Annotated in this window: 48 protein-coding genes (1 of these 48 running past the window's edge); 16 read left to right on the forward strand and 32 right to left on the reverse strand. The window is 44.2% G+C overall.

Annotated elements, in window-relative coordinates:
* Nucleotides 1-214: 214 nt before the first annotated feature.
* Complete coding sequence (locus EKQ44_RS19505) at nt 215-979, reverse strand: arylamine N-acetyltransferase (protein WP_237665226.1); 765 nt, start codon at nt 977-979, stop codon at nt 215-217.
* Between the two features lie 102 nt (nt 980-1,081).
* Between EKQ44_RS19505 and EKQ44_RS19510 the strand changes: the two genes are divergently transcribed.
* Entirely contained in the window at nt 1,082-1,486 is a 405-nt protein-coding gene (locus EKQ44_RS19510) for a C40 family peptidase (protein ID WP_237665227.1), read from the forward strand.
* 371 nt (nt 1,487-1,857) lie between these two features.
* The gene (locus EKQ44_RS19515; protein ID WP_237665228.1) at nt 1,858-2,052 is read left to right on the forward strand and encodes a DUF4017 family protein; all 195 of its coding nucleotides are present in this window, start codon (nt 1,858-1,860) and stop codon (nt 2,050-2,052) included.
* A gap of 62 nt (nt 2,053-2,114) precedes the next feature.
* Here EKQ44_RS19515 and EKQ44_RS19520 read toward each other — a convergent pair whose 3' ends face one another.
* On the reverse strand, nt 2,115-3,245 hold the full coding sequence (locus EKQ44_RS19520; RefSeq protein ID WP_237665229.1) for a S1C family serine protease: 1,131 nt from the start codon (nt 3,243-3,245) through the stop codon (nt 2,115-2,117).
* Nucleotides 3,246-3,283: 38 nt separating this feature from the next.
* Nucleotides 3,284-4,471 (reverse strand): zinc-ribbon domain-containing protein, encoded by a 1,188-nt coding sequence (locus EKQ44_RS19525; protein WP_237665230.1) that lies wholly within the window; start codon nt 4,469-4,471, stop codon nt 3,284-3,286.
* 212 nt (nt 4,472-4,683) lie between these two features.
* Here EKQ44_RS19525 and EKQ44_RS19530 point away from each other — a divergent pair, with 212 nt between their 5' ends.
* Nucleotides 4,684-5,895, forward strand: coding sequence for a cytochrome P450 (locus EKQ44_RS19530; RefSeq protein ID WP_237665231.1), 1,212 nt, complete (start codon nt 4,684-4,686; stop codon nt 5,893-5,895).
* A gap of 127 nt (nt 5,896-6,022) precedes the next feature.
* Here the strand turns inward: EKQ44_RS19530 and EKQ44_RS19535 are convergent, their stop codons facing one another.
* Nucleotides 6,023-7,330 (reverse strand): DEAD/DEAH box helicase, encoded by a 1,308-nt coding sequence (locus EKQ44_RS19535; RefSeq protein ID WP_331254677.1) that lies wholly within the window; start codon nt 7,328-7,330, stop codon nt 6,023-6,025.
* A 169-nt stretch (nt 7,331-7,499) separates the two neighbouring features.
* Between EKQ44_RS19535 and EKQ44_RS19540 the strand changes: the two genes are divergently transcribed.
* The gene (locus tag EKQ44_RS19540; protein WP_237665232.1) at nt 7,500-9,026 is read left to right on the forward strand and encodes an FAD-dependent oxidoreductase; all 1,527 of its coding nucleotides are present in this window, start codon (nt 7,500-7,502) and stop codon (nt 9,024-9,026) included.
* Nucleotides 9,027-9,083: 57 nt separating this feature from the next.
* On the opposite strand, the gene EKQ44_RS19545 is transcribed toward EKQ44_RS19540, so the two are convergent.
* Nucleotides 9,084-10,376, reverse strand: coding sequence for an ATP-binding protein (locus EKQ44_RS19545; RefSeq protein WP_237665233.1), 1,293 nt, complete (start codon nt 10,374-10,376; stop codon nt 9,084-9,086).
* Nucleotides 10,377-10,590: 214 nt separating this feature from the next.
* Between EKQ44_RS19545 and EKQ44_RS19550 the strand changes: the two genes are divergently transcribed.
* Nucleotides 10,591-11,553, forward strand: coding sequence for an EAL domain-containing protein (locus EKQ44_RS19550; protein ID WP_237665234.1), 963 nt, complete (start codon nt 10,591-10,593; stop codon nt 11,551-11,553).
* 157 nt (nt 11,554-11,710) lie between these two features.
* Here EKQ44_RS19550 and EKQ44_RS19555 read toward each other — a convergent pair whose 3' ends face one another.
* The 3 genes from EKQ44_RS19555 to EKQ44_RS19565 all read right to left on the reverse strand — a co-directional run bounded on the left by EKQ44_RS19555 (nt 11,711) and on the right by EKQ44_RS19565 (nt 16,962).
* A complete protein-coding gene (locus EKQ44_RS19555) occupies nt 11,711-13,126 on the reverse strand; it encodes an alanine/glycine:cation symporter family protein (protein WP_237665280.1) in 1,416 nt (471 codons plus the stop codon).
* Nucleotides 13,127-13,430: 304 nt separating this feature from the next.
* A complete protein-coding gene (locus EKQ44_RS19560; protein WP_237665235.1) occupies nt 13,431-15,239 on the reverse strand; it encodes an ABC transporter ATP-binding protein in 1,809 nt (602 codons plus the stop codon).
* Nucleotides 15,220-16,962, reverse strand: a complete 1,743-nt coding sequence (locus EKQ44_RS19565; RefSeq protein WP_237665236.1) for an ABC transporter ATP-binding protein — start codon at nt 16,960-16,962, stop codon at nt 15,220-15,222. Before EKQ44_RS19565 ends, EKQ44_RS19560 begins: the two co-directional genes overlap by 20 nt.
* A 270-nt stretch (nt 16,963-17,232) precedes the next feature.
* Between EKQ44_RS19565 and EKQ44_RS19570 the strand changes: the two genes are divergently transcribed.
* The gene (locus EKQ44_RS19570) at nt 17,233-18,723 is read left to right on the forward strand and encodes an amidase family protein (RefSeq protein ID WP_237665237.1); all 1,491 of its coding nucleotides are present in this window, start codon (nt 17,233-17,235) and stop codon (nt 18,721-18,723) included.
* Complete coding sequence (locus EKQ44_RS19575; RefSeq protein WP_237665238.1) at nt 18,720-20,105, forward strand: dipeptidase; 1,386 nt, start codon at nt 18,720-18,722, stop codon at nt 20,103-20,105. The genes EKQ44_RS19570 and EKQ44_RS19575 overlap by 4 nt, the downstream gene beginning before the upstream one ends.
* A 354-nt stretch (nt 20,106-20,459) precedes the next feature.
* Here EKQ44_RS19575 and EKQ44_RS19580 read toward each other — a convergent pair whose 3' ends face one another.
* Nucleotides 20,460-21,569, reverse strand: coding sequence for an alanine racemase (locus EKQ44_RS19580; RefSeq protein ID WP_237665239.1), 1,110 nt, complete (start codon nt 21,567-21,569; stop codon nt 20,460-20,462).
* Between the two features lie 141 nt (nt 21,570-21,710).
* Here EKQ44_RS19580 and hpaB point away from each other — a divergent pair, with 141 nt between their 5' ends.
* The 3 genes from hpaB (at nt 21,711) to EKQ44_RS19595 (ending at nt 24,469) form a co-directional block, all read left to right on the forward strand.
* Nucleotides 21,711-23,159, forward strand: coding sequence for a 4-hydroxyphenylacetate 3-monooxygenase, oxygenase component (gene hpaB / locus EKQ44_RS19585; protein ID WP_237665240.1), 1,449 nt, complete (start codon nt 21,711-21,713; stop codon nt 23,157-23,159).
* A gap of 100 nt (nt 23,160-23,259) precedes the next feature.
* Nucleotides 23,260-24,225 (forward strand): glycerophosphodiester phosphodiesterase, encoded by a 966-nt coding sequence (locus EKQ44_RS19590; RefSeq protein WP_237665241.1) that lies wholly within the window; start codon nt 23,260-23,262, stop codon nt 24,223-24,225.
* 49 nt (nt 24,226-24,274) lie between these two features.
* Nucleotides 24,275-24,469 carry a YwbE family protein gene (locus EKQ44_RS19595; RefSeq protein ID WP_237665242.1) on the forward strand — a complete coding sequence of 65 codons (195 nt, stop codon included), beginning with the start codon at nt 24,275-24,277 and terminating at the stop codon, nt 24,467-24,469.
* 166 nt (nt 24,470-24,635) lie between these two features.
* On the opposite strand, the gene EKQ44_RS19600 is transcribed toward EKQ44_RS19595, so the two are convergent.
* The 3 genes from EKQ44_RS19600 to EKQ44_RS19610 form a co-directional block, all read right to left on the reverse strand.
* Complete coding sequence (locus EKQ44_RS19600; RefSeq protein ID WP_237665243.1) at nt 24,636-25,844, reverse strand: MFS transporter; 1,209 nt, start codon at nt 25,842-25,844, stop codon at nt 24,636-24,638.
* Nucleotides 25,845-26,045: 201 nt separating this feature from the next.
* A complete protein-coding gene (locus tag EKQ44_RS19605) occupies nt 26,046-27,422 on the reverse strand; it encodes an aldehyde dehydrogenase (protein WP_237665281.1) in 1,377 nt (458 codons plus the stop codon).
* Nucleotides 27,423-28,419: 997 nt separating this feature from the next.
* Nucleotides 28,420-28,650: an excisionase family DNA-binding protein gene (locus EKQ44_RS19610; protein ID WP_237665244.1), complete on the reverse strand. Its 231-nt coding sequence runs from the start codon at nt 28,648-28,650 to the stop codon at nt 28,420-28,422.
* A gap of 198 nt (nt 28,651-28,848) precedes the next feature.
* Between EKQ44_RS19610 and EKQ44_RS19615 the strand changes: the two genes are divergently transcribed.
* Nucleotides 28,849-30,285, forward strand: a complete 1,437-nt coding sequence (locus tag EKQ44_RS19615) for a carbon starvation CstA family protein (RefSeq protein WP_237665245.1) — start codon at nt 28,849-28,851, stop codon at nt 30,283-30,285.
* A gap of 303 nt (nt 30,286-30,588) precedes the next feature.
* Here the strand turns inward: EKQ44_RS19615 and EKQ44_RS19620 are convergent, their stop codons facing one another.
* From EKQ44_RS19620 to pssA, 4 genes are all read right to left on the reverse strand, one after another.
* On the reverse strand, nt 30,589-32,295 hold the full coding sequence (locus tag EKQ44_RS19620; RefSeq protein ID WP_237665246.1) for an acyl-CoA dehydrogenase family protein: 1,707 nt from the start codon (nt 32,293-32,295) through the stop codon (nt 30,589-30,591).
* On the reverse strand, nt 32,285-32,665 hold the full coding sequence (locus EKQ44_RS19625) for a MerR family transcriptional regulator (RefSeq protein WP_237665247.1): 381 nt from the start codon (nt 32,663-32,665) through the stop codon (nt 32,285-32,287). The genes EKQ44_RS19620 and EKQ44_RS19625 overlap by 11 nt, the downstream gene beginning before the upstream one ends.
* A 93-nt stretch (nt 32,666-32,758) precedes the next feature.
* Entirely contained in the window at nt 32,759-33,271 is a 513-nt protein-coding gene (locus tag EKQ44_RS19630; RefSeq protein ID WP_237665248.1) for a GNAT family N-acetyltransferase, read from the reverse strand.
* Between the two features lie 153 nt (nt 33,272-33,424).
* A complete protein-coding gene (pssA, locus tag EKQ44_RS19635) occupies nt 33,425-34,138 on the reverse strand; it encodes a CDP-diacylglycerol--serine O-phosphatidyltransferase (protein WP_237665249.1) in 714 nt (237 codons plus the stop codon).
* A 364-nt stretch (nt 34,139-34,502) separates the two neighbouring features.
* Here pssA and rpsN point away from each other — a divergent pair, with 364 nt between their 5' ends.
* From rpsN to EKQ44_RS19650, 3 genes are all read left to right on the forward strand, one after another.
* Entirely contained in the window at nt 34,503-34,772 is a 270-nt protein-coding gene (rpsN, locus tag EKQ44_RS19640) for a 30S ribosomal protein S14 (protein ID WP_010199153.1), read from the forward strand.
* Between the two features lie 69 nt (nt 34,773-34,841).
* A complete protein-coding gene (locus EKQ44_RS19645) occupies nt 34,842-35,189 on the forward strand; it encodes a hypothetical protein (protein WP_237665250.1) in 348 nt (115 codons plus the stop codon).
* 385 nt (nt 35,190-35,574) lie between these two features.
* On the forward strand, nt 35,575-35,970 hold the full coding sequence (locus EKQ44_RS19650) for an SET domain-containing protein (protein WP_237665251.1): 396 nt from the start codon (nt 35,575-35,577) through the stop codon (nt 35,968-35,970).
* Nucleotides 35,971-36,023: 53 nt separating this feature from the next.
* Here EKQ44_RS19650 and EKQ44_RS19655 read toward each other — a convergent pair whose 3' ends face one another.
* From EKQ44_RS19655 to EKQ44_RS19725, 15 genes are all read right to left on the reverse strand, one after another.
* Nucleotides 36,024-36,410, reverse strand: coding sequence for a GNAT family N-acetyltransferase (locus EKQ44_RS19655; protein WP_414491347.1), 387 nt, complete (start codon nt 36,408-36,410; stop codon nt 36,024-36,026).
* A gap of 122 nt (nt 36,411-36,532) precedes the next feature.
* Nucleotides 36,533-37,528, reverse strand: a complete 996-nt coding sequence (locus tag EKQ44_RS19660; protein ID WP_237665253.1) for a Gfo/Idh/MocA family protein — start codon at nt 37,526-37,528, stop codon at nt 36,533-36,535.
* 133 nt (nt 37,529-37,661) lie between these two features.
* On the reverse strand, nt 37,662-38,297 hold the full coding sequence (locus EKQ44_RS19665; protein ID WP_237665254.1) for a hypothetical protein: 636 nt from the start codon (nt 38,295-38,297) through the stop codon (nt 37,662-37,664).
* A 173-nt stretch (nt 38,298-38,470) separates the two neighbouring features.
* Entirely contained in the window at nt 38,471-39,754 is a 1,284-nt protein-coding gene (odhB, locus tag EKQ44_RS19670; RefSeq protein WP_237665255.1) for a 2-oxoglutarate dehydrogenase complex dihydrolipoyllysine-residue succinyltransferase, read from the reverse strand.
* The gene (locus EKQ44_RS19675) at nt 39,751-42,627 is read right to left on the reverse strand and encodes a 2-oxoglutarate dehydrogenase E1 component (RefSeq protein ID WP_237665256.1); all 2,877 of its coding nucleotides are present in this window, start codon (nt 42,625-42,627) and stop codon (nt 39,751-39,753) included. The genes odhB and EKQ44_RS19675 overlap by 4 nt, the downstream gene beginning before the upstream one ends.
* Before the next feature lie 423 nt (nt 42,628-43,050).
* On the reverse strand, nt 43,051-44,556 hold the full coding sequence (locus EKQ44_RS19680; RefSeq protein WP_237665257.1) for a glycine betaine uptake BCCT transporter: 1,506 nt from the start codon (nt 44,554-44,556) through the stop codon (nt 43,051-43,053).
* Between the two features lie 319 nt (nt 44,557-44,875).
* On the reverse strand, nt 44,876-45,487 hold the full coding sequence (locus EKQ44_RS19685; RefSeq protein ID WP_237665258.1) for a sterol desaturase family protein: 612 nt from the start codon (nt 45,485-45,487) through the stop codon (nt 44,876-44,878).
* A 22-nt stretch (nt 45,488-45,509) separates the two neighbouring features.
* Nucleotides 45,510-46,187: a GntR family transcriptional regulator gene (locus tag EKQ44_RS19690; protein WP_237665259.1), complete on the reverse strand. Its 678-nt coding sequence runs from the start codon at nt 46,185-46,187 to the stop codon at nt 45,510-45,512.
* A 106-nt stretch (nt 46,188-46,293) separates the two neighbouring features.
* Nucleotides 46,294-47,373, reverse strand: a complete 1,080-nt coding sequence (locus tag EKQ44_RS19695; protein WP_237665260.1) for a PLL family lectin — start codon at nt 47,371-47,373, stop codon at nt 46,294-46,296.
* A 436-nt stretch (nt 47,374-47,809) separates the two neighbouring features.
* Entirely contained in the window at nt 47,810-48,952 is a 1,143-nt protein-coding gene (locus EKQ44_RS19700) for a mannitol-1-phosphate 5-dehydrogenase (RefSeq protein WP_237665261.1), read from the reverse strand.
* 1 nt (nt 48,953) lies between these two features.
* Complete coding sequence (locus EKQ44_RS19705; RefSeq protein WP_237665262.1) at nt 48,954-49,391, reverse strand: PTS sugar transporter subunit IIA; 438 nt, start codon at nt 49,389-49,391, stop codon at nt 48,954-48,956.
* 3 nt (nt 49,392-49,394) lie between these two features.
* Nucleotides 49,395-51,527 carry a BglG family transcription antiterminator gene (locus EKQ44_RS19710; protein WP_237665263.1) on the reverse strand — a complete coding sequence of 711 codons (2,133 nt, stop codon included), beginning with the start codon at nt 51,525-51,527 and terminating at the stop codon, nt 49,395-49,397.
* Between the two features lie 210 nt (nt 51,528-51,737).
* Nucleotides 51,738-53,156 (reverse strand): PTS mannitol transporter subunit IICB, encoded by a 1,419-nt coding sequence (locus EKQ44_RS19715; RefSeq protein ID WP_237665264.1) that lies wholly within the window; start codon nt 53,154-53,156, stop codon nt 51,738-51,740.
* A gap of 232 nt (nt 53,157-53,388) precedes the next feature.
* Nucleotides 53,389-54,546: an ABC transporter permease gene (locus EKQ44_RS19720; protein ID WP_237665265.1), complete on the reverse strand. Its 1,158-nt coding sequence runs from the start codon at nt 54,544-54,546 to the stop codon at nt 53,389-53,391.
* Entirely contained in the window at nt 54,536-55,288 is a 753-nt protein-coding gene (locus tag EKQ44_RS19725) for an ABC transporter ATP-binding protein (RefSeq protein WP_237665266.1), read from the reverse strand. Before EKQ44_RS19725 ends, EKQ44_RS19720 begins: the two co-directional genes overlap by 11 nt.
* Nucleotides 55,289-55,476: 188 nt before the next feature.
* On the opposite strand from EKQ44_RS19725, the gene EKQ44_RS19730 reads away from it, so the two are divergent.
* Together EKQ44_RS19730 and EKQ44_RS19735 are read left to right on the forward strand one after the other, a co-directional pair.
* Nucleotides 55,477-56,175: a LytR/AlgR family response regulator transcription factor gene (locus EKQ44_RS19730; protein WP_237665267.1), complete on the forward strand. Its 699-nt coding sequence runs from the start codon at nt 55,477-55,479 to the stop codon at nt 56,173-56,175.
* Nucleotides 56,176-56,190: 15 nt separating this feature from the next.
* Nucleotides 56,191-57,165, forward strand: coding sequence for a sensor histidine kinase (locus EKQ44_RS19735; protein ID WP_237665268.1), 975 nt, complete (start codon nt 56,191-56,193; stop codon nt 57,163-57,165).
* 211 nt (nt 57,166-57,376) lie between these two features.
* On the opposite strand, the gene EKQ44_RS19740 is transcribed toward EKQ44_RS19735, so the two are convergent.
* Nucleotides 57,377-57,671, reverse strand: the 3' portion of a protein-coding gene (locus EKQ44_RS19740) for a hypothetical protein (protein ID WP_237665269.1). It continues 2 nt past the right edge of the window; 295 of the gene's 297 nt are visible here — the last part of the coding sequence; only part of the start codon is in view: it crosses the right edge, with 1 base visible at nt 57,671; its stop codon occupies nt 57,377-57,379.

Consider the following 57,671-nt stretch of genomic DNA (forward strand, 5'->3'; position numbering starts at 1 on the left):
GGCGTCATACAGCCCCTATGAGGACAATCTTTCCGCTTTTTCATTGCATCCGGGCGTCATACAGCCCCTATGAGGACAATCTTTCCGCTTTTTCGTTGCCCCCGGGCGTCATACAGCCCCTATGAGGACAATCTTTCCGCTTTTTCATGACATCCGGGCGTCATACAGCCCGCATTAGGACACTGCTACCTTTAATTGAAAGGTTCTCAGCAAACTAACCCTTCCTCAACTGATAAATCTGCTTCGCCCTTTCATACACTCCGTAATCAGCCCCGAATTTCTCCTCAATCCAATAGCGCATCTGCTCATCGGTCAGTTCTTCTTCCACGTATGCTTGATCCTTGAACCTTCTGATTGCGTTCTCCCTCAACTGGTACGGAACACCATCAATATAACCAAACATCCTCAAGCTATGAAAAGAGAATCCCTTCTCCCAATCATGGGAATCCAGCAAAGCCCCCTTTACATCTTCAAACGAGACAGGCTTCAAGCCCAAGGATTTTGTCGGACCCGGATGACGCTCTACCAGTGCCTCGTCTCCATTAACCTGATAGCTGAAAGTTTCCATGTCTGTACTCACGACAAAAGAAGTATGAAGAGGGAACGCTTGGAAAAACGGGGCACAATACCCCACATCCACGTAATATGGCTGATCCAGTTCCACCATTAAGCACAGATGGCCAGGTGTCATATACAGATAATTCACCTCAAAACCAAGCTCTTTCAATAAATAGTGAAAGCCAATCGCCAAGGTCCAGCAAGTACCCCCTGTTCCAGTTTGAATGATTCTGTCCACATACTCCTCGATACTCGGTAGATAAAGATCCTTTTCCTCCCTCTCTTCAAAATCCAGAAACTTCGTCCAAGTCTCCCATCTCACTTTTTTCTGATGGGCAGCGATCAATTCATTCAAGTAGGTTAAATCCGGCTCTTTCTTTTCCATTCCAAGATATTGCAGGAATTTATCTTTTGCGCTCATTTTCATGCCCCCATTTTAAGAAATCCATTAAATTTGTCCAAGCAATTTCTATCATTTTACATCTACTAATATAGCAGGAAATAGAAAGGAGTGTCCCTTTAGATGACTTTACGGAAAGCTAAACAAATTATTGAGACCGGCAAAGAGTATATTGGTACGCCTTATTTATTCGATGCAGCAGCCGGCAGAACGGACAGGTTCGATTGCAGTTCATTTGTTCAATATGTATATGCAGCACACGGCATTTCCCTGCCAAGAACCTCCCGCCAGCAATTCCAAGCCGGAAACCCAGTTCCACTCTCCAGTGTCAGGCGGGGAGACCTCCTTTTCTTCACAACACCAAAGCGCACAAATTTATCTGGCATCCAAAGAATTGGTCATGTTGCCATTTTCATAGGTAATAATTCCATCCTACACACTTCAAGGGTAGAAAAGAAAGTCGCTATCGCCTCCCTTTCCCCTTATTGGAACACCAAAATCATCGGCGCACGACGCGTGATTGGTTAAAGAACCTTTTATTGAAGGCTCTGTTAACGCATACTGTGGACTTTAGCAGCAACCTAGCTGTTGATTGGAGCAATAGGCGGAGACTCCTCGAAAATGCTGCCGCATTTTCTTCGTGCGATGTATTGCTGTCGAAGCCTTCCTTGTCCTGAGGGAGATAGCGTTTAGGGGAGACCCCGTAGGCAAAGCCGAGGAGGCTCCCCAAACGCCCCTAGGAAAGCGAAGCCTAGCGCAGAAATCAACAGCGGTGTTTAACAGAGCCTTATTGAAAAAAAGTAAAGACCACATATGGTTATATATGTTAAAATTTCCTTGTCATCCTTCAACTGGAAGACAGTCTCCTACCACACAAAAACGGATTGTGAGGAACAAAGATGAAGAAATGGTTGATACCTATTGGGGCGTATTTGGTTGTTTGTATCATTGTTGTATTCCTGCCTGCATCTGAAGGGCATGATGTTTTGGGCTGGAAACTTTTCGTGGGACAGTTTTATGCGATTCCCATCATGATCATCACGGCATTAGTAACCTATTTTTTCAGTAAAAGTGATACTACTGCTAAATTCTAATATTTATAAGTTAAAAGATAAGGGTCCTGGCATACCATTTGCCAGGACCCTTTCCTTTCATTCTATTCCATACTCTCACGCTTTTCCGATAAAATCTTCATCTGGTCATTTTCAAGCCCCAACTCAAAGGTTACCTTGAATTTTTTATAGGACACACCCTTTTCCGAGCGTTCCTGGGCAGTAATGACAGTGATGACCTCCACGTTGTTACCGTTTTGCTTAGTCAAGAGATCGTCCACTTCGATGGTAAGGAAGTCCAGATAACCCGACCGGAAATCTTCATAGGACGTCTTGGACTGCCAACTGCTGCCTAGCAAAGAGTAGGCCGTCACATAGTCTCTGTAATTGATGCTTTCGTAAAAATAATTCACGAGATATTCGGCAATGTCCACGTTGGTGGAGGTTTCCCCCGCACTGTTTCCTGATGTATTAGCTCCGATTCTTGGTAAAGATTCCATCGGGGATTCAGACCAACTCTTAATCAACGGCATCACATTCACCAAAGGAATGCTGAACCCGATGACGCCCTGATCCATGGTCGCGGAATTGATCCCGACTACTTCCCCTGTCTTGGTATCAATGAGGGGTCCACCACTGTTACCCGGTGCGATCGGCGCAGATATTTGAAAGACATCTTCATATTTGAAAGAGTCGATTTCAAATTCCCTGCCGGTACCGCTGATGATTCCGGTAGTGACCGTATTTTGTAAGCCCAATGGACTTCCAAGTGCGATGACATCGTCCCCGAGCTCCGCTTTCCTAGTTTCTGCTATTCTGAATGGCTTGGTGCCTTCTAGTTCCGGAACGCGAATAACCGCCACATCTGTATCAATGCTGATGCCAATTACTTCTCCAGTCAATTCCTTCGAATCGGCAGAGGTAATTTTGACTTCTTTCGCGTTAGCAACGACATGGGCATTCGTTACCACATCGCCTTTATCGTTGTATAAAAAACCAGAGCCGAACGAGCCATCCGGCAATTCAATTTTGACGACCAGCTTTTGAGATTCAAAGATGATCTCCTTCAGCGCTTGCGGGACATTTTCCTTTTCTTTCACTTCCGACTCCAAGTAAAGTTTGGAGGGTGCCGTCAGTTGGGCTGGGACGGTATTTTTTATATGAAAATACCCGATGATCCCTCCGCTTATCAAGATTATGGTCATGATGATACTTAAAAACCATCTAACATTCATTCCTACACCTTCTTTATTTCCGTTTCCTTGCGAACTGCTTACTCCTCTACCACCCATGTGATGTTCTCTATCTCAACCGTTACATCTTCAAAGACACCATAATAGTAATCTTCAAACTTTCCATTTTTTCCTGGTTCCAGCTTAAACGGGTAGACGGTTGTAAAGCCGGTATCGAGTACATTCTTGTCCTTGCTCAGTATATTATAGTAAACGGTAATGGAAGAAACGCTTGCGGACACAATATTTTTCACTTCCCCAGCGATGGTGAGTCCTCCCACTTCATCCTCTTCCACTTTTAATTTCTCTATTTCAAGGGCAGCATTCTTGTTCTTCAAATCTTCCTTGGCCGCTGCTTCCATGGCCTTCTCGATTCGATCAAACTCAGCCTGTTCAAACTCCTGTCTCGATTGATCAACCTTCTCTTTCAGAGACAGCAAACGCTTATCGTTCACCGCATATTGCAAGCCTCTATCCGCAAGTGTCATTGCATTGGTAAATTGCTTCTGCTCGATTTTATCTTCCGCTTCCTCCACCGTCAGCTGCACAATGCGGTTCAGGATTTGCTCTTTCACCGCTTTTCCTTCTTCTGAAGGGATAGAGGAGATGATGGCGAGTTTTCTTGAAAGTTCCTCCACTGTTTTCAACTGATCCAGTTCATTGTTGATCTTTCCAACCTTGATCATGACATCCTTTTCGGAAACATCTTCCTTCAATGGTTGAATTAACGGACCATCCAGCCTAGTAATCTTTTCGCGGAGCCTTGTTAGATTTTTCTCAGCCTCCTCAAATTTCTTTGACTTTATCTGTTCTTTCACATCTTCCAGTTCTGCATTGACCTCTTCCGCGATCTTTACCACTTCAAGGTTATTCCTTAATACATGATACTCAGGCCGCATTTCCATGGCGTTTGCCAGTTCATTCTTGGCCTGATCGTACTCTCCCTCTAAAGCAAGCTCCTCTGCTTCCTTCTTAATGGTGAGTACTTCTGCATTCACCTTATGCTCATGGTTATAAAACCATCCTACAGTACCAGCCACCAGAAACATGCTGATGATTGGTGGCAAGATGGGCATGTATGTAGATCGTTTCTTCTTGTTTCTCGAACTCCCTCGGCCTTCCAACCACTCTTCTTCCGTTTCGGATACATCTTCCTTCAAATTCGCTCCACAATTGAAGCAAAAATTGGCATCGGATGTTACTTTCCTTCCACATTTATGACAAAACATTCTATATTTGACCTCCATCAGTCTTGTAAGTAAAAGAAACATGCTTTTGTTCTTACACCATTTTACAATAGATTGCTAGATAAGTGTCAAATGAGGTCGGTAAATCTGGTGAAAAAAGGTAGAAAGTTTTTCCTTTTTTGTAGAATCTTCAAGGATTCTCGCTTTTTTTAGCGAATGGTAAGGGAAAGTAGTTTTTTTAGGGGGACATATCCGTGAATGTTAAAACAGACCTTGCAAAAGCGTTTATTGAAAATCCTTATTCCTTTTTCAAACAGGCGCATGAAGTCAACCCTGTACAATGGATTAACTTTTTCAATGTAGAGGGATGGCTTGTGACAGGCTATGAGGAAGTGGAAGCTGTGTTAAAGGATAAAAGATTCATTAAAGAGATTAGAAACCTCTTACCTCAGGAGGGAATGCCTCCTGTCCCGCAGACATTGATGCCTGTTGTCCAATTGACTCGCAACATGATGCTTTTCCGTGACGCCCCGAACCATACCAGACTGCGGGGGCTCGTGAATAAAGCTTTCACTCCAAGAATGACCGAACGATTGCGACCTACCATAGTGGAAATGGCAAACTACCTCTTGGATGCCAGAAAAGGGATGAAGGATCATGAGCTTATCCGGGACTTTGCTTATTCCCTGCCAGTCATGGTCATAACAGAGCTTATCGGGGTGCCAAAAGAAGACAGGGAACGCTTCCGCATCTGGTCCGATTCATTTGTAAAATTCATTGATTTTAATACCACTCAAGCAGACCTGGAGGAGGTGGCTCCTTATCTCGAGGAAGCCGACCAATACATGCGAAAGCTGATTGAGGTGAAGCGTGTGAAACCTGGAGAAGATTTGTTAAGTGGACTGATTACCGTATCCGATGCTGGTGATAAATTGAATGAGGACGAATTGGTCGCCACTTGTTTGTTACTTTTGATAGCAGGCCATGAAACGACAGTCAACCTCATTACGAACGGCTATCATTTGTTATTGAGGCATCCAGAAGAAATGCAGAAGCTAATGGCTGACCCTTCCTTGATTGAAAATGCAGTGGAAGAAATCCTTCGTTACGATCCGCCAGTCCTGCTCACCACAAGATGGGTTGGTGAGGACATGGAGCTTGGTGGGAAGCAGCTGAAAAAAGCCCAGGTGGCAATGGTTGCATTAGGTGCAGCGAACCGTGACCCTGCCATGAATGAAGATCCTGATACATTCAATGTGGCCAGGGACCATGTGAAGCATCTTTCTTTTGCTTCAGGACCGCATTTTTGCCTTGGGGCTCCCCTTGCGAGGCTTGAAGCTATGATCGCATTAGACCTATTGCTGAAACGTGTGCATAAGGTGGAGTTGCTAGGAGAACCATTGCGCCGGAATAATATTGTGTTCCGGGGATTTGAGGCGTTGAGGTTTAGCGGGGAAGTACGGTAGAGGATTTGGATAGGTGAGTGGAAAAGGGAGAGGTCATCATGAAGACCTCCCCTTCTTAATTTTCACGGTAAAGAGGGCTTCATAATACACTTATGCAACCCTCCATACCTCATTCTTCAAAAAGGCTTCATCGCTTTGCTTTCCCCTTTGATTTCACCGAACCTTTTGATTTAGATTTTGTTCTAGCAGTTGCGGTTCCGGGCTTTTTCCCGAAATCACTCTTCGGACTACGCTCCTGGCCAGTCTTCTTCCCAGCAGATTTTCCACGTCCACCGCCGGACTTCCCAGGCTTTCCGCCCTTCAAGTCCTCTTCCTTTACAAGCTTTCCGCCGAATACGACACGCTTTTCCAGTGTCAGTCCAAGCTCTCTTGCGAACTGCTTCAGCTTGCGCTCCTCCCGTTCGCTGACAATGGAGATGACCGTCCCTTCCGCCCCTTGGCGGCCAGTTCTACCGGAACGGTGCACATAGTTTTCCACTTCTTCCGGCAAGTCATAGTGGATCACGTGGCTTAACTCTTTGATATCCAGGCCACGTGCTGCCACATCTGTTGCTAGTAATACCGGGTACTCGTCTTTGCGGAAGTTCTTCATCGCATTTTCCCGTTCCTGCTTGGAGGATTCGGAATGCAAAATTCCCACGTTCAACTGCTTATAGTGTAGCTTTTCCGTCAATACGTTAAGGTTACCGATATCACGAACAAATGCAAGTGCCTTTATTCCCTTCACACGAAGTAAATTGGCCAGAACATTGGCTTTATCACGTTGATCAACAACTGTATATAAATGCTCCACACGAACCGGTGGGAGATCTTCCTTCGTCACCCTGATTACCACTGGTTCCTTCAATAAACCGATCGCCTGTTTTTCGGTCTCCTCCCTTAACGTCGCCGTGAACAATAACAGTTGTCTTTCCTGCATCGAGGACTTAATGATGTTCTCGATTGTTTTTTTATGTTCCGGGACAAATAACTGGTCAGCCTCGTCCATGACAATGGTCGTGACTTCATGCATTTTAATTTTCTTCGCTTGAATTAGCTCTTGTAGTCTTCCAGGAGTTCCTACAAGAATCTGAGGTCTTTTTTTCAACTTTTCAACCTGGCGTTTGACATTCGCTCCGCCGATGAACGATGCCCCTGTGATTTCGCTGCCTTCTGTCCATTTCTGGATCTGCTCGAATATTTGCATGGCAAGTTCCTTGGACGGTGCCACAATCAATGCTTGTGGGTGCTGTTTGGTTAGATCGATTCGCTCGATGATCGGAAGCAGATATGCCAACGTTTTTCCTGTACCTGTCGGTGATTCAACGAGGACATCTTTTCCTTCCAGGATGACTGGAATCGCCTGCTCCTGGACCGGGGTAGCAGCTTCAAACTCACTATTTTCCCAAAGATTTTGTATGAAAGGCTGTAATGTATTAATTAATGTAGTAGACATCATTTTCTCCTTTATGACCCTCAATCGGGGTTTTACGCTATTCTCCATTCTACCCTTTTTCATAGGAGGTTCCAATAGAAATATCCTTGTCATTTCCGATAAAAAGATACATGATTTCATGGTATTTGGAAAAATTATGTATAGCTATCCAGAAAGAGGAGGAAATAGTATGAATGAAGCGCAATTTAATAAACTGCCAAAGTCCCCAGAGCCTTATTGGAGGGAATCTGCAAAACTAAGCTCTTTTCCTACATTGAATACCAACAAAAAAACAGGTGTATGTATAGTGGGAGGGGGAATTACTGGAATTACAACTGCCTATCAACTTGTACAGGAAGGGCTGAAAGTCATCTTAATCGATGCAGATCAAATCCTGAATGGTACAACCGGCCATACCACCGCAAAAATAACAGCACAGCATGGCCTCATTTACGATGAGTTCATTCAGCATCTCGGCCAGGAAAAGGCGAAGCTTTATTACCAGGCAAACCATGACGCTCTTCACTTTATTAAAGATATGGTAGAGAGGAAGCGGATCGAGTGTGATTTTAGTGAACAGGATGCGTATATTTATTCCCAGTCGGAACAAGATGACCAAAAGGTAGTAAAAGAGTTTGAGGCATACCAGAAGCTCGGGATCGATGGAGACTTACAATATGAAATTCCCTATGACATCAAGACAAAATCGGTCGTGGTGATGAAAAACCAAGCCCAGTTCCACCCATTGCAATACTTACAGGTACTAGTGGACGGTATCGTGGAAAAAGGCGGAGAAATCTATGAACATACGGTGGCAACCGATGTGGAAGAAAAGCGCGGTTTGGCTGTTGTCACCAAAAACGGGGCAAAAATTGAGTGTGACTACATTGTTGCAGGCTCTCATTTTCCTTTTTACGATGGCAAAGGGTTCTTTTTCACCAGAATGTATGCTGAAAGATCCTATATCCTTGCTGCTAAAACAGAAAAAGATCTTGCGGAAGGTATGTATTATAGTGCTGGACAGCCTACAAGATCTATACGTTATGTAACGATCAATGGTGAAAAGGTTGCCTTGATTGGCGGGGACGGACATAAAACCGGACAAGGACAGGATACGTTGAAGCATTATGAAGCCTTGAGGACTTTCGGAGAGGAAGTTCTTGGGATTAAAGAAATCCTTTATCGTTGGTCGGCGCAGGATCTATATACTCTAGATAAGGTCCCGTATATCGGACGCATTACGTCAGGCCATCCTAACATTCTGATTGCCACAGGTTACCGTAAGTGGGGCATGACTAATGGAACGGCAGCAGCACTGTTAATTCAGGACTTAATACTTGGAAGAAAAAATAAGTATGAAAACCTGTTCACCCCATCCCGCTTTGTAGCTGATCCTAGTTTGAAGAAATTCATCAGCACCAATATGGATGTCGCCGGCCACTTAATTGAAGGAAAACTTGATCGTCCAACCAAAACCCCTGAGGAGCTTAGTCTTGACGAAGGTGGAGTTGTCACCATTAACGGACGTCGCGCTGGAGCGTATAAGGATGAAAAAGGCGAAGTGTTCTGTGTGGATACGACATGCACACATCTTGGTTGCGAAGTGGAATGGAATCATGGCGATAGAAGTTGGGACTGCCCATGCCATGGATCAAGATTCTCGATACACGGCGATGTCCTTGAAGGACCGGCAGATAAGCCACTGGAAAAACTATAAAGAATAGTGTGCATGAAGCAAGAGAGAAAGCGTTCGGTCGCCTTTCTCTCTTTTGCTTTACCCTACCACAGAAGCTTCCCTCTTCTGCTCCTCCTGTTTGACCGGCGGAAAGGAGATTTTCACTTCCGTCCCTTTCCCAAGCTCACTCGAATACGTCACCTTCCCATTCATCGTGTCAATGATTCGCATTGATACCGTGGTCCCAAGTCCCGTCCCCTTATCTTTGGTTGTATAGAACAACGTACCGATTCGGGAGACCTGTTCCTTTGTCATCCCTTTTCCGGTATCCTTTATGACAATTTGAATGCCCGCTTGCTGATTGGAGAGTAGTTTGATATACACCCGACCGTCCTGAGGGGTCGCCTCGATCGCGTTCTTTAAAATATTCACAAGTGCCTGCTTGAACTGATTTTTATCCGTCTCCATAAAGACATTTTTCTCGAGATAACTTTCCAGATGGATGCCATCCTTTATGGCAAGCGGATTCAAGAGCATCTTTACATCTTGCAGTAATTCACCCAAATCCACTTTTTCTATCTTCTTGAATTCGGGTTTAGCAAAGTTAAGGTAATCATTGATGATGGATTCTGCCCTGGCCAGCTCGCTAAGTATAAGTCCTGTGTACTGAAAATTTTTCCCCTTGTCTTCCTTGTGCATGAGCTGCAGGAACCCTTTCACCACCGTCAGTGGGTTCCGAACCTCATGTGCGATAGAAGCGGCAAGCTCCCCTAATGTATTCAGCTTTTCAGCTCGCCGGATCTCTTGCTTCATCAATTCACGCTCCAGCACTGCTTCGTGCAGCATAGAAGCAAAGCCAACACCAACCACTTGAATAAGTCCAAACAGGAGTATGTAGAGGGTAAGATTAGGCCCTTCACTTGCATTAGCAGGTTGAGTCAACAAATAGGCAATCAGAATCGACAACATGACAAAGTTAGGCCATAGCCCCACCAATACTGCAAAGCCTATTCTCTTCTTCTTCGTTTCTACTCTATTGAATCGTCTTAGACATAGAAATGGAACAGAAGCAGCTACAATTCCACTGATATAACCAAAAATCAGTGCATCTCCTCCAAGATACGTCCTCGTCCCAAGGAAGGCAACCAGAACGATAATCCCCGCTTTTGGTCCACCATAAAGGACCGCCAATACAAGCGGTATATAGCGGAGGTCCCAATACAGACCATAGTCGTAAAATGCAAACAATAAACAAAGGCTCGCGGAAACTCCTTGTAGGATCCCGATAAAATAGGGGGATTGTCCAAACCTTCTATTTTCTGACACGACATAGTAAATTAGCACCGGTGCCAATATGATCAGTACATGTAAAAGTAGCTTTTCCGCCAACATTTCAGCCCGCTCCCAACTTCAGCAATAAGTGTATGTTAATAGTGTTTCGACACCTATAAAGAAAACCCTTGTTCGTTCGACCGAAAAGTGTATATATTTTACTAGTTATTCACCATTCGAACCTTTTTTTCAACATTTCACACTTGATTTCCCACTATCTCCGAACTTAGTAGTAAAATTATCCTATCATTCTATTGGAAAGAGGTGGAGATACATGTATTGTACAGATTGCGGGGTACCTGACATCATTGAGCAATCAGGAACGCTATTGATTCAAGATGGGGAAAAGCAAGTAGTAGCTATCTACCAGACCATTGCAGAGTTGGAACAGGAGATTCATAAACTCATACATAAAAGTACTTCTTCCGAGCTTTTCGTAAGAACTTCATCTATGCGTGGCAAGTATTCACCAGAACACTTTTTGAAATTAGTACAGAATCATGAACTGTTGGAACTGATTGCGAACCAATCCTTCACCACCCATTTTCAGCCGATCATCGATTTACAGAACAAGGATGAACTGTTTGCCTATGAGTGCCTGCTGCGACCTCAATGGCAAGGGAAATCCGTTCCACCTTTTAAGCTGTTCGAATTTGCGCGCGAAACGAATCTTCACAATTACCTGGACCAAAAAGCGCGGGAAAGCTCCATCGTTTCCGCTAGCAGTAAGCATGTACCAAAAGAGGTGAAATTGTTCATTAACTTTCTCCCTTCATCCATTTACAACCCGGAATTCTGCCTGCAGCACACCTTTACAATAGTAAGGGAGAACAGTATCCTCCCAAGCCAGCTTGTCTTTGAAGTAGTGGAGTCGGAACAAATCCATGACATCGACCACCTGGAATCCATTTTCAAAACGTATAAAAAATCAGGGATGCAGGTTGCGCTAGACGATGTTGGAGCTGGATATGCCACTTTGGAAGTGCTGGAAAAGCTTCAACCTGACTTTGTGAAAATAGACAGAGAGTATGTATCACATTGTGATTCCACCCTCGAGAAGCAACTTTTCCTTAAAAGCGTTGTAAGTGTCGCTGCCAAACTCAACATCAAAGTGTTGGCCGAAGGAATCGAAAGAAAAGAAGAATTGGAATTTTGCCGTACTATTGGCATCCATTACGGGCAAGGGTATTTGATTGGAAAGCCTGGACCAGATATATTGACGCCTGTTTTGGCATAGTCAGCACAAAGAAATCCCTCACCACTTAGTGAGGGATTTCTTTTTCATGTAGCTCTTTTCTCAAAGATTATTGTATTCATTAGTAAAAGTCGGCATTTGGACTTTTTACTGCTTAGATACAAGAAATTTGTATTGTAGGGAAAAGAACCTTCATGTATTAAGAAGCTCTTTCATCGTCTTTCTTGTATTCTTCCGTCCAGAAATCCGCATTCTTGATTCCCAACTTCTCAGGATTAAATGTCGGATCCAGCCCCTGCTTTCTTTGCTCATCATAATCCTTCAATACAGCAAGTGCAGGTTTAGCCAACAAGAGCAACGCAATGAGGTTGAGCCAGACCATGATACCAAGTCCAACATCCCCAAGGTCCCAAGCAACCTGAGTCGTTCTTACCACACCAAAGTATGTTGCAAGTAAAAGAACAACCTTCAGAATGAACATCGGGATTTTATTGCTCCGCCCTCGCATCAAGTAAGCTACATTCGTTTCTGCAATGTAGTAGTATGCCATAATGGTAGTGAAGGCAAAGAATAGCAATGCGATACCGACAAATCCGGCACCGAACCCTGGGATGACAGATTCAACGGCAGCCTGTGTATAAGCTGGTCCGGCTTCTACCGCATCTCCAAGATTGTTACGAAGGAACTGTCCTTCGTTTTCAGGGTCGACAACATTGTAAGATCCTGTGAAAAGAATCATAAATGCCGTAGCGGAACAAACTAAAATTGTATCGATATAAACAGAGAATGCCTGAACCAGGCCTTGTTTCGCTGGATGCGATACCTCAGCAGCTGCTGCAGCATGCGGTCCAGTTCCTTGTCCTGCTTCGTTCGAGAAGATCCCACGCTTTACACCCCATGCAATGGCTGCCCCAATGATTCCACCGAACGCGGAATCAACCGCAAAGGCACTGCGGAAAATCAATCCGAATACTGCAGGAAGTTCAGTGATATTTAAGATGATGATAAATAAAGATACTAAAACATACGCCACTGCCATGAATGGTACAACAAATTGTGCAACAGAAGCGATACGCTTTACCCCACCAAAGATGATCAGTCCGATGATGACTACCAGCGAGATGGCGATGATTTGCTTATTGATTCCAAAAGCATTGTTCAAACCAGAGCCGATGGCATTCGCCTGCAGACCAGGCATCAATAAACTCATGGCTAAAAGAGCCGCAAAAGCGAAGATGATTCCATACCATCTCCAGCCGATACCTTTCTCGATATAATAGGCTGGCCCCCCGCGGTACTCCCCTTCCTGCTTCGATTTGTAAACCTGAGCAAGAGTGGATTCAACAAAGGCACTTGATGCTCCAATGAATGCGATCATCCACATCCAAAAAACCGCACCAGGTCCCCCCATTGCGATAGCTGTTGCTGTACCAGCGATATTACCGGTTCCTACACGTCCCGATAAAGAAATAGATAAGGCCTGAAACGAGGAAACCCCTGCGCTGGAAGCTTTACCGGAGAATAATTGCTTGATCATGTCTCCGAACAGTCTTACTTGCACAAATTTTGTCAAAATGGTAAATAACAATCCGACCCCAAGACAGAAAACTATCATTGGTGTACTCCATAGAAGATTTACTAAGCCGCCAATCGGATTTTCAAAGAACGCTTCCAAATTGTAATCCCCCTTTAACACATTTGCAATATTTAGAATTTTCATTCTGTACTGCATTATAAATCATATTCAGAAAATAGACAATACATGTCTCCTTCATCAAGTGAGCTAATATGACAGAAACCTTTATATAACGACGTATTTCCCGGGAAAACTTCGTCTGATTTTTTATTTTTATAACAACCAAAAACTCCGGCAGGTTCACGAAAGTTCCATGAACGCACCGGAGTGATAACCGTATCTTTTATCCTACTTCCTTCTTCAACTGACTTGTGAATAATTCGTAGTAAAATCCTTGTTCTTTTAGCAAGTCATCATGCGAACCTTTTTCAATGATTTCACCTTCCTTTAAAACTAGAATCTGGTCGGCACTTTGGATGGTATTCAGGCGGTGGGCGATGACAAAGCTTGTTCGCCCTTCCATCAAGCGTTGTAGCGCTTCTTGGATTTTCATTTCCGTTATTGTATCAATACTGCTTGTTGCTTCATCCAACACAAGGATCGTTGGATTTGCCAGGACCGCCCTGGCAATGGAAAGCAATTGTTTTTGCCCTTGACTGATCCCACTTCCATCTTGCTTCAACCTAAAATCATACCCACCTGGCAACTTCCTGATAAAGGAATGGGCATTCGCCATTTTTGCCGCTTCCTCCACTTCCTCATTCGTCGCATCCAGACGTCCGTATCGGATGTTTTCCCGGACAGTCCCTTCAAATAGGAAGGAATCCTGCAAAACAAAGGCCATGTGCCTACGTAAATTCGAACGTTTTATCCTGTTGATTGGATGGCCATCTAATAGGATGGTGCCGCTGTCCAGGTCATAGAAACGGGAGATCAGGTTGATGACAGTAGTCTTCCCTGCACCAGTTGGCCCTACAAATGCTACGGTCTCCCCTACATCTACATGGAAGCTGATGTTACGTATAGTCGTGTCATCTTCGTCATAAGAGAACGTCGCATCACGGAATTCCACTTCTCCTTTAACAGAATCCAACTCGATTGCTTCTGTTTCATCACTTTCTTCCTCTTTCTCATCCAATACATCAAACACGCGCTCCGCACCTGCGACAGCGGACAGCAAGGTGTTGAACTGATTGGCAAGGTCATTCAGCGGGCGAGTGAACTGTCTTGAATACTCTGCAAAAATAACGATGACACCTATGGTGATACCTGACTGTGTATTTAATGCCAAGAGACCGCCGACACCGGCAATGATCGCAAAGCTTAAGTTATTCAACATGTTCATCAACTTGGGGATAAACCCGGAATAAGTCTGGGCCCAGTAAGCGGATTTTTTGAGTTTTAAACTTTTCTCCGTAAACTCTTCCATTACCTTGTCTTCCTGTGAAAATGTTTTGACAATCCGCTGACCAGAGATGGTTTCTTCAATGTACCCATTTAACTCACCGAGATTTTTTTGGGTTTGTTTGAAGAGCGGACCTGTCCGATTTGTTATCCATTTTAATCCTAGAAACATGACTGGGACGATAATCAAGGTGATCGCAGTCAGTAATGGACTGAGATATAACATGACAGACACCGTTCCGACAAGTGTCAGGATACTCGAGAATATTTGAATGACCGAGCTGTTCAGGGTGGAACTGACATTTTCCATATCATTTGTCACCCGGCTCATCAATTCCCCATGTTGCCTTTTATCAAAATAAGGGATCGGAAGCTTATGCAAGTGCTCGAATAATTGCGTCCGCATTTTCAACACGGTATTCTGTGCAATGCCAACCATCCAGTAGTTTTGCAACCACATGGACAGAGAGTAGAAAAGATAGATGAAAACAAGGCCAATCAAGACATTTAAAAGACCGGCAGAGTTCCGTTCCACCACATAATTATCAATGGCCATCCCTACGATAAAAGGTCCTAAAAGTCCAAGTGCAGAGCTTATGAGGACCATTAAAAGAACAAGCATCAACAGCCCTTTGTTTTCCCCAAGGTAGCGCCAAACACGTTTGATGGTCCCTTTCCAGTCCTTGGCTTTTGGCTTCGGATTGGCTTTACCTGCAACGGCTGCGCTGCTACTTATACGCTTCGACATGCTCTGTCACCTCCGTTCCAAACTGTGACTGGTAGATTTTCTGATATAGCGTAGAGGTTGCAAGCAGCTTCTCATGACTGCCCTCTTCTAGCAGCCTGCCATCTTCAATCAATAATATCTTATCGGCTTCCATTGCCGTACTAACTTTTTGTGTCACGATAAACATGGTGCATTGATAGTTCTTGATAGCGGTGAGCAACTTTGCTTCTGTTTTTAAATCAAGCGCACTTGTCGAGTCATCCAGCATCAGTATCTTCGGCTTTCTTACAAGGGCTCGCGCAATGGATAGCCTTTGTTTCTGACCGCCGGACAAGTTAACGCCTTTTTGTCCAAGCACCGTCTCATACTTGTTTGGCAAACGGTCAATCGTCTCATGGATTTGCGCATCCTTTGCGACCTGGATGATCTCCTCCAAAGTTGCGTCTTCTTTCCCCCAGGCGATATTGTCTTTTACCGAGCCGGAAAAAAGAAGGGCTTCCTGTGGGACATATCCGATTTTTTTACGGAGACCCTTTAAGGACAAGTCGGTTAGATCCTTTCCATCCACCCGTATGGTTCCCTTGTCAATATCATATAACCTTGGGATCAACTGAAACAGAGAGGATTTCCCTGCACCTGTCGCCCCCATGATGGCGACTGTGGAACCAGCCTCAGCATGGAAAGAGATATCCTCCAACACCGGCACATCGGTATTTGGGTAATGGAAGGAAACTTGATCGAATTCTATTTCCCCATATTCAAACGATGCTTCCTTATCCACATCCACTTTATCCACTAAATCTATTTCCTCTTCCAGTACATCCGTTATCCGGTGTGCTGAAGCTTTAGCTCTGGCAAATGCCATGATGATAAAAGAAAAGATGGAAAGTGCGCCGGTGATCCTTGTTGCATAATTGACGATGGCTACAACCTCACCAACCTGGGCTCCTCCGTTGGTGACGCCAATGCTCCCGAACCAAAGGACAGCAAGGATGCTTCCGTTCATGATAAGCAAAAGTATCGGCATCGTTATTTCCATTAGGCGTAGAGCGGAGACAGTCTGGTCCTTCAGTTCTTCACTTGCGTTATCAAAGCGCTTCATTTCATGTTCTTTACGAAGAAACGCTTTTATCAAACGAATCCCACCAAGGTTTTCCCGCATGACATTATTCACACCATCTAGTTTTTCCTGTACCGATTTGAATAGTGCACCACCTTTTTTCATCACCCAGACAAGGAAGATGAAAAGGACAGGGACACCGATAACAAGGAACAGGGCCAATTGCCAGTTGACAATCAATGCCATCACTACTCCACCGATGACAAGTAAAGGTGCACGCAACATGATCCGCAAACTCATGAAAACCGTATTTTGGATTTGCGTGACATCATTGGTCATTCGTGTAATTAGTGACGATGTCGGAAACAAGCTAAAGTTCGCGAAAGAAAATGATTGTATTTTCCCGAACAGTCCCCTTCTTATATCAAATCCAAAACTTTGACTGACATGGGCTGCAAAAAAAGAATTGATGATACCTGCCGCAAAAGCAATAAAGGAGAACAGCACCATGATGCCCCCCCACTTCATGACTGCATCCAGGTCCCCTGTCAGTATTCCCTCATCAATAATTTTTGCCATGAGCAACGGATGCATCAGCTCCACGACAAGTTCCGTCAGCATCAAAAACAAGGCGATTGCCACTGCCAGCTTATACGGCTTTAAATACGAAAATATTTTCCCCATAATACTTGATCCTCCAAACCATTCACTCTGTTTAGTCTGCGTTGAAATGATGAAATCTATTTGACGCGCAGATAATCCTTCGTTTAGCGAAACGAATATCTTGAAATTTATATATTATCTTATTATCATACCTTTATAACTATGTTTTTTAAATAGTTTGAATTATTATTATTGGTAGGAAGTTGAAAAAAGTTAAATCATCAACGGTGTATAACAGATCCCTTTTAAAAGAAAAGACATATATCCCAAATTATAAAGGAGGTTATTCTGATGAACCACCCGAAACTCTCTAAGCTTGTGGAAGATTGGTTGCCGAATGCGACCATTGAGGACTTGCAGGCCGCAATGGAAAATGGCGAAGTGACTTCCAAAGAGCTGGTTTTGATGTATCTTCATCGTATCAGTCAATATGATAAAAAAGGGCCAACACTCAACTCGGTTCTCGAGGTCAATCCCGATGCTGTCTTTATTGCGGCCGCGCTTGACCTTGAAAGGAAAAAATCAGGTGCACGCGGTCCTCTCCATGGTATACCGGTGCTAGTCAAGGACAATATCGACACCGGTGACAACATGCACACAAGTGCCGGCTCCCTCGCATTGGAGCATCATGTGGCAGCAGAAGATTCCGCTGTTGCAAGCCAGCTCCGGGCAGCAGGCGCCGTCATTTTAGGAAAAGCGAACATGACGGAATGGGCCAATTTCATGACGGAAAAGATGCCGAATGGGTATAGCTCAAGAGGCGGACAAGTCCTCAATCCATATGGTCCTGGTCAATTTGATGTTGGTGGTTCTAGCAGCGGTTCCGGTTCTGCTGTCGCGGCCGGTTTTGCAGCGGCTGCCATCGGGACGGAGACTTCCGGTTCCATTTTGAGTCCGGCAAGCTCGAACTCAATCGTTGGGATTAAGCCTACTGTCGGACTGATCAGCCGCAGGGGGATCATCCCGATTTCCTTCAGCCAGGATACAGCCGGCCCAATGACCAAAACCGTCACAGATGCCGCTATCCTGCTAAGCGCCTTGACAGAAGTGGATGAGAAAGACCCAGCCACCCAGGCGAATCCGTCCCCTGGGATTTCCTTTACTTCCTTCCTATTAAAAGAAGGACTAAATGGAATGCGCATAGGAGTTGCTCGGGACCCATATTTCACTTACTTTTCAGATGAAGAAGGCCTCATTATGGAAGAAGCTATCGCAAGCCTTCGGGAGCAAGGTGCCGAAGTGCTCGGTTCCATTGACATACCTTTTGCTAAAGATTCATGGGATTACCATACACTTTTTTATGAATTCAAACCAAGCCTGAACGCATACTTACGCAATACTAGTTCTTCCGTTCCGATTAAGAGCTTAAAGGACCTGATAGCATTTAATGAAAATGATTCAGCCAGAATGCTGCAGTATAAGCAAACCGTCCTCGAAGAAAGTGAAAAGCACAGCGGAACATTGACCGAAGAAGAATATATTTTGAGCCGCGAAAAGGACCTTTATCGCTCAAGGGAAGCAGGGCTGGATGCAGTCATGGAAGAGCATCAACTTGATGCAATAGTAACCCCGAACAACTTCGGTGCTGGCATTCCTGCTAAAGCTGGATACCCGTCCATTACCGTTCCTGGTGGCTACACCAAGGAAGGAAAGCCGGTTGGTGTGACATTTACAGCAAGAGCTTTTGAAGAAAGCACGCTCATTCAAATCGCTTATGGATATGAACAAGCGACAAAGCATCGCAAGGCACCTAATATGCAAAAGAAAGGGGTAAACTCATGACAACAGCAACCATTACCTCCTATTTAACGGAAAACCGCCAAAGGCATTTAAATGAACTGAAGGAACTTCTTGCAATCCCTAGCGTTAGTGCCCTTCCCGCACATCATGCAGATACATTGCAGGCTGCAGAGTGGATGGCAAATTCGTTAAGGAAGCTCGGCATGGATAATGTGGGTCTGCTTCCTACAGAAGGTCATCCGATTGTTTATGGCGAATGGTTGAAAGCTGGAGATAAGCCAACCGTTTTAATTTATGGGCACTATGACGTGCAGCCTGTTGACCCCCTCCACTTATGGGATACCCCGCCTTTTGAGCCTGCAATCCGAGATGAGCGCATTTATGCTCGTGGGGCCAGTGATGACAAAGGGCAAACATTCATGCATTTGAAGGCGTTGGAAGCAGTCCTTGCCACAACGGGAACGTTGCCATTCAACTTCAAGTTTTGTATAGAAGGCGAAGAAGAAGTAGGAAGCCCGAACCTACCATCTTTTGTGGAGGAAAATAAAGAAATGCTTGCTGCAGATGTCGTCGTAGTGTCAGATACAGCCATGATCGAAGAGGACAAGCCGACCATCTGCTATGGCCTGCGCGGAATGTGCGGATTTCAATTGGATGTGAAAGGACCAAAGCGCGACTTGCACTCCGGGCTTTATGGTGGGGCCGTAGCCAACCCAATTCATGCGGTGGTGGAATTGTTGAATTCATTCCACGACGGAAATGGCGTGGTGACGGTGGATGGATTTTACGACAAGGTGGTCCCTTTGACAGCCGAAGAGAAGGCCGCTTTTGAAGCAATTGGGTTCAATGAGGCTCAAGTAAAAGAAGAAGTTGGGGTACAAGAGTTTTATGGTGAAAAAGGGTACAGTTTTTACGAACGTACATGGGTACGCCCGACATTGGAAGTGAACGGTGTGTACGGCGGGTTCCAAGGGGATGGAATTAAAACGGTCCTACCTTCCGAGGCACATGCAAAAATCACATGCCGTCTCGTACCAGATCAGGATCCAGATGAAATTCTTGCCCTTTTGCAAGAGCATGTTGCAAGGCACAAACCTGCTGGGGTGGAAATCTCGGTTTCCCTTTTTGACAAAGGGGCGCCGTTTGTGACACCTTTCAACCACCCTGCCATCCAAGCGGCAAGCCGAGCATTTGAAAAAGTTTGGGAGGTTCCGACCACTTTTACGAGGGGCGGCGGATCCTTGCCGATTGTTTCCACGCTTGATGAAGTGTTACAGGCACCGATTGTGTTGATGGGCTTCGGTTTGCCTTCGGATAATGTACATGCACCGAATGAGAATTTCAAGCTGAAGAATTTTGATAAAGGTCTTCTGACGCTTTGTGCGTATTGGGAGGAGCTGGCAGGGGTAATGGATGTGGAATGAAGCCGGTGATGGCTTGGAGTGAGGCTTTTTTGGGGGAGCTGAGATTTTTGGTGGGCTGTTTCCTTCAAATGTCCGAAGTTTTTCGGAAGTTGTCCGAAGAAGAAGTTGTCCAAAGTTTTCGCAAAGTTGTCCAACGATTTTCCTTTCTTGTCCGAACCGAAATTTGAAATGACCGAACAGCTCATCCTTTCTGTCCGAAGGGAGAGCTGTTTTGTCCAAACCCACCAGAAAACAACGGCAATCTTGTCCGAACGTTCCGCCAAAGTGTCCGAACCATTTTAAAGAGTGTCATTTTATCAATAATCAGCTAACCCTAAGGAGGTCTCTCCACACCCTAGCGTTCAAAACTACTTCCTACTTCCTCATCCCTCTCGCATCCACCTTCCACTGACCCACAACATCATCTCTTTCTACAACTGTATATGCATCAAACATATTTGCCACAGTACAGGCATGATTGGGAATGATCCTCACTTTGTCATTCAAACGCAAGTCACTGCGACTCTCAAACACAGCCACACCATGCTCTTCTGACAGCCTTTCAATCGTCAGCTCCGGATGGTCCACCACATACCCATAACCTTTTACTGAATCCAAGCCGTGTGCCCCTTTATCGAGACATAATGTCTTACTTCCAGTATCCAGAACGATTCTATCCTTATATACTCCAACAACAGAAGCCAGCACGGATAACGCACACTCCTCTCTCCTGGCTACCCCAAGCCCCACTTGGATACTATCAAAAAACACCGCATTCCCCGGTCGGACTTCAGTGATTCCCTCTACCACTCCGGCTAGTCGGTACGTTGGCGTGGAACCTACGCTTCTCACCGGTATCGGAATTCCCGCTTTCTCGCAAGCTTCTGCGCTGCTGACCACCGCTACGGCTTCTGCATTCGCGATGCGCTCCAGTTCCTTCGCGTCCCTTGCCCCATAAGAATGTCCTGCATGGGTAAAGATGCCTCCTACTCGAACCTGGGACAAAAACAATACCGCCTTAGCCAGCTCCACAGCATCTTCCCCTGGTTCCACGCCGCAACGATTCAGTCCTGAATTCACCTTGATCCAGACCTCCAAATTGTGTCCTGACTTCTCCAGGGCTTTTTGCAATAGCTTGATCTGCTCCAAGCTATCGACTGCAAGCTTCAGGTCGACTCCTTTTTGAAGCAATGCGATGGCACGCTCTATTTTTACCTGACTCGAAATCGGATATGCCACTAAAATATCCGTGATACCTGCATCTGCCATTACTTCCGCCTCTTCTAGCTTGGCGGTAGTGAGGCCGATGGCGCCATGCTCCATTTGCAGCTTCGCGATTTCTTTTGATTTGTGGGTTTTTATATGAGGCCGTAAACTCAAGCTGTTTTCTTTTGCAAAATCGCTCATTGTGAGGATATTTGCCAATAAAGTCGCCTTATCCAATAATAATGTAGGTGTATCAAGATCATTCCATTTCTGTTTCATTCTTTCTCCCTCCCCAGACCATCTTTCCCCCACTATACCACGCATAAGGAGCTGTTGAAAAATTCGCAGTAGTTGGTTTGGAAATCAGACAATCCCACATGCATACATTGAAAGAAGTAACCTGGGCAAAGGGTGAGCAGAATGGGAATAATAAACGGCAAACAGTATCTCGACCGGATCAACTCGCTTCAATCAAATGTGTGGTACAACGGGGAGCAGATTAAGGGGAATATTTCGGAGCACCCTGCATTTACCGGTGTGATGCAAAGCCAAGCAGCCTTATATGATATGCAACATGAACATAAACATAAAGATATAATGACATTTATTTCTGACACTACGGGGAATTTGGTGGGTACCTCCTTTCTTCGCCCAACCTCAAAGGAAGATTTGGAGAAAAGAAGAAAAATGATACAACTCTGGGCAAAGTCAACATTCGGTATGATGGGTCGGTCCCCAGACTATAAAAATTCTACCCTGATGGCACTGGCATCTTCGGCAGATATTTTAGAGGAACAAGGGCCACAGTTTCCTAAAAACTTAAGAAACTTTTATGAATATGCGAGAGAAAATGACCTTTCCTTCACCCACACCTTCATCTCTCCACAGGTAAATCGCTCTTCGTACCATTATGAAGATGATGAAAATATCGTGGCGGCACGGATGGTCGATAAAAACTCGGAAGGTATTGTCATAAAAGGTGCCCGTTTATTGGCAACACAAGGTGGCATCACCGATGAAATTATCATCTCCTCTTCCGGACTAAAGATGTTTGATGAGCCATTCGCGTATGCTTTCAGTATCCCAAGTAATACAGAGGGGTTGAAATTCATCTGCAGGGAATCTTTCTCTTATGATTCCTCGCAATTTAACCATCCACTTGGATCGCGTTTTGAAGAGATGGATGCTATTGTTGTGCTTGATAATGTCTTGGTACCATGGGATCGTGTATTTGTATCGGAAAATATTGAAGTGGCAAACAAGCTCTATGCCATAAGCAATTTCAAACCGCTTGTCACCCATCAGGTGGTTTCTAGACAGGTGATGAAAGCGGAATTCATTCTAGGTGTGGCACAATTACTGGTCAACACCATCGCCATTGGTGAGTATGGGCATGTGAAAGAAAAAATCAGCGAAATCATCATAGCAGTCGAAAGTCACAAAGCTTTGCTTCTTGCTTCGGAAATCAATGCCAAAGTAGATAAACATGGGACGATGGTTCCTGATGTGACCCCTCTTTCCGTCGCTATCGCTCAATTTCCAAAGGTGTATCCAAGATTCATAGAGATTCTTCAACTTCTCGGAGCAAGCGGGTTGGTGTCCATTCCTACAGAGACAGATATGGAATCACCGATACGGCCCGACATAGATCAATACCTGCAATCAGCCACGACAGATGCACAAACCCGCATCAAGCTTTTCCGTCTCGCATGGGATGTAAGCATGAGCGCATTTGGTTCCAGACAAACCTTATACGAACGCTTTTTCTTTGGTTGCCCGACCCGCTTGGCAATGGGGCTTTATCATGAGTACAACAGAAAAGAATTAGTGGATGACGTGGCAAAACAACTTGGTTGTGAAATAAAGTAAGGGTAGCCAAAAATTTAATGGCTACCCTCTTTTTTTATTTTCCAATTATTCTATAATTTAAGAGATAGGAGTTTACAAGAGAGCGAGGTATTGTTCAGAAATGGCCGAAATTAGTATTCCTTCACAAAAGAAAACCCGTAAGGTAAGAAAAGGGTGGTTAGTACTTGGGACCATTGCCGGGACCATCGGCACACTTGGACTCATATTCACCTTTTTCCCAGTACACAAACAAACTACCAAACCTTTTTTCGAAAATGGCGGAATGCCTCTTGTCATTGCTCATCAAGGCGGTGAACACCTCGCTCCTTCGAACACCATGATAGCTTTTGAACAAGCTGTCGACATGGGTGTCGATGTGTTAGAGACGGATATACATATGACAAAAGACGGGCACCTTGTTGCCATCCATGATCCGACGGTCGACCGTACCACCGACGGAAAAGGTCTTGTATCAGACCTGACCTTAGAGGAAATACAACAGCTTGATGCAGGCTATCATTTTGTGGATTTGGAAGGTAAAAACAGCTTTCGCGGCAAAGGAGTGACCATCCCGACAGTAGAGGAAATGTTTAAGGCTTTTCCGGACACACGCATAGAAATAGAAATCAAAGACACCAACCCTCCCGAAAAATACGAAGAGATTGCAAGAAAGCTATGGGAGCTTGCTGTTCAATATAAAAGGGAGGATACTTTATTGGTAGCCTCCTTCGATCAGGAGATTTTAAGCACCTTCAATAGTTTCACAGAAGGACAAGTGGCACTTGTAGGCGGCAGACAGGAAATTACTAGATTCGTCCTCTTCCACAAGTTGTTCGTCCGTAACCTCTATAAACCACAAGTGGATGCCTTTCAGGTACCCCTTCAAGAAAGCATCTTTGACCTGACCAATCAGCGACTGATTCGCGATGCACAGCGCAGTGGCGTCCAGATGCACTACTGGACCATCGATGACAAGGAGACGATGCGTTATCTCCTTGAAAGGGGAGCAGACGGAATTTTGACCAATCGTCCCGATTTGCTGCTTGAAGTGATGGAAGAGATGCGTTTTAAAAATGATGAAGCCTGACTATGATATAATGATAAGATAGTAAATATAGAAACGTGAGGCTCCCAAAATGAATGGACAAAAACGGGCAGATATATCTATTGGCCTACCAGTGAAAATTGTACTCAAACAGGATCAGCGTACAGGAAAACTGACAAGCGGCATCGTCAAAGACATCCTGACCAAATCCCCAAGCCACCCCCACGGCATCAAAGTCCGCCTACAAGACGGCCAAGTCGGAAGAGTCAAAGAAATAGACAAATAAGCAAACAAAAAAGCGTAACCCCTGCAGAAGCAGGCGGTTACGCTTTTTCGATATAATAAAGGGGTCAGACCCCTTTTATCCCTCTACCGCTTTAACGTTGTGAGGGTCAGACCCCTTTTACCCCTCTACCGCTTTAACGTTGTGAGTTAGACCCCTTAACAACCCCTCAAGCGCCTTCTCTCATCTCCTCGAGGACTTCTCGTTTTCTTCGTCTTCCTTCGATCCAGGCAAATAGCATGGCGATGAGCATGAAGGTGCTGGAGATTTGGAAGAGGACGGCGGTTTGGACAAATTGAGCCAGGATGCCGAAGATGATGCCGCTCAGTCCGATTCCAAGGTCAATGGAGGAGAAGAACATGCCGTTCGCCACTCCACGTTTGTTTTCCGGTGTCATGGATAACGTCCATGACTGCAAGGTTGGAATCAAAGAACCAAATCCTACCCCAAACAAGGCACCTGCGACAATAATGAACAGATTGGAATGCGCAAAGGAAAGCACCCACATTCCTACAAATGATAGGAACATGCACATAAGGACCAATCCACGCGGTCCATGATTATCAAACCATTTCCCAGCTACGGGACGTGACAAGGAAGCCATAATCGCATTTACAAGATAGAAAAGGAAGATCTGGTCAATTCCCCGCTCTTCCCCGAAAATAACGATAAACGTGACAATCGAACCGTATCCGAACGTTGCAATCAACGTGATAAACGCTGGATACCAGCTGCTTTTTTCCACTAAGGAGCCGAAGTAGGAAAACTTCAGGTCTTCCCTTTTCGTCTCTTCCACAGAAGCAGGCGTCTGATAGTGGACAATCGCGAGTAATCCAATTGCAATCAAACCCAGAACTGCTGATACAATGATCAGGTTAGAAAACTCGGTCACCTGATAGAGGTAGATTCCTAAACTCGGGGCAATAATCATCCCGATTGTAATCGACAATCCATAGTAGCCCATTCCTTCCCCTAATCGGGAACGGGGAATAACATCCACAGCTGCCGTTCCATTGACGGTTGTGGACCATCCCCAGGCCAAACCATGAATAAATCGGAACAAAAGGAAGATCACGACAATCTGGGACAATGGATAAATCACCGTCACTAAAAGCAAAGCGACCGCACCGATCAACACAAGCGGCTTACGCGCCCGGTACTCGAGCATGTAGCCGATAAACGGCCTGCTCAGTACTGCACCGATCGAAAATAGAGCGGTAACCAATCCAATTTCAAGACCTGAGGCCCCAAGTGATTTAATATATGGCGGAAGGGTAGGGATCAACATCTGAAACGACATGAAGACAAACAGGTTCCCGACCATCAACATAATGAACGATTTTGTCCATAGCACTTCTTTTTTCTGTAACGATACCATTCTTACACTCTCCTAATATAACTGGACCAGCCTTCTATAAAAAAGAAAAAGAATCTCCACAAACGAAGATCCCATTTCCCTACATGCATGAAAAGCTGCGTCCCACTATATATTTCGTCTGTCTAAATATTAACACAGAAGACGATGAAAAGAAATGTTAAGAACTTCCTACAACTATTTTCCCGGATGGATCAAGACCTATTATTTCATAAACTTTTTCAACATCTTGATACTTTTATCCGAATATGGCGGGTACAGAAAGCTTAAATTAAATTTCGTGCTTTTCTTCATCACACTTTTTTTGTGGGAGAAGGTGTCAAAGCTGTCTTTTCCATGGTAGGATCCAATCCCGGAAGTCCCTACTCCACCAAAAGGCAGATACGGATTGGTCAGATGGGTGACGGTATCGTTTACGCACCCGCCGCCAAAGGAGGTCCCGGCAATCACTTGCTCTTCCACCTCTTTGTCCTCAGTGAAAACATATAACGCTAACGGTTTGGGCTGATCATTGATCTGACTCATCGCATCCTTCAGGTCACTGTAAGTCAGGACGGGAAGAATAGGACCGAAAATTTCCTCCTGCATGACCTTATCCGCCCATGTGACACCATCCAGTACTGTCGGCTCCATATATAACTCCTCGCGGTTCCAGCTTCCACCTGCAACCACCTTCTCAAGATCCACCAAAGAAGCGAGGCGATCAAACTGGCGTTCATTGACCACTCGGCCATAGTCCTTGCTTTGCTTTGGATCATTCCCATAAAAGTCCAGGATCGTTTTTCTAAAGGCATTCACCAGTTTCTCCCGGACATCTTCATGCACAAGTATATAATCTGGTGCCACGCACGTCTGCCCTGCATTCATGAATTTCCCCCATGCAATTCGCTGGGCAGCCACCTCTATGTTGGCATCCTTATGGACGATACAAGGACTCTTCCCTCCAAGCTCCAGTGTCACCGGGACTAGACGTTTGGCTGCGGCCTGCATGACAATCTTTCCTACCTCCACACTTCCGGTAAAAAAGATATAATCGAACGGTGCGTGGATCAGAGCGGACGTCTCTTCCTTCGCTCCTTCGATAATACTGATATACTCCTCCCCGAAAAATTCCCCAATCATTTTCACGAGCACCCCTGAAACAGTAGGCGTAAACTCTGATGGTTTTATGACAGCACAATTTCCAGCAGAGATTGCACCAATCAGCGGCTCGAGCACCAACTGGGCAGGATAGTTAAATGGTCCGATAATCAGCACCGTACCATATGGTTCAGAGTAAACCAGACTTTTCGACCCTGCGTGGACTAACGGTGTTTTCACTTTTTTAACTTTTGCCCAGCTCTTTAGGTTTTTCATGAAAAACCCGATGCTATCGTAAATATATCCAACTTCGGATCCATACGCTTCAAAAATGGATTTTCCCAAATCCTTCTTTAAGGCATCCATCAATTCTTGTTCATATTTCTGAACAGCCTTTTTCAAAGTGGCCAGCTGTTGCAGGCGAAAATCAATATCTTTTGTTTCCCCTTTTGCAAAATAATTCTTATGGTTGGTCAACAGTCTTTTTACCGTCTCATTTATGTTGGATGTTGAAGTCGTCATATAAGATTCCTCCTGTTTCTCTTGGATTCAGATTATGTTATTTCTATTCTCTTACAAATAGAATGAATTAGACAAGTTTTTACTTGTTTTATGTTTAAAAGTTTAAACACTTAATAACAAACCGTCAAGGAATCTGGTTTGATCGACTCTATAAAAAAAGCACCTGCAAATCGCAAAAACTTTTTTGCGTCGCTAAATACAAGTTAATATGTCATTATAATTGCACTGCTTATTGCAGTGCTTTTTGTATACAAATAAACTCAGCTCAAAATGAACAGAGTTATAAATAATATATTTTGTTAGACGCTTATTCAACAATCGCCCCTAGATTACTGAATAGTGTTATTGAACTAACGCACCCGTTGAAGAATTATTGCATTGTGGTAAATGTAATTAAAAAAAATGTCACTCCTATGACTATGGAAATGCCTATACGAGTAGTTTTCTTTTGGTTTGATAAAGCTGTATCAATTATAAAGAAAGCCCCTATTGATGCCATAACAAACAGCATCTGTGCAAAATCTGATGGATTAACTAAGAATGCAAATGTAAGCAGAATAATAAATAATGTGAGTTGATAAGTAAGTTTTGATTTTTTTGATTTGAAGATGTTCAAACTTCTCACTCCTTTCTTGAAGAAACCTGCCCTTTAACGGAATAACGCTTACGTTGTATCTCGTTTTATTTTAACATAAAATTCCACTAATCCTTCAACAAAATTGCATAGCAGTTTTGCTTACCAATATTTATTGTATCTGATTTTGCAGCCTATATTGCAGGTGTATTTACTGTCTAACAATGACTATTGTCAGACAGTAAATACACCTGCAAATTAATCTATTATCTGATTGAAAAACCTTTGATATAAATAATAAATGCCTATCAAATTAGCATACAATTTGATAGGCATTTTACGTTGCATTTTCTATGTTTGCGATAGGTAACGGAACCCGTTACTGCAAGTAGGTGCTTTTCTTCAATCTTCATCTTTTATATCAATATCCTCTGGGATTGGTTCGTTCCTGACCTCTTCGACCAGTTCCTTGTATTTCTCCATTTGTTTCATATGTGTGGTGAATTGTTCTTTGTTGATTAAGTAGTCCTCGCCATCGAATAATGCGCGTATTTTCTTCTCCTGTATCAGGGTTTTGACATAGGCTTCTGAACAGGAAAGGTATTCGGCTGTCTCTTTTATGGATAAATACATAAGATCACTTCTCTTCTTTTCTATATATTAGTAGCTTACCATATAGTAGCCTTACTTCCTGGAAAAATCCAATATTCTGACATGAAACCGGTTTATTTTACAAAAATTTTTAATTTTTCTGATTAATCTGTTGTTTTTCCCTGTAAACATGATAGAATGTTTGAAATTATAATTTTCAAACAACAGGAGGAGAACAGCATGATCACATTTTTTGGGGCACTTATTTTTCTAGTATTAGGTTATATCTTTTATTCGAAATTCGTTGAACGAGTTTTTGTTATTGATGATCAGAATCCAACTCCTGCCTATACAAAAAGGGACAACTTCGATTTCGTTCCCATGCCATGGTGGAAGGGGAATCTAATCCAGCTATTGAACATCGCAGGTTTGGGACCCATTTACGGGGCAGTGCTTGGTGCATTATATGGACCGGTCGCTTTCATCTGGATTGTGGTCGGATGTATTTTTGCCGGTGCCGTCCATGATTATTTTTCAGGAATGTTATCTCTCCGACACAACGGGGCACAGTACCCGACCATCGTAGGGAAGTACTTAGGGAATGTTGTGAAGTCTTGTATCTATGTCGTTTCGCTTGTACTAATGGTACTTGTGGCAGCAGCCTTTACAGCTGGACCTGCCCAATTGATCGCACAGCTTACTCCATTAAGCTTCATGATGGCATTACTTTTGATTTTCGGGTATTTTTTATTGGCTACTCTATTACCGGTCAATCGAGTAATCGGTAAAATATATCCATTACTTGGTGCAATCCTGCTTTTCATGGCGGTCGCCATTGCAATCTCTCTATTATTCACAGATAAGCAGATCCCGAACCTGACATTTGCAAACTTACATCCGCAGGAACTTCCAATATGGCCGCTCTTGATGGTAACCATCTCTTGTGGAGCGATTTCTGGCTTCCATTGTACACAAAGTCCGATTGTTGCCTGCACGATGAAGAAAGAATCCCATGGACGCAAAATCTTCTATGGAGCAATGATCACAGAAGGCGTAATCGCCCTTGTCTGGGCCGCTGCAGGCATGACGTTTTTCAACGGAACAGGCGGGCTACAGGAAGCACTTGCCACCGGGGGGCCATCGTACGTGGTAAATGAAATTTCCATTTCCTTGCTTGGGACTCTTGGAGGAATTCTTGCAATCCTTGGTGTTATCATCCTGCCAATCACTACTGGGGATACAGCACTTCGCTCCTCTCGTATGATTTTGACAGAAGTGTTCTCCAAGTTCTTCAACATGGAGGGGAAAGTAAAAGTCCTGTTGGTTACATTATTATTGGCAGCACCAGCACTTTTCCTTGCTACCATCGATTATACATTCCTTTGGAGATATGTCGGATGGACTAACCAGCTAGTAGCAACCGTCATGCTTTGGACGGCAGCTATGTATCTACTAAAAGAGCACAAATTCCACTGGATCGCCAGCGTACCAGCACTCTTCATGACCGGTGTCGTCTGCACGTATATCTTCTATGCACCAGAAGGTTTGGGGATGGACTATAACATTTCAGTAACGCTCGGATCCGTATTAACCTTGGTAGTATTAGGTTGGTTTGCTAGTCGAGTGGTGAAGCATCGTAAAGAAAAGCATGACGGTGTGGAAAAGCGTGTGGCATAGCTCGGAAAATGAAAAAAGGAAGCCTTTAATGGGCTGCCTCAGTATGTAGACAAAGTTACTCAACCTTCAAGGTATGCAATAACCATATTGATCGTAGTGGAAGACGCGCAGACTCCTGCGGGAGGAAGGGACATGGGAGACCCCGGAAGGCATAAGCCTGAGGAGGCTCCCCGACCGCCCGCGGAAAGCGAAGCGTCTGGAACGAAGATCAATAGTTATAAGGAATTTTAAAAATAAATAGGGTTTTTCAACAGTCTGAACAGCCTTTTTAAAGGGGCGCTGCCTGTTTTTAAACCCATAAAATTACGTTTGCTCCACCTCAACCGATCTCTCTTCCCAGTTCACGATCAAGTCGAAGTATTTCAGTTTCTTATTTTCTTTGTCAAACCAAAGATCAGATTCCCTCCATGTCATTTGCAGGAACAATTCCGCCTTCGCCTTTTCACGAGCAACCCCAGTATTGGCTCCCTCTAATGCCACCACGCTTTCAAAAATCTTCACCATCAAACTGGCAATCTTTTTGGAGTAGACGGTCTGAATCTCTGGAGTGCAGCTGCCTGTAAAATCACAAAGCTCCTGCAGTCTAATCAAAGCCTGTTCGACCGGCTCCTTCGTGGAGGGTTCCAAGGTATCAATAGCAGAAAGCCTTATTCTCATAGCATCTATGAAAATGCGTTCCACCTTGAATCTACCCATCAACCTCAGCACTTCCAACCCGAGAATATTCGCTGTTCCCTCCCATACCGTCAACACTTGGGCATCTCGCAGCAGTCTCGGCGTCACGAAATCCTCAATAAATCCATTTCCTCCATGCATTTCAATTGCTTCATGGGAAAAGTGCACTGCCTGTTCTGCCGTTTCTTTTTTCAAGAGGGCTATGAGCAATCGGTTCAAAACGACCTCTTCTTCTGACACTTGCCCTTCTTTTTGCATGACGCGGTCGAATAGTGCCACTAGCTCAAAACAAGCACTCGTTTCCACCTCTTGCTTTACTGCCATGTCCAACAAAGATTCACGGATCATCGGAAAGTTGATTAATTGATCGCCAAACGTCACACGGCTAGTCGCATAGTTGCGTGCTTCCGTGTACGCTCTTTGCATGATCCCGATCGACGCAATGGCATTGCAAACACGCGACAGATTCAGAGCTTCCATCATGTAATAGATGCCTTTGGACGGTTCCCCTACAAGGTATCCCTCAGCATGATGGAAAAGGACTTCCGCTGATGGCACTGCTCGGACGCCGAGCTTATCCTTCAAGCGCCTAATTTCAATGCCATTCAACTTGCCGCTTCCATCTTCCTTCCGCCAAGGCACAGCAAACAAGCTGAGTCCCTTCGTCCCTTTTGGTGCTCCTTCCATTCTAGCCAGCACCATAGCCACCCCACACTGACCAGCGTTGGAGGCAAAATACTTTTCACCGGTCAAAAGATAGGTGCGCCCGTCCGCATTGGCGACCGCCTTCGTCTCGTTGGCCCCTACATCAGACCCGCCCTGTCGCTCTGTCAGAAACGTAGCTCCCTCTAAGAGCTCCACCTCTCCAGTCGAAATGACATGAGGCAGAAACTTATCTTTAACGTGTTGGTCCGCATAATGGTCAAGAAGGTAAGCAGTAGCCATGGTGAGGGTCACTGGACAATAAAATCCCGGTTCGGTTTGGGAAAGCAGGTAACCTTGGGCATAGGAATAAAGATAGTTTCCTTGTTGGCCGAGCTCTGGAATTTCCTTGTGCACATACCCGACGATCCCTCTATGATAAGTTTCCTCGACGGTCTTCTTGTACCCTTCGTTCACCCAAACCTCCGAAACGTCCTCGCCCAGCTTATTGTATTTGATGAGCTTAGGCTGACCTTCGCGATCGGTGTGAATTGCACGCTCATCGATTTCATTGGCACAACTAGCGCCAAACTCAGTGAGTTCTTTAAACGCCCATTCATAAAATTCAGGCTTTAAGTGCTGTTTCAGAACATGCTGCAGATGCTGATCCTCTGTGAAAAAATTACGTGTCATGCGCTTCCCCTCCCAATCTCTTTTGAAAATCTGTGTGAAGCTCCTTCATTTCCTCTTTCAGTTCGGTTAGCTCTTGAATTCGCTCTTCCACTTCCGCTATTTTCTGTGTGCCATATTCAATCGTCTTCTCAAGCTGCCTCGTGCCAGTGCGGTCTTTATCAAACAAGGTGACCATCTCTTTGATTTCATCAAGTTGAAAGCCGTACCGCTTGCCTCTGATTATCAGCTTTAAGCGGGCATACTCCCTTTTGGAGAACAGCCGCTGATTGCCTTCCGAGCGAGCCGGTTCAAGGAGGCCCAACTCCTCATAATAGCGGACGGTTCTAGTGGATATATCGAATTCCTTTGCTAGCTGTGAGATCGTGTACATGAAGAACCTTCCTTTTTTCAGAAAATATAGATGGTAACAGTTTAGCATTGACGTTAACGTAAAGTTCAAGATAAAGATTATTTATCGGCATTCTTATTTCCATTCTTCTTGCAATATAGCGTAATAATACTCATCCCACCATTCCTCACCATTTGGAATACATTTCTTAAAAAAGCCTTCTCTTCTCATTCCAATCTTCTCCATCACTCGATAGGAGGGAACGTTCTCAGGCTGGCATGTCGCGATGATCCTATGTAAACCTAGTTGATTAAATCCATAAGCCAACACTTCCTTGGCTGCTTCGGTAGCGTACCCACTGCCTTGATAAGATGGATGAAACACCCACCCAATTTCATAGGTGTGACCTCCAAAGTATTTATGAAACACTATATGACCTATGACCCTATTACTCTCTATTTCCACAACAGCATAATTTTCAGCTTCAGCACCTTTATTTTCCATCACAAATTTTCTTGCTTTTTCTTCTGAATGAATTCCTCCGGGTATATAATTCATAACTGTTTGCTTGGATGTGTATTCATAGACTGCTTCCCAATCCTTCTCGTTAAATTCCCTTATCAATAATCTATTGGTTCTTATATTCATTGCCAGTCTCCTTAAAAACAATTTACTTGCACCCCTTTAGGTAATTTTCAACATCCATATAAATATTCCTTTACCCTTTAGGAAAAAAGCATATAAAAAAACCGAGCAGCAAAATCTTGTCGATTTACTACTCGGTTTGTGAACTGAACGTTATCAGTCTGTCTCTCGCCTATTTTTTCCGCGCACTTTAACAAATCTGTACGCAAGATAAGCAATGTATAAGGGAATGGCGATATAAATCAAATAAGGATATTGTGCATAAGTCCCTTTATACACAATAAATAAAGACGCTCCCAAAAATACCGTGACAATGGTTCCGTACTTTGGAAGTGGAACATCTTTGAAGCTTGGAATCTTAATTTTGCTGACCATCAAGAAACAGAAAGCGGTGAAAATAACAGTTGTCACGATTTGTGGAATCATATTTCCAAACAAGGTTAACAGTGCAAGGATACCTCCTGCCGCTGTAATGGGCACACCTGTGAAATATTTTCCGGAAGACTTGGTCGTGCTGATGTTAAAGCGAGCTAATCGGTAAGCACCAAATAGAGGGAACAATCCAGCGATGGCCATACCTAGGATGCCAAACTGATAAAAGTAGGTGTAATAAACAAGAAAGGACGGTGCCACACCAAACGTAACCACGTCAGCCAGGGAATCAAGCTCTTTTCCAAGTTCCCCATCCGCATTCAACATCCTTGCCAAACGGCCGTCCATGCTGTCTAGCATCATTCCGATAAGTATTAAAATGGCAGCGTTACTATATTGTCCGTTTGCGGCAAAGCCGATGGATAAGAAACCGCAAAATAAATTCCCCAGCGTGAACATGTTGGGGATGCTTTTAATGAGACGCGTCCGCATTTGCATAAATAATCATCACTCCGTCAGTAGATAAGTCATATGTAAAGGGTTCTACCCCAATAGTAAAGTAAAAAAACAAAATGGTTATCATTAGTTTGTTAGTCTTTTTTCTATCTGCCCGCTTCCAAAATAATTAAAAACCTAAACAAAGGAACACTGCTTAGGCTGACCTTTATTTAATTATACCATTCTGACATAGGGCGAGTAAAAATTATTTTGTGCAGATGATGGGTTTTGCTGTTACTGGTTGTGCACTTAAAAATATCTAGTTAAAAAGCAGTACCGCTATTTTTTATTTGAACTCGAAAGAAATATATGGTTTAATAAATCGTAACGATTACTATTATCATAAAAAGGAGAGATATTATCCATGGCTAAAAAATCAAAAGTAGCAAAAGAAAGAAAACGTCAGCAGCTTGTCGAGCAATATGCAGAGATCCGCAGAGAACTGAAAGCAAAAGGTGATATCGAAGGTCTTCGTAAATTGCCACGTGACTCTTCCCCTACGCGTCTGAAAAATCGTTGTGAAGTAACTGGCAGACCGCGTGGCTATATTCGCAAATTCAAAATGTCTCGTATCGCATTCCGTGAGTTTGCCCATAAAGGTCAGGTTCCTGGTGTGAAGAAGGCAAGTTGGTAATACAGCGTCTTTTAACACAAAATTTGCATATAGTGGTAAAAACCCGTAACAGATGATGAGGTGTTACAGATGAAGGAAAGCTTATATAGATACCTTATAAAATGCAGTGTAGCGGAGCTTCCCCCAGAAAAGCAGCTTTTCTATCACTTTGTTCAAGATGTGGAGTATGCTTATGAAGAACAAGCGGAAACCCCAGATCAATATTTTGATTTACTAGTGAAACACCACCCATACGTGCAGGCAGCAGAGCACTTCCAAATGCCTGTGGAAACCGCACGGGAACTCATGATCGAGATTGAACAGAAGATAAAAAAGGACGCCATCAACAGGATGCAACACGTATTCTGGATCGACTATACGAATCAGGTCTCAACAAGGGAACACGCTAATATGCAGTATTTCTTTATCGGGATATAACAAAAGCTCTCTCACAAGAGGTTATGTGGGAGGGCTTTTATGTATAGACAAAGTTATTTTAATCTTCAAGGCATGCAATAACTATGTTGATCGTAGTGGAAGACGCGTAGACTCCTGCGGGAGGAAGGGATATGAGAGACCCCGCAGGGCGTAGCCCGAGGAGGCTCCCGGACCGCCCGCGGAAAGCGAAGCGTCTGAAACGTAGATCAACAATTATATGTAATTTTAAAAATAAATTGGGTTTGCCAACAGTCTGAAACTCTCTCTCAAGAATTTATGTGAGAGAGCTTTTTTGAATTGTTTAAACTAACCAGTTGCATTCCGTTCCGGAAAGTGGCACCCTTAATAGGTCAGGAAATTTTTCGGAAACGTGAAGGTGATGACCATGATCGAAGTAAAAAGCTCTCCAGTCAGTGATGGGGAATTCAATAGAGGGGTATTTGCCACAGAGGATATCAAAGCGGGGACACTGTTTCATTCCGCACCGGTTATATCCTATCCAAACGAACAGCATGAACATATCGAAAAGACATTATTAGCGGACTATGCATTTGAATATGGCATTAATCATTCTGCCATCTTGCTCGGCTATGGCATGCTTTTCAATCATTCATATGAACCAAATGCAAGATATGAAATCAACTTTGATGAACATGTTTTTGACTTTTTTGCCTATAAGGACATCCAAGCTGGTGAGGAGATCCTCATCAACTATAACGGCGATGTCGATGAGATGGACCCTCTTTGGTTTAATATGGAAGAGGAAGAGGAAAATAAATAAATAAAAAGGAAAACGGCCAGAATATATCTGGTCGTTTTCTTATTGAAAAGTGTTTATATAGCTTTCCATTCATACTTAATATCAGTCAGGTTTTCTTCATTATCACTCCCTCTTCCAATACTGACAAACCCATTCTTTTCATAAAATCGTTGTGCAATTTTATTTACCTCAAATGTGTATAAAGTCAAAGTTCCATTTGATTGTTCTTTTGCTCTATCAAGTAACTTTTTGCCTATACCAGTATTTTGATATCCACTATGAATATATAGTTGATTTATTTGTGATCTATTATATGCAATCATCCCAACCACTTTTTCAGCGACAGTCGCCAGTTCAACGGTAAATTCCCTAGGTAGGATTTGATTTAGAAAGTTTACATGGCTTTCAAAGCTATGCATCTCTTTTTTACCAATAGCCCTAAATTTACTATCTCTCCACATGATGATTGTTTCTTCGGCATACTTAGGTTCATACGGGATAACAATCACTTCAAAATGTTTCAAACCTGTCCAACCTTTCGTTTATGTAGTTTAAAGTGTGTATAGTTTTTAAGTTTGTGTATTTAAAGCTCGATTCTCCGGCCCTCCTCATTGGAACGACGGGCAGCATCGTTAATCAAAGTGAGCAGGTAAGCATCTTGAGGGCTGATATCCGGCTTTTTACCTGTCCTGATTTCTGATACCCATTGAGTCATTGCAGATGGTGCGTCTTTAGGGAGCTCTTCTTCTGATGGTGAATGCCAGCCTTCTTCAAGATTTATGCTTTTGATTCGGATGTTACCATCTTCGATCATTAACGTTCCTTCCGTTCCATAAACCTCTAATTGAAACGGGCTACCGGAAGAAACAAACCCTGTTTCTAAAATACCAAGCGCACCTGATTGGTACTCAACAATTGCAACCGCATTATCATCCACCCCATGATCAAATGTCTGTTGGAAGCGGGCGGTTACCGCTTTCCCTTCTCCCCCAAGACGGTTTGTCAGATAGATGGGATGTGCACCAAGATCTATGAATGCACCGCCCCCACATAGTTCCTTATCATAAAAGTGTGATGGCAGCCAACCAACTGGATGCTGCTCAGTCGGAACGGATCCATTATGTGCGACACGGCAACGAATGGTAGTAAGCTTCCCCAATATTCCTTGGTCAACAATTTGTTGCGCGTATAGATAATAGTCAGCCGTTAAACGAGGCAGGGAAACCATCAGCTTGACCCCGTTTCTTTCAACCTCCTGGAGAATGGCCGCGGCCTCTGCTTCCGTATCTGCAAGCACCTTTTCCGTGAAAACATGCTTGCCGTGTTGCGCTGCTTTCGTGATGATTTCTGTATGCATGCTTGTCGGAGAAGCGACAATCACCGCATCAATCTCCGGATTGTTAAAGATGCTGTCTAGCTCTTCTTCAAAGGTGAGACCGAGCTCATCTGCCCAAGCCTTGCCTCGTTCTTTTTCCTCATCCCAGACGTGTGTAAGGGTAATGTGCTCGTTCTGTAACGCTTCTTCTGCATATTCCTGTGCATGGACATGCCATTTGCTAAGTAGTGCCGTTTTCATCATAAGTTGTGTCTCCTTCTTTGAATGGGGTTAAATAATCGAAGTGCCTGCTGAATGAAAATCTACAGAGTCCTATACTTTCTAACCTATAAAAAAGGACAGAGTCCATCCCTGCCCTTATCCTAGATATATAATATTACAGCTTCACCTTAATATTGATATCTTCTCCGACCTTTTCGTTGTTCTCATCCACAGGTGCCTTCATATTGATCTGCACCCATTCCACATCTTCAGCCTTTGTTTCCTCTAATAAGAAAAAGATAGCTCCTTGCTTCTTCTCCCCACTAGTGAATTTTTCATTAAGTTCAGAGGTATCTTCACTTTTTGTTGTTAAGCGGGAGTCTGGAGCATCGATTTCTTCACCAGTATTGGTTACAATGCTCGCTTGATACGCCCCGAAATTCAAGGCACCAGATGTTTTGTTTTCCACTTCAATGTCAAATTGGATATACTCTATTTCCTCTTGTCCTAAATAATCTTTGAATCCACCAGAAAGCTTCCCGCTCATCACAGATACTTTGTCCACATTGATGGAAAAGGAATCTGTTTCAATCGGCTTTAAACGATTATTTCTTGCATGGTACGTAAAACTGCCACCTTCCGTTTCTGCTGTTTCACCAAGTGGAATCAAGCTTTCCTCCTCTTCGCCCGCTTCCCTTTCTTCTGCAAAACCTTCTTCATTCGCTTCCGTAGTTTCCTTGTCATCTGCCGAGCATGCTGCCATTACCACAACCAATAATCCTATAAAAAGTAGTGATAGGTATTTTTTCATTTTGCGTTCCCCCTTGTATGACTGAGATTCTCTTTTTCTGTATAAAAATGATTATACTGCATGTTTTCGCAGAATTGCTAGTATTCCGACAATATTCTGCGTAAAAACGACCTTCCATTTTAAGGTATACCTAAAAAGAGGACCTATCATCATGATAAGTCCTCCCAAATCAATCAACCTTCCAACAACAAGTCTTCCGGATCTTCTAACAATTGCTTCACTCTTACCAAGAACTGTACCGCATCTTTTCCATCTACAATACGGTGGTCGTAAGAAAGTGCGATGTACATCATCGGTCTAACTTCCACTGTATCGTTATCATCCACCACAACTGGACGGCGTTGGATGGTGTGCATTCCAAGGATACCAACCTGTGGTGTGTTCAGGATTGGAGTGGAATAAAGAGAACCGAAGATCCCACCGTTTGTAATCGTGAACGTTCCACCTTGAAGGTCTTTTAGTCCTAAAGAGTTGTCACGAGCCTTTTTGCCAAGGTCACCGATCTCTTTTTCAATACCGGCAAAGCTTAGTTTGTCAGCGTCACGTACAACTGGTACGACAAGACCTTCTTCTGTTGATACCGCAACTCCGATGTCATAGAATTTTTTCAACAGGATCTCGTCGCCTTGAATTTCCGCATTTAGTAATGGGAAGGATTTAAGCGCACCGATTACCGCTTTGGTGAAAAAGGACATGAAACCAAGTTTTACGCCATTCTTTTTGAAGAAGGCATCCTTGCGGCGGTTACGAACGTCCATCACGGCCGTCATGTCCACTTCGTTAAACGTTGTAAGCATCGCTGCTGTGTGTTGTGCTTCCACTAGGCGCTTTGCGATCGTTTGACGTCTTCTGCTCATTTTGATGCGCTCTACGCGTGCATCATCTTGAACCGGTGCTGCGGCAGCTGGTTTAGAAGGTGCAGCTGCCGGCTTTGATGGTGCTTCAGCTTTTGGTGCATTCTTCGCCTGGCTATGTGCCTCCACATCTTCCACACGAACGCGGCCCATCGGATCACGGAAGGAAACTTCATCAAGGTCGATGCCAAGCTCTCTTGCTTTTTTACGTGCTGCCGGGGAAGCCACTGTTCTAGACTTCCCAGCTTTCTTCTCTTCTGCCGCTGGCGTTTCAGCTGGTGCTGTCTCTTTAGCAGGTTCAGCTTTAGGAGCCTCTTCCGCTTTAGGTGCTTCTTCTTTTGGTGCCGCTTCAGCAGCGGCGCTTGCGCCTTCTTCTCCAAGCTTTGCAATGACTTGTCCAACGACAACATTGTCACCTGGCTCAGCCAAAAGCTCTTGGATTACCCCGCTGAAGTCGCTTTTTATTTCTACGTTCACCTTATCTGTTTCAAGCTCTGCGATTGTTTCTCCCTTTTCAATGGCATCACCTGTTTTTACTGTCCATTCTGCTATCGTACCTTCTGTAATTGATTCTGCTAGTTCTGGCACTTTAATTTCGATCATTTGTTTTCCCCTCCATGCCCTTTGTCTACGTTAACTGTATCTTCGACGATCCAAGCTTGTTCTTGTTTATGAATATGTGGCTCCCCTGTTGCCGGACTGGAGCGCTTCGGACGCCCGATATAGTCCACTGAGATGCCGTCGGTTGCAATTTCATGAAGGTTTGCTTTGACAACCGGCCAAGCTCCCATGTTCTTCGGCTCTTCTTGAACCCATACGATTTCTTCTAGGTTAGGGAATTGTGCAGTAAGCTCTTCCACTTCCTTTTGAGGGAATGGGTATAGTTGCTCGACACGTGCGATGTGAAGCGACTCCACTTCGTCACTGCCCATTTCATCAATCTTAGCTGCAAGATCAATCGCCACTTTACCTGTGCATAAAGCAAGACGTTTCACTTGGTCTTTATTTTGCCCTGTACGCTTTTCTTCGACTAGAAGCTTGAACTTGCCCTCCGTCAACTCCGACACTTCGGAAACAGTCATCGAGTTACGCAATAAGCTCTTTGGTGTCATGACGATAAGCGGTCTTGCATCCTCTTTTGTCGTCAGCTTTGCCTGTCTTCTTAAAAGGTGGAAGTATTGCGCCGCACTTGTCACGTTCGCAACAATCCAGTTATTTTCCGCAGCAGAGTTCAAGAAACGCTCCACTCGACCACTGGAGTGCTCAGGTCCTTGTCCTTCATAACCATGTGGCAGAAGCATCACAAGACTTGATTTCTGGCCCCATTTCGCTCTTCCGGATGCGATGAACTGGTCAATGATCACTTGCGCCACGTTTACGAAATCGCCAAATTGTGCTTCCCAAATCACTAGGGATTCAGGAGATTGAACACTGTAACCATAGTCAAAACCAAGTACCGCTGTCTCAGAAAGCGGACTGTTGTATAAAGATAGAGAAGCTTTTGCTTCCGGCAGCTCGTGCAACGGAATGAAGCGCTCTCCCGTTTTGTTATCATGCAACACAAGATGACGGTGAGAGAACGTTCCGCGCTCACTGTCTTGACCTGTCAGACGGATCGGCGTGCCATCCGCTAAAATCGATGCAAAGGCAAGTGTTTCCCCAAGGGACCAATCCACTTTGTTGTCCTTTGCAAGCAGGCTTTCACGCTTTTTCAGAATACGGCCAAGCTTCGGATAAACGGTGAATGTTTCCGGGAACTTCACAAGGTTGCTGTTGATGGACTTCAACACGTCTTCCGGCACTGCCGTATCAAGCTCAGGTACCTGATCACTGATCGGCTTTGGCACCTGCTTGATTTTCACATTGCCTTCGTCCTCTTTGCGCAGCTCATCGAAAATCCCTTGCAACTTCTGCATGAATTCCGTTTTCTTGCCCGTAACATCCTCTTCCGAAAGGATGCCTCTGTTCACAAGCTCTTTTCCGTACTTTTCGGCGATTACCGGATGGTTGTTGATTTTTTCATATAAAAGTGGTTGTGTCACATTGGCATCGTCCATTTCGTTGTGACCGAAACGACGGTAACCAATAAGATCAATCACGATATCCTTCTTGAATTTCTTACGGTATTCATAAGCAAATACCATAACAGCCAAACAGCTTTCCGGATCGTCGGCATTCACATGGATAACCGGGATCTCATAACCTTTTGCAAGGTCACTTGCATATTTCGTGGAACGGGAATCACCGAAGTTTGTAGTGAATCCAAGCAAGTTATTCGCAATGATATGAATCGTCCCACCTGTAGCATAGCCTTTCAGCTTCGTCAGGTTTAACGTTTCCGCTACGACACCTTCACCAGGGAAAGCGGCATCCCCGTGTACAAGTACGCTGAAGGAGGACTGTTTATTTTGTTTCGGATAGCCTTTTTCCGAGCGATCTTCCTGGGAAGCACGTGCCACCCCTTGAACCACTGGATTCACGAATTCCAAGTGACTCGGGTTGTGTGCAAGGTTGATGCGTACCACCTGTTCCTTCTCTCCCGTAACTTTACGGTCTGCACCCATGTGGTATTTCACATCCCCGGACCAACCAAAGTTGATGCCGCGGGAACCTTCAGAAGGTACAAGCTCCTTGTTTGGAGAGTGGTGGAATTCTGAGAAAATAAGCTCGTACGGCTTGCCAAGCACATGCGCAAGTACGTTCAGACGGCCACGGTGCGCCATCCCGATGCTGATATTCTTCGTTCCATCTTCACAGCCTGACTGAATAAGCTTGTCGAACATCGGTACAAGCATGTCCAAACCTTCAATGGAAAATCGCTTCTGGCCCACGAATGTTTTATGTAAAAACTTCTCAAAGCCATCAACAGAAATCAATCTTTCGAGTAGTTCCACTCGCTGTTCTTTACTGAACGGACGCTCAATTCTAGTATTCTCAATATACGAGTTCAGCCATGTTTGTTCTTCTTCATCATGGATATGGCCGAATTCATACGCAATCGTGCCAGTATATATTCGTTTAAGATGCTCGTATGCTTCCCAAGCGTTGGAAATCGCCTCAGGTGCAGCTTCCCACACAAGGTCCACAGGAATCTGAACCAGGTCCTGCTTGCTTAACCCATACGTTTCCACATCCAAAAATCCAACATCATCCTGCGGTTCTTGGTGTAGTGGATTGATGTTCGCAGCAAGGTGTCCAAGCTCACGGATATTTCGCAAAAGTTTGTTTGCGGAGATAACCTTTTTAATCGCCGTCTGTGGCACCGCTTGTTGAATGTTTGCATCACTTTTCGATTCTTTTGCAGAAATGGAAATGGAATCCATTCCAGGCGGTGAACCCAACTCCTCAAATAGCGCACGAATAGATCCGTCTACTGATTCCGGATCTTGTTGATACTTTTCATACATGTCATACACATAACCCATATTCGGGCCATAAAAGCGCTCCCAAATTTGTTCAACTTCGACCTTACTCATTCCTACATGCCCCCATCTTAGGCTGTGACGTTTTTAAAAATGCCTCTAGATTCGTTAATATATAAAGGTTCAGGTAAAATGATCGTATTGTCTACTCGCTGTAAATCACCGTTGCAGTAACATTTACAATTCCTATACCCTTACCTATTACTTTCACACCTAAATTATACAGAAAAAACTTTCTATTTACCATAAAAACGTTTTCATATTTTGGACAAATTTTCAATTGCGTCCGAAAACACTAGTGTTTTCAGAATATTATAAAAAGAGTGCTCTACCATTTGGGGTTCAAGTGAGATTGAAAATGTTATTGTAGGTGATTCAGATTCCTTTAATGCGTTAGGGAATGTGGGTGTTGGGGGCATTACTAATCTACTATTTCAAACAAAAGGCCTGCCCGAAATTCTTAGGCAGACCCATTCATCAACTTGCTTTTTTTATCGATTTATCTTTATTTTTTTCCACTTTCCACTCTTTATCCAAGTCTTTCATGAGTCCATAACACATGATTAAGACAATAAAGGTCAAAGGCAGGGCACTGACAATGATAGCCGTCTGCAGTCCAGCAAGACCACCTGATACCATCAACACCAATGTAGCCGCCACCAGAATGATCCCCCATACAACTTTGATTTTATTCGGAGGATTCAATTTCCCACCTGTTGTCTGCATGCCCAACACAAATGTTGCAGAATCGGCAGAGGTGACAAAGAATGTCGTGATGAGTCCGACCGTCAAGACAGATAACAAAGCACCGAACGGCAACTGTTGGTACACATAGAATAGTGCCGTCTCAAGGCTTTGTCCCGATACATTCAATCCTTGCACATACTCCAGGTAAATGCCTGTACCGCCAAACACAGTGAACCATAGTGCACAAACAAGGCTCGGCACTAGTAAGACAGCAATTGTGAATTCCCTGATGGTACGCCCTTTGGAAACACGTGCAATGAACATCCCGACAAATGGCGTCCACGAAATCCACCATGCCCAATAGAAGACCGTCCATCCTTGTGTCCACGCAGCCTCTGTCTCATCAAACGGTGATAACCGCAATCCCATCAACGCCACATTTTGCACATAGCTGCCTAATGTTGTCGTAAACATATTTAATAAGAAAAGAGTTGGTCCTAAAATCAGCATCGCAAAAAACAGGACCACCGCAATAGACATATTGATATTACTTAAATATTTGATTCCTTTTGAAATTCCTGTAGTTGCTGAAATGATGAAAAGTACAGTGATGACAGCCATGATGATGAACTGTATCGTAAAATTATTGGGGATGCCGATCAAGTATTCCAATCCGGCATTAATCTGCTGTGCACCCAATCCAAGGGATGCAGCAACCCCAAATAGCGTCGCAAACACAGCAACGACATCAATCGTTTTCCCGATAGGGCCTTTCACCTTTTCACCAAGTACAGGACGCAGAGTAGCACTCATCAGTCCCGGTGCATTATGCTTAAACTTTTGATAAGCAAGCGCCATCGCGACGATTGCATAAATGGCCCAAGCATGAAGCCCCCAATGCAACCAAGTATATCTTAACCCCAAAATGGCGGACTGCTCCGTGCTCCCTTCACCAAGTGGCGGTGTGGAGAAATGAGAAATCGGTTCCGACACTCCATAAAAAAGCAACCCGATACCCATACCGGCAGAAAACAGCATCGCAAACCAAGTTGGGCGACTATATTCGGGCTTATCATCTTTCTTTCCAAGTTTGATTTTTCCGTATTTACTGAAGATCATAAAAGTGGCAAATAAGAGGAAAAACGTGGCAACCAATTGATAGAACCAACCAAATGATTCTAAAACAAAACCTTGCGCAACTTCCATCGCGCTTCCCAATCGATCAGGTATCAATACTCCAACTAAAACAAAAATAATGGCAATTCCCACAGAAATTTTAAAAACCGACCTGTCCATAAGCATCAACATCCTCTTCTAATTTTTTTATACATTCCCAACAATGCCTATTAATTAAACCACAATACTTGTAAATTAGAAAAAGCGCAGAGGGATGATAATTCAGAATATTGGGTGATATGGTGCTATATGACGCATCCATCTTAGACAGGGGGAGGATTCCTTTTGAAAGGTTGGAAATCCTCCGGTTTCCTCGTTTTACTTGTCTGAAGAAGTCTATCTTTGCGAGATTGCAAGACTGTTTTTTTGAAAGTTTGTACCAGTAAGTACGTGATTTATAGAAAAAACCGAAAAGCCTGCTGGCCTCCCGGGTCCCCAATCACACTCTATTCTCCAAATCCTTCGCTGTCTTGCTCGTTTCCACTTCCTTCTCATTTTTCAACGTCCCAAACAGCACATCGACAAAAGGCGTGGACACCCCATACCAGAAGTTTTCATTCTTAAAATGATGGAGGATGTGTGTTTTCTTGACCCATTTGCCAAATTTCGTTCGGGGCTTGATTGGACGATGTGCAATATAGTGCTTCCACTCATAGAGAAAAAGCATCGTCATCAATCCACTCGCAAAAGCTAGCGTAAGCCACCAGCTACCCACAATCATATAGAAGATAATGGCCAGCAACGATAAATTTGGCAGACTGTACCACAATGGTAAAAACAATAAATGCAAATCATTCGGATGCGTGTGATGATCATAATGCAATCTTTTTAGCATCTTTAATAGAAAAGGATTTTTCGGCGGCTTCAGATGAAAGACAAAGCGATGGGTGAGGTATTCACTAAACATGAAAACTAGCATACCCAAAGCGAATATTCCAAGCACTCCCCACGTAATCCCATTCCATAACAGCACACTAATACTCCCCAATATCAACATGACCAATACACTGATGTCTGGAAATAAAAAGAATTCCCTGTAATACCCCTTCATCTACCTTCCCCCCTTATTCAGCTTATTTTACAGCTGTTTGTTCCTTCCACATCTGTATGCTCTGCTCCATCATCCCTTGTACAACCTGTTCGGCTTTTTCACCGTCTTTTTCCAGAGCCGCTTCCATGAGTTTCCCATAATAGTTCCTCGAGGCATCCCGGTAAACAGATTCTCTAAAGTAATAGGCTGCCATTTTAATATAAAGGTGCTGGAAACTGTTTAATATCAGTAGATAGATTGGGTTCGTGGTCGCAGCAGCCAGACCTCTTTGGAGGTACCAATCATATTCCGCAAAGGCTTGGGGGTCATCTGGTACATTCTCGCTTTCTTTTAAAAGAGAGATGACTTCTAACGGTTTATGTGATACCGCCCCTTTTACATAGGATGGAGAGAGGTCCTTCCGAAGTTCCAGAAGGTGGATGATAAAGTCATTTGTGATCGCGTCTTCTTCGTTCAGAATATGGACGATCGTCATGAGGTTCCCATCCTTCCAATAGTCATTCACCATTGCCCGCTGGTTGTGCCGGATCGTCAGCCACCCATCCCGCTCCAGCCGTTGCAAGACTTCACGGATTACAGGGCGTCCCACTTCAAATTCTGCGGCCAATTCTCGTTCTGACGGAATTTGGGATCCTGGCGGGTAATCACCTTGAAGGACTTTTCGGATAAATTGTTTTTCGACATTATCTGTTGCTCGCATAGGCAGGTGCCTCCTTTTCTGCAAAAATCAAAACTGGTAATACCATATTTATGTTTGGTATTACCAGTTTATACTTATTGGATGCTATTTTCAATAATATTCTGACTTATTCGTACCACTTATGCCACATTTTCTTATTGTTTCCTCTTACAAATGTATCCACGCGGTTTGGTCCCCATGAAACGGCAGCTGGATGGGATTGCACGCCGCCTCTCGGTGCACCAAGGTTGCCCCATTGGCTCCAGCGTTGACCATTCCAATATTTTTGCCACAAGCGGTTGTCGTCCCCTTTTACAAAGACATCAATCCGGTTTGGTGCCCACGAGGCTGCAGCTGGTGCACCTTCAAATCCACCTCTTGGGGTGCCAAGGTCCTCCCAGCGACTCCAGCTTCTTCCGTCCCACCATTTATGCCACATGCGCTCGTTCATGCCGCGCACAAAGCAGTCAATTCTATTTGGTCCCCACGATACCGCACCAGGTGATCCTGTGAGTCCACCGCGTGGAGATCCAAGATTCTCCCATTGACTCCAACTTGCCCCGTCCCACCACTTATGCCACATATTATTGTCCATGCCTTGTACAAAGCAGTCTAAACGGTTGGCAGACCAGGAAGAAACGGATGGCGTACCTTTGAAACCGCCCCGCGGGGACCCAAGATCTTCCCACTGACTCCAGCGTTGGCCATCCCACCACTTATGCCACATACCATCATTGGCACCTCGGGCAAATGTATCAATCCGGTTCGGTCCCCATGATACCGCCGACGGTGAACTTCTCAAACCGCCCCGCGGCGACCCAAGATCATTCCAACGGCTCCACCTTCTGCCATTCCAAAACTTCTGCCACATCCGGTTGTCTTCCCCGCGCACAAACGTATCGAGACGGTTCGGGGACCAGGATGCAACTGCCGGGGCACCCTTCATACCAAGTAAAGGCGACCCAAGATCCTCCCACTCCCGCCAGCTGGCCCTCATTTCATTTTCATCGGTGCGATAATAAGGATATGGACGTGGTCGAGGATAATAGTATGGATAGAAATACGGCGCGGGAGCTTGGTAATATGGATAATAATAAGGATAATATGGCCGTGGTCTCGGTCTCGGATAGACAAAAATCAGCCGCTCATCAGTTGGTGTTTGACGATAAGCATATGGATTCTGCCAATAATTCTGGTTTGAATACATAAAAAAACCTCCCCTAACTAGACTTCTGCCTAATAGCCTATGCAGAAGATGGGCGGGGAGGTGCATGTTCCATGAGATTAATTGGGCGAAACAGGGAGAGGTAGGTAGATAGATAGATACATACCTATACCGGTAGGAGTACGAGCTGGGTTTACTGTCCAAACTCTAGCGTTTACTTTCCGTTAATTAAATTTATGAGCCGTTAAGAGTAAAATATTTTCCGTTAACTAAATTTACGAGCCATTAAGAGTAAAATACTTTCCATTCGACAAATAGCGCCACTCATCGACACGCCCCCCAGAACGAAAAGCAAGCAAAGGACGCCCCCCATCCCTAAAAATGAAGAGCCCTCTTCTAAAAGAGAGCTCACTTTAACACATTAACGCACAGCGGGTCAGACCCTTTTTATCTCATTAACACATTAATGCACAGCCGATCAGACCCCTACTTCCTTCACGATCTCCTCCGTAATAGGATTATCCGCCTCAAGTCCAGTTATTTCGGTGATAGCTTGCTGTAATCCTTTTTCTCGGATTAGCTGTTGGATCGTTTGGGCTTCTTCATCTTCTGGCACATCGTAAGTGATGGCGGCCGCGATCGCCTTTATCAGATTGGCTGGTGGATGACCGAATAGTTCAAGGTATTGTTTTGCCGGTCCAACTAAGCGGTCATTCCCGCCGAGCTTTCTGAGTGGAGCGCGTCCTACCCTTGTGACATCATCCGTGATATAAGGGTTTTCAAATCGGGAAAGGATCTTACCGATATATGCCTCATGCTCCTTTTTATCGAAGCCGTATTTCCCCACAAGGACCATTCCAGTTTCTTTCAAAGCGGATTCCGCTACCTTACGGACTTCCTCATTTGTCAGTGCTTCGTCTATCGTTTTGCAGCCGTTTTGGTATCCCAAATAGGCAACTGTGGCATGACCTGTGTTCACCGTGAACAACTTACGCTCAATATACGGCGCCAAGTCACGGACAAACGTGATTCCTTCAATCGCTGGTGTTTCCCCGACAAGTGCAGACTCATCCAGCACCCATTCATAATACGGTTCCACAGTGACCATCAATTTATCAGCGTTCGTTTGATTGGGAACAATTCTATCGACAGCGGCATCTGGAAACGCGAACAGCTCATCGAATACCACGATTTCTTCTGGTGCCAGTCCTTCGTAAACATGCTGTTTCAACAAGGAACTTCCGCCGATAAGATTTTCACAAGCTATGATGTTTAATGGTTCCTTGTTGGTTTCAAGACGTGTACGCAATCCACTTACAAGTGACTTCGCAATGATTGGGAGGATGGACGGACCAACCGCAGTAGTAATGATATCCGCCTCCGCAATCGCCTTTTCCAACCCGCCACTATCTTTCATACTATTGATGGCCGACACATTACGTACAACCAACTCCTGCTGCGTTTTATCCGCCAGTACCACTCGATACTCTTTTTCTTCATTAATCAAATCCACTATTTCACTGTTTACATCCACAAATGTGGTCTTATAGCCGGCCTCGTAAAGCAAAGCTCCAATAAATCCCCTGCCGATATTGCCGGCACCATAATGCAGTGCCTTCATGTTATTGGACCCCTTCAAATAATTCTAGAATCTCTTCAGCAGAAGTTGCCTTCACAATCTGTTGAACATTTTCTTCCTCGGAGCAGACAATCGCAATTTGCGAAAGAATTTCCAAGTGCTCATCACCTTTTCCTGCTATGCCGATCAATAATTTCACTTCATTGCCTGCACCAAATTCCACTCCTTCTGGAACTTGTAAAATAGCGATCCCGGATTCTTTCACTGCTTTTTTTGCATCCTCAGTACCGTGTGGGATTGCAACAAAGTTACCCATGTAAGTGGATGTCAATTCCTCCCGTTCCAACATTTTTTCAATATAGGCTGCTTCAACATACCCGCGGTCTACCAATAGTTGTCCCGTCTTCTTGATTGCTTCCTCTTTTGTTCCAACAGTCGTGTTCAATAAGATGTTTTCTTTTGCTAAGATTGGTAAAGTCATGATTCAAACACTCCTTAGTTCAGTTAATTTTTCGTTAAAATAGCGATTTAATGTGGCAGCGAGATGATTTCCGATCGCAACCCCGTCCACTGACTCAAACCGTGCAATGCTTCTGTCATCTTCAATGATGGATGCACTAATATGGCTCAGTACTTCTAATACCTCTTTTCCCGCCTCTAGGGGAGCGAGAAGAAGGAGGACCGACTCCACTTCCATTGGCTGCTGATCCATTCCTGTTGTCGGACATGGATGAGCTAGTTTAAAGATCGAAAAGGATGGATGTAAAACAGCATCACTTTTGGCGTGGAACAATGCCAGCTTGGTACCCGGAATCCCAAGTCCTCCAAGCTTTTCTCTCTCCAATAGGTCATGAAGTACCTGTTCCGCTTCGGAGAGTTGCTCCATTTGTTGCAATTTCATGCAAAGCGTCTGCAACGCATCACTAATGGACTCGTGACTTTCTCCCTTTTTAAAAATAAAGCCCTTCAATATGGTGGAGACTGCTTGAGAATAGAGTGAAACCTTTTCCAGATTATCTGCCACCGCTTCTTTTGGAAGCTCTGGATAATGAAAGGCTTCCTCCAGTTCGAGATTTCCCTTAATCTCTATCAATTTGCTTTTATGCTGCTCATAAATATACTGTTTGATTTTGTCTATTTCTTCTTCTGTTAGGATCGGATTGACGATAAAATAGTCTCTATTGAAATCAGGCAAGCGTATCGTCGAGATGACCAAATCATAGTTTGCGTGATCTAACTGATTCAACTCAAATAGAGATACATTCTGACATACTTGGATTTCTGGAATTTCTTTTTGAAGCCTTGTTGCCAACATTTTTGAGGTGCCAATGCCTGTGGAACAAACCACAAGTGCCTGTAGCGGTCTTGCTTGGTGAATGCTCAATAAGACAGATCCAAAGTGCATGACCAGAAAACCGACTTCTTCTTCTGGAATCGAGAGGTCTGGGAATGTCACCTCGACACCTTCTTTTATGATGGAAAATAATTCTGCATATTCCGTTTTGATCCGATCTAAGAGCGGGTTTGTGATTCCCATGTTTTGCTTGATGCGGAATAACGCCGGACCAAGATGGGCCACTAGCCCCTGCAATAAAGAAGGATTATCTGATAGATTTTGGTGAATCCTTTTTTCTACATAACGGATGAGGTGCTTTGCTTTTAACGCATCCTGCATTCCCGCTTCTTCTGCAAAGTATTCCTTGTCCTGCCTTAATTTTGCTCCTCTTAGGTGCATGGTGATGTAGCCAATTTCGGCGTCTGGAATCTCTGTTTGATACACTTTTTCAAGCTTCTCAATGATTTTTTTGGCGATCATGTATTCAGGAGTGCCTTCCAGTTCCGAAAGATAGCTTTGATCAATCGTAATATTCTCCCCGCGCATGATTCGCTCCATCGCCAATGCCAAATGGACAACCAGCCCCATATAAGCGCTATCTGCAATGGAGTATGGCAGCTCTTTGTTCATTTCATCCACTGTCCGCTCTACAATATGCAGATTCTTTTTCTCCACTAGACCGAGCAATCTTTCCGATATGGGATCCGATGACTGCTTACTTTTCTTTTGGATGCTCTCTCTTATAAGGCTCAGCAGTTCATATTCATCCACATTATCAGTGATTACCTTGCTCATCGCCTTACGTTTGGCATTCTCGTCGCCTTCAATCTGGACACCATATCCTCTTTTTCGGATGAGTGATAGATTGCGAAATTGGGCAAGCCGCTCCTCCACTTTATTGAGATCATTGCTCACCGTCGCGATGGTGACATTCAAATCATTAGCGAGTGCAATCAACTTGACCGGTTCGACCGATTCCAATAGTGCACATAAAATGATTGTCTGCCTTTCTTCGGCGGTGAATTGATTATGATCTACATTGAAAAGAAAGAGCTTTAAATGTTCTATATTTTCTTGTTCCCCGATTAGTTGGACACCTACACCTGATTTCTTTATTAACGACAGCTGATACTGAGCCAAGGTTCCCTCGACTTCCTTTAAATCACGGTGGATGGTTCGGGTACTAACATGGATTTCGTTCGCCAGATCACTGACTGTCAATTCTTTCTCCGTTGACAATAGAATCTCCAGGATCTGCCGCTCTCTTGCGGTAATATACATAGCGCTCACTCCAATACCTTGGATGATGACAAAATTTAATTACTATGCTTATAGTTTCATCATAAATCACCTGTTTTATTGATTCAATGAAAGGAAAATAAGGATTCGTCAGGTTCGTTGTTGACAAAAGTTAATAATGGCATCTTCCTAACATTCCTTTGCATGCAAAAAGAAGGAAAGAGTCATTGCTCTATTCCTTCTTCTTTATGATTATTTCAGTTTTTCAATAAGCTCATCATACTTAGGACTGTTTAGGAAGTTCTCAACAGATATATGAGTTGCTTCCGGATGCTTTGCTTTTGCACGATCTGTTAAATCTTTGTGCGTGATGACGATGTCTGCATCCATTGGAATATTACTGATAGAGGAGTTCGTCACATCAATCGACAATCCAGCTTTTTTTACTTTGTTTTTCATGATGGATGCACCCATGGCACTTGAACCCATTCCTGCATCACATGCAAAGATGATTTTGTTTACTTCTTTTTCTTCCACAGGTGCTTCCTCTTCTTTAGCTACAAGAGCACTCGCTCTGCTTTCTTTCCCTTTTAGTGCAGACGTCTTTTCTGTTGCTTTTGCCAAATCATCGTCTGTCGATTTAGAACCTTTTAAGATGACAGAAGCAATCAAGAAGGAAACCACCGTTGCTACAAGGACACCAGCCATGACTGCAAGGAACCCACCTCTTGGCGCCATTGCAGCGATTGCAAAAATACTACCAGGTGATGGTGCGGCAACAAGCCCTCCGTTAAACAATAGAAGCGTGAACACCCCAGCTGCTCCCCCACCGATTGCTGCCAAGATAAGGGCAGGCTTCATCAGGATATACGGGAAGTAGATTTCATGAATTCCACCAAAGAAGTGGATGATTGTTGCACCGGAAGCGGATTGTTTGGCCATTCCTTTTCCAAAAATGACAAATGCCAACAAGATCCCAAGACCCGGTCCAGGGTTAGCTTCCAGAAGGAACAAGATAGACATTCCTTCACGTGCCGCCTGCTCAATTCCAATCGGACCTAAGATTCCATGGTTGATCGCATTATTTAAGAATAATACTTTTGCAGGCTCGATGATGATACTTGCAAGCGGAAGCAGGTTCGCCTGTACTAGCGTTTCTACGCCTGCAGCAAGTGTCTTGTTCAATGTTAAAACAATTGGACCGATCCCTTTAAATCCAATGATCGTAAGGATACCGGCAATAATCCCAGCAGAAAAGTTGTTCACAAGCATTTCAAAGCCTTGTCTTACTTTTCCATCAATCGCTTGGTCAAATTTCTTGATGGCATATCCACCAAGTGGACCCATTACCATCGCACCAAGGAACATCGGAATATCCGCTCCCACGATAACCCCCATGGTTGCTGTTGCCCCGACAACCCCACCTCGGAGGTCATAAACAAGGCGCCCCCCAGTAAATCCAATCAAGATTGGCAATAGAAATGTAATCATTGGACCGACAAGTGTCGCTAGTTCCTCATTTGGCCACCAGCCAGTAGGTATAAATAATGCCGTGATAAGTCCCCATGCGATGAATGCCCCAATGTTTGGCATGATCATTCCACTAAGATGACTACCAAAACGCTGTATTTTCACTTTGAAATTAGAAGATGATTTTGTCTCAGAGCTCATTTTTCTGCCCCCTTATCATATAATTCTTGCTTACCCTTATGATAAAGCGGTTTCACCCAACAATCCATTGTTACTAAAGACCCATTTGGCACATGTATTGTTGACATAATTAAAATAAGCAAAAATAAAGAGGGGTCTGACCCCTCTTTAACGCATTAACGTAGAGCGGGTCAGACCCCTTTTACCTCATTAACACATTAACGCACAGCGGGTCAGACCCCTTAAATTAAATTCAATTCATCACCCATTTATCCTTCAAAAACATAATTCTCGCGATGATAAAGGCGATAATGATGCAGAGCAGGTTGCTTCCGATCATGATGGCGAGGTGTTGGTAGTTGATGATCCCGAAGCTTAGTTCTTTTAGTACGGTGAAGATGTTCATGATCGGAATGGCAAAGTGTTCGAATGATAACTCGTTGATACCAATACCAGAGATAATCATGATCGGGAATACGGCAACCATCATGATTGGTGTACTATAGCTTTGTGATTCCTTGACGGTCTTGCCCATGATGCTTGTGATCATTTGCAATGTCGCAATGAACATGGCATACACAACAGAGACAAGGATGGCAAATCCAACAACCAGGTAGACGTTCTCACCGAATGAGATGGCATTTTTCATATTCTCTGTCAAAAAGTTAATCTCCAATGCCACCACAATCAACGTGACAATTCCAGTCAGAGCGCCAATAGTGGAAATGGTCAGCCACTTGGCAAACAACAAAGTCATGCGGTTGACTGGTGTCATCAGCAACGCTTCCATCGTTTTCTTCTCTTTTTCCCCTGCAAATAAATCAGACGCAGCTGGTCCAGCTCCAATTCCGATCGCCAATGCCAGGATCAACGGAACGAGCATCGCTACCATGTTAATTCCGGCTGTTTCTTCTGTCAGTTCCTTTTGCTCAATCACAAATGGCTGAACCAGTTCCTGAGGCGTTCCTTGGGCTTCCAAACGATCGGCAATGACCATTTTTTCATAGGCACCCAGGGCATTTGTCACCTGCCCCATCAGTATGGAAGAATTTTGACTAAAAGAGTTTCCTACAAGGGTCACACTTGCTGCTTCCCCGTTTTCCACTTTCCCCAAAAATCCACTTTCCATGATCAATGCAGCCTGCGCTTCTCCTTCTTCCAACACAGCTTCCGGATCTGCGACTTTCACAAACTCAATATTTTCCACTCCTGCAAACAACACCTCTTCCTGTGTCCCAAATGATTCATTTACTGCTAGGGTGAAAGTCTCCCCTTCCCCATCGGACAGCATACTTTCATAGAACAATACAAGCCCTGTCATCATCACGATTGGCAATAACACCGTTAAAAGCAGGGTCCGTTTGTCACGGAACGAATCCTTCATCTCTTTAAAATAAATTTTACGAAGCATAGTGCTCATTCCCCCTTACAAGTTTGCTCATGAAAATGTAATTAAGATCTCTAGAACCTTCTGATTTATATAATTCTTCCAATGAACCATGATGGACAAGCTCCCCTTTATGCATCATCGCGACGGAATCACACAGCATGCTGACTTCTTCCATAATGTGACTGGAGAAGATGATCGTTTTCCCATCCCGCTTCAGCTGATGGACCAATTGGCGGAAAACGTTCGATGAAGTAATGTCCAAACCAGTTGTCGGCTCATCGAATAGGATGATGTCCGGGTTGTGAATCAGCGTGCGGGCGATCGCCACTTTTTGACGCATCCCTTTGGAAAATCCTCCGACCTTACGATTCAAGTAATCTCTCATACCAAACATTTTTGCTAACTCTTCAATTCTCACCTTTGTCTCATGCTTGCTCAAGCCGTAGAGGGCAGCAAAATATTCTAAGTTCTCGCGAGCAGTCAGGCGATCATACAAACCGGTTTCTCCGCCGAAGAGCACCCCGATTTTTCTTTTGATGGCATCTGGGTTCTTCACCGTATCGAACCCCGCAACTTGTATAGCACCATCTGTTGGGGTTAAAAGCGTGGCAATCGAGCGTAACAGCGTCGTCTTTCCTGCTCCGTTTTCCCCAAGCAGGCCAACCACCTGCCCCTTATTTACCGTAAATGTCACATGCTTAAGTGCTGTTACAAATACCTTTTTATCCTGGAACTTCTTTGTCACTTGATTGATTTCAATCATGTTTCTTTCACCTCGTCTGTTTGATTTCTTGAATTTATCATACAAACATTTTTCAAGTGAATCTGTAGTTATGTCGCGAATATTCCGTTTGATGTCGCGAAAATGACTATTCCATCCTTTTTAATGGTAAAATAAAGGCAAATACCCTTGAAATGGGATTCATTAATCAACAAGGTGAGGCGAAAACAATGAGGGTTGGTCTTGTAGATGACAGATACATAGATTTGGATAAATTAAATGGCATCGTGGCAGGCCTACCGAATGTGGAGATTGTCTTCTCCACCCAATCTGCCGAGGAAGCTTATGAACATATAAAAAAGGAAGAGGTCGACCTGCTTATTGCAGACATTGAAATGCCGAACCTCTCTGGTTACGAGCTCGCTGACATCATCCACTCGCATGCATTGGATATCGCCGTCATCTTCGTAACCGGAACAAGCGGCTATGCCGTCCATGCCTTTGAGCTGAATGTGCACGACTACATCATGAAGCCATATCCAAAGGACAGGCTTGTGAAAAGCATTGAAAGATTGCTTGAGAAGAACAAATCTGCCGAAATTGCCGGCCGTCTTTACCTTAAGCAAAAGAACGACATCCATATTGTCCAGAAGAAGGATATCGTTTTTATTGAACGATCCGGTCGCTCCACCACCATCTATACAAAAAGCGGCCCGATTAAAACCTATCAAACACTGAACGAGCTGGAAGGGGAACTGCGCGAGCGAGACTTCCTTCGTTCCCACCGCTCCTTCATCATCAACATACACCATGTGAAAAACTTCTCCCTCTATGCGAAGAACTCTTATATCGTCACGTTTGAAGGCATGGAAGAACAGGCGATGATCACAAAGGACAAGGTGGACTTTCTGCAAGAGAACTACTTTTAAAAGGATTGATTAGCGTTGAACACTTCCTCCATATACTGGCGGGCGCTCGGGGCGCTCCTTTTTTTACATTTGCATGCAACCATCGGTGAATGGGTGCCGTTCTATGGAAGCCTATTGGTCGCAGGTGCCCTTACCTTTTATTTTTATAGGAAAATAATAGTGGAAATCGATAGTTTAGGCTGGAAGATCAACAGTGTGCTGGCAGTTGTGCAAGTGTTGCTGGTCTTGGTCACGCTAAGTTGGTCGCATGAGATTTGGCTTTCCATGGTGATCATGGGCGTATTTATCGCCATTGAATATGCACGCCTGGGGATAGGACGCCAACTTACCAAACTAAAAAGGAACCTTGCCCAGCATGAAGAGCAACGCGAGCACATCAATGAAACGTTCCGCATCGTCCGGAGTGAACGGCATGATTTCCTTAAGCATGTGTCAGCTGTCCACTTCATGCTGGAGGGCGGTAAGCCGGAAGAAGCGAAACGCTACTTGGACGATTTGGTGGAAAACTATGAGGAGACAAACCACTCCATCAAGGGGGAGCGCGGGGTGGTCGCGGGGGTGCTTCATCAGATGTATCGCCGAGGCAAAGCTTCCGGTATCAGTGTCGTGTATGATCTGGATTTGCCGCTTTCTACATTGCCAATTGGCGACCAGAAGATGGTCGGGCTGCTTGGAAACCTGTTAGGCAACGCATTGGAAGCATGTGAAGAATGGCAACAAGAGCATACTGGTCAGGCCTTAGTCACGTTGCAATTCTACAAACGCAGCGGACTTTATATGCTGATCTGCAAAAATAACTCGTTGCCTATACCTGCGGAAGTACTAGATGAGCTGTTCCATTCCTATGGACATACCACAAAGGGTGGTAAACACGAGGGCTTGGGGACAAAAATGATGTTGGATATCGTCAAGGAGCATCAGGGCTTCCTGGATTTTGTCCATAAGGACGAGGAGTTTACCTTGAAGATCAAGGTGCCGGCGATAAGGTAGGCATCCACAAAAAAGGGATACTCAAACAAATGTTAAGTGGTTCCGTTAAGGAAGAGAAAACCTTACTTCACACCCAAGTTAGCAGAAATAGTAGTGTAAATATAATTGTCTTTAATAGTGAAAAAACCAGAACCTAGTGGGTCTGGTTTTTTTCATGTTTATATTATCTTCTTATTCCGTTAAAACTCCTAAATCGTAGAAGATCACTTTGTTATGGGGTGCGGTAGAGATCATCAACATAATTATACCTTCCGATAACATCGAATGTTTTCTCATCCTCATTAAATTCAAGTACAATCACTTCCCCTCTCATACCAGAGGTAATATTTGTATCCACAATCGCTATTTTATTCTCTCCTAGTTGTACAACTGTTTCACCATTATATACCTCTAATGAAGAAGGAAAATGCATTGGATTTGAATGAAAGGATGGAACTGGCTTGAACGCAATAATTATTAAGCTAATAAGGATTCCTATCAAAATAATTTTATTTGTTTTGTCAGAC

The organism is Sutcliffiella horikoshii (assembly GCF_021991925.1).
Taxonomy (GTDB): domain Bacteria; phylum Bacillota; class Bacilli; order Bacillales; family Bacillaceae_I; genus Sutcliffiella_A; species Sutcliffiella_A horikoshii_F.

Excerpts from the sequence above, each read along its gene's own strand:
- EKQ44_RS19560 (WP_237665235.1), bottom strand. The coding sequence starts at position 15,239 with ATGTCGAAGCGTATAAGTAGCAGCGCAGCCGTTGCAGGTAAAGCCAAT.
- EKQ44_RS19725 (WP_237665266.1), bottom strand. The coding sequence starts at position 55,288 with ATGATTGAAATCAATCAAGTGACAAAGAAGTTCCAGGATAAAAAGGTA.
- rpsN (WP_010199153.1), top strand. The coding sequence starts at position 34,503 with ATGGCTAAAAAATCAAAAGTAGCAAAAGAAAGAAAACGTCAGCAGCTT.
- EKQ44_RS19730 (WP_237665267.1), top strand. The coding sequence starts at position 55,477 with ATGAGGGTTGGTCTTGTAGATGACAGATACATAGATTTGGATAAATTA.
- EKQ44_RS19525 (WP_237665230.1), bottom strand. The coding sequence starts at position 4,471 with ATGTTTTGTCATAAATGTGGAAGGAAAGTAACATCCGATGCCAATTTT.
- EKQ44_RS19720 (WP_237665265.1), bottom strand. The coding sequence starts at position 54,546 with ATGCTTCGTAAAATTTATTTTAAAGAGATGAAGGATTCGTTCCGTGAC.
- EKQ44_RS19710 (WP_237665263.1), bottom strand. The coding sequence starts at position 51,527 with ATGTATATTACCGCAAGAGAGCGGCAGATCCTGGAGATTCTATTGTCA.
- EKQ44_RS19690 (WP_237665259.1), bottom strand. The coding sequence starts at position 46,187 with ATGCGAGCAACAGATAATGTCGAAAAACAATTTATCCGAAAAGTCCTT.
- EKQ44_RS19565 (WP_237665236.1), bottom strand. The coding sequence starts at position 16,962 with ATGGGGAAAATATTTTCGTATTTAAAGCCGTATAAGCTGGCAGTGGCA.
- EKQ44_RS19575 (WP_237665238.1), top strand. The coding sequence starts at position 18,720 with ATGACAACAGCAACCATTACCTCCTATTTAACGGAAAACCGCCAAAGG.
- EKQ44_RS19650 (WP_237665251.1), top strand. The coding sequence starts at position 35,575 with ATGATCGAAGTAAAAAGCTCTCCAGTCAGTGATGGGGAATTCAATAGA.
- EKQ44_RS19715 (WP_237665264.1), bottom strand. The coding sequence starts at position 53,156 with ATGAGCTCTGAGACAAAATCATCTTCTAATTTCAAAGTGAAAATACAG.
- EKQ44_RS19570 (WP_237665237.1), top strand. The coding sequence starts at position 17,233 with ATGAACCACCCGAAACTCTCTAAGCTTGTGGAAGATTGGTTGCCGAAT.
- EKQ44_RS19535 (WP_331254677.1), bottom strand. The coding sequence starts at position 7,330 with ATGTCTACTACATTAATTAATACATTACAGCCTTTCATACAAAATCTT.
- EKQ44_RS19705 (WP_237665262.1), bottom strand. The coding sequence starts at position 49,391 with ATGACTTTACCAATCTTAGCAAAAGAAAACATCTTATTGAACACGACT.
- odhB (WP_237665255.1), bottom strand. The coding sequence starts at position 39,754 with ATGATCGAAATTAAAGTGCCAGAACTAGCAGAATCAATTACAGAAGGT.
- EKQ44_RS19595 (WP_237665242.1), top strand. The coding sequence starts at position 24,275 with ATGAATGGACAAAAACGGGCAGATATATCTATTGGCCTACCAGTGAAA.
- EKQ44_RS19600 (WP_237665243.1), bottom strand. The coding sequence starts at position 25,844 with ATGGTATCGTTACAGAAAAAAGAAGTGCTATGGACAAAATCGTTCATT.
- EKQ44_RS19625 (WP_237665247.1), bottom strand. The coding sequence starts at position 32,665 with ATGTACACGATCTCACAGCTAGCAAAGGAATTCGATATATCCACTAGA.
- EKQ44_RS19685 (WP_237665258.1), bottom strand. The coding sequence starts at position 45,487 with ATGAAGGGGTATTACAGGGAATTCTTTTTATTTCCAGACATCAGTGTA.
- EKQ44_RS19620 (WP_237665246.1), bottom strand. The coding sequence starts at position 32,295 with ATGACACGTAATTTTTTCACAGAGGATCAGCATCTGCAGCATGTTCTG.
- EKQ44_RS19675 (WP_237665256.1), bottom strand. The coding sequence starts at position 42,627 with ATGAGTAAGGTCGAAGTTGAACAAATTTGGGAGCGCTTTTATGGCCCG.
- EKQ44_RS19580 (WP_237665239.1), bottom strand. The coding sequence starts at position 21,569 with ATGAAACAGAAATGGAATGATCTTGATACACCTACATTATTATTGGAT.
- EKQ44_RS19610 (WP_237665244.1), bottom strand. The coding sequence starts at position 28,650 with ATGTATTTATCCATAAAAGAGACAGCCGAATACCTTTCCTGTTCAGAA.
- EKQ44_RS19545 (WP_237665233.1), bottom strand. The coding sequence starts at position 10,376 with ATGTTGGCGGAAAAGCTACTTTTACATGTACTGATCATATTGGCACCG.
- EKQ44_RS19645 (WP_237665250.1), top strand. The coding sequence starts at position 34,842 with ATGAAGGAAAGCTTATATAGATACCTTATAAAATGCAGTGTAGCGGAG.
- EKQ44_RS19680 (WP_237665257.1), bottom strand. The coding sequence starts at position 44,556 with ATGGACAGGTCGGTTTTTAAAATTTCTGTGGGAATTGCCATTATTTTT.
- hpaB (WP_237665240.1), top strand. The coding sequence starts at position 21,711 with ATGGGAATAATAAACGGCAAACAGTATCTCGACCGGATCAACTCGCTT.
- EKQ44_RS19700 (WP_237665261.1), bottom strand. The coding sequence starts at position 48,952 with ATGAAGGCACTGCATTATGGTGCCGGCAATATCGGCAGGGGATTTATT.
- EKQ44_RS19590 (WP_237665241.1), top strand. The coding sequence starts at position 23,260 with ATGGCCGAAATTAGTATTCCTTCACAAAAGAAAACCCGTAAGGTAAGA.
- pssA (WP_237665249.1), bottom strand. The coding sequence starts at position 34,138 with ATGCAAATGCGGACGCGTCTCATTAAAAGCATCCCCAACATGTTCACG.
- EKQ44_RS19695 (WP_237665260.1), bottom strand. The coding sequence starts at position 47,373 with ATGTATTCAAACCAGAATTATTGGCAGAATCCATATGCTTATCGTCAA.
- EKQ44_RS19520 (WP_237665229.1), bottom strand. The coding sequence starts at position 3,245 with ATGAATGTTAGATGGTTTTTAAGTATCATCATGACCATAATCTTGATA.
- EKQ44_RS19630 (WP_237665248.1), bottom strand. The coding sequence starts at position 33,271 with ATGAATATAAGAACCAATAGATTATTGATAAGGGAATTTAACGAGAAG.
- EKQ44_RS19510 (WP_237665227.1), top strand. The coding sequence starts at position 1,082 with ATGACTTTACGGAAAGCTAAACAAATTATTGAGACCGGCAAAGAGTAT.
- EKQ44_RS19615 (WP_237665245.1), top strand. The coding sequence starts at position 28,849 with ATGATCACATTTTTTGGGGCACTTATTTTTCTAGTATTAGGTTATATC.
- EKQ44_RS19515 (WP_237665228.1), top strand. The coding sequence starts at position 1,858 with ATGAAGAAATGGTTGATACCTATTGGGGCGTATTTGGTTGTTTGTATC.
- EKQ44_RS19540 (WP_237665232.1), top strand. The coding sequence starts at position 7,500 with ATGAATGAAGCGCAATTTAATAAACTGCCAAAGTCCCCAGAGCCTTAT.
- EKQ44_RS19505 (WP_237665226.1), bottom strand. The coding sequence starts at position 979 with ATGAGCGCAAAAGATAAATTCCTGCAATATCTTGGAATGGAAAAGAAA.
- EKQ44_RS19555 (WP_237665280.1), bottom strand. The coding sequence starts at position 13,126 with ATGATAGTTTTCTGTCTTGGGGTCGGATTGTTATTTACCATTTTGACA.
- EKQ44_RS19550 (WP_237665234.1), top strand. The coding sequence starts at position 10,591 with ATGTATTGTACAGATTGCGGGGTACCTGACATCATTGAGCAATCAGGA.
- EKQ44_RS19660 (WP_237665253.1), bottom strand. The coding sequence starts at position 37,528 with ATGATGAAAACGGCACTACTTAGCAAATGGCATGTCCATGCACAGGAA.
- EKQ44_RS19665 (WP_237665254.1), bottom strand. The coding sequence starts at position 38,297 with ATGAAAAAATACCTATCACTACTTTTTATAGGATTATTGGTTGTGGTA.
- EKQ44_RS19655 (WP_414491347.1), bottom strand. The coding sequence starts at position 36,410 with ATGTGGAGAGATAGTAAATTTAGGGCTATTGGTAAAAAAGAGATGCAT.